Source organism: Klebsiella sp. CB_Kp196, assembly GCF_040061575.1.
GTDB classification, from domain to species: Bacteria; Pseudomonadota; Gammaproteobacteria; order Enterobacterales; family Enterobacteriaceae; genus Klebsiella; species Klebsiella michiganensis.
The window spans coordinates 57672-113639 of sequence record NZ_JBEAFH010000001.1; the positions used below are offsets into that span (position 1 = coordinate 57672).

Sequence of the window (55968 nt, forward strand, 5' to 3'; positions counted from 1 at the left end):
ACGCGATGGTCATCAACATGATGCGCGCAGGCTACCTGATGCCGTTCTTCTACCTGGGCTTTGTGACCGCCGCGTTCACCGATTTCAACCTGGTTGCTCTGGGTGTAATTGGTACCGTGATGGCGGTGCTCTACATCCAGCTGAGCCCGAAATACAACCGCGTAGCGGGTGCGCCTGTGCAGGCTGCTGGTAATAACGATCTCGACAACGAACTGGACTAACAGGTGAGCGAAATGGTTGATATGACTAAAAATACCACCGAGAAAAAACTGACTCAGAGTGATATTCGTGGCGTGTTCATTCGTTCTAACCTGTTCCAGGGTTCATGGAACTTCGAACGTATGCAGGCGCTGGGCTTCTGCTTCTCCATGGTGCCGGCTATTCGTCGCCTGTATCCGGAGAACAACGATGCGCGTAAACAGGCGATTAAGCGTCACCTTGAGTTCTTTAACACCCATCCCTACGTTGCGGCGCCGGTTCTCGGCGTAACGCTGGCGATGGAAGAGCAGCGTGCTAACGGCGCAGAGATCGACGATGGTGCTATCAACGGTATCAAAGTTGGTCTGATGGGCCCGCTGGCCGGCGTGGGCGACCCTATCTTCTGGGGTACCGTTCGTCCGGTGTTCGCCGCGCTGGGCGCAGGTATCGCCATGAGCGGCAGTCTGCTCGGGCCTCTGCTGTTCTTTATCCTGTTTAACGCGGTGCGTCTGCTGACCCGTTATTACGGCGTAGCGTACGGTTACCGTAAAGGTATCGATATCGTTAAAGATATGGGCGGCGGCTTCCTGCAGAAACTGACCGAGGGGGCGTCAATTCTCGGCCTGTTTGTCATGGGGGCATTGGTTAACAAGTGGACGCACGTGAACATCCCGCTGGTGGTTTCCACCATCACCGGTCAGGATGGCCAGACGCGCGTAACCACCGTGCAGACTATCCTTGACCAGCTGATGCCGGGCCTGGTGCCGCTGCTGCTGACCTTCGCCTGTATGTGGCTGCTGCGCAAGAAAGTTAACGCCCTGTGGATCATCGTTGGCTTCTTCGTCATCGGTATCGCGGGCTACGCTGTCGGCCTGCTGGGCCAGTAATCTACACGCTGTGCGCCGGGGGCTTGCCCCCGGCTTTTTTATTTGGAGGATGGATGACAATCACGGACCTGGTGTTAATCCTGTTTATTCTCGTTCTGCTCGCGTTTGCGATTTACGATCAGTTCATCATGCCGCGCCGCAATGGCCCCGTTTTGCTGGCTATCCCCCTGCTCCGCCGCAATCGCGTCGATGGCATTATCTTCGTCGGCCTCATTGCTATCCTGATTTATAACAATATTGCCAGCCAGGGCGAACTTATCACCACCTGGCTATTATCTGCCCTGGCCTTGATGGGGTTATATCTTTTCTGGATCCGTTCACCCAAAATCATCTTCAAAAAAGAAGGCTTTTTTTTCGCCAATATCTGGATCGAATATAAGCGTATTAAAGAGATGAATTTATCGGAAGATGGCGTGCTGGTTATGCAATTAGAGCAGCGTCGCCTGCTAATTCGCGTACAAAATATCGACGACCTGGAAAAAATATACAAACTTCTCATTTCAACTCAATGAGTTACAAATATAGCCTGCGCTATATTTTGTCATTCCCCGGCGAATGGAATATAGCCGCGGCTATATTCCATTCGTTTAATTCGCCGATATTTATTAACGAATTATTCACTTCTAAATTTAAATGAAAATCGTTATCATTTGGTTAGCAAAATAACCTGACTCTGTTATTGTTTTATATTCTAAAATTATGTTAAGGTTGCGCCCGTCGTTGGGGAGTAGCCAATTTTCTGCCTGCCAGAAAATGTACGTGTCAACATACTCGTTGCAAAACGTGGCACGTACGGGTTGAAGAAGAACGTCTTCAATCAGGCGAGACCATAGACGCATCGCTGCTGTACGCGGCGCCTCATCTTCAGGATGGGCTGCGTATTTTTACTGGGGGCGGCGATGTGTCATATGGATTATCCCCGGTCAGGACGCTCTCATGAATGTATCCGCTACAATTCTTCTTGCCTTCGGCATGTCCATGGACGCCTTCGCGGCCTCTATTGGCAAAGGCGCCACTCTCCATAAACCTAAATTTTCTGAAGCCCTGCGCACGGGTCTTATCTTTGGCGCTATCGAAACGCTCACGCCGCTGGTCGGTTGGGGAATGGGGATGCTTGCCAGCCAGTTCGTTCTCGAGTGGAACCACTGGATTGCCTTTGTGCTGCTGGTGTTTCTCGGCGGTCGAATGGTTATCGAAGGGTTTCGCGGCGGCAACGACGACGACTGCGAAACTCCGCGACGCCACGGTTTCTGGCTGCTGGTGACCACCGCATTCGCTACCAGCCTTGACGCCATGGCCGTCGGCGTTGGCCTGGCGTTTCTGCAGGTCAACATTATCGCCACCGCGCTGGCTATCGGCTGCGCCACGCTGATAATGTCGACGCTCGGTATGATGGTGGGACGTTTTATCGGCCCGCTGCTCGGCAAACGGGCAGAAATCCTAGGCGGTATCGTGCTGATTGGCATCGGCGCCCAGATCCTCTGGAGCCATTTCGCCGGCTGATCCTCAGGCGTCGCGCTGCCAGCAGTGAATGGCGAAATCGGTCTGGCAGCCAAATCCCACCTGTTGACGCAGCGCTTCCCGAACCGGCGGCTTAGCCCGCCACGCAAACGGCGTCATTTGCAGTAAAGCTTCCGCCTCGCTGCCGTTAAGCTGCATCGGATAGGCCAGCTGCTGCTGGTGACGTAGCGTAAACCCTGCCATCTCTTCCGCGTTTTGCTCGTGCAAACGCACTTCGTCGTATATCAACCCTTTCAGCTCCATCAGGTGACGAGGCCCCGGCGTCGCGGTGATGACCCAGCCGCCGGGGCGGACAACGCGCGCCAGCTCAACGGCATTGCAGGGGGCGTAAATACGTACTATCGCATCCAGGCTTGCATCCTCAAACGGTAAACGCTGGCTGGAGGCGACGCAAAAGTTGACCTGCGGGTACCGTTTTGCCGCCGCGCGGATAGCGGATTTCGACACGTCCAGACCCCAGCTGCGGCTGGCGATGGCGGCAAAAGCGTGGGTGTAGTAGCCTTCCCCGCAGCCGATGTCCAGTAAATCGGTCGGAGCGAAAGTGTGCAGATAAGCGCAGATCGCGTCGCGAAGCGGCTGATAATGACCCGCATCGAGAAACGCCCGCCGGGCCTGCATCATTTCAGCGCTGTCGCCCGGATCGCGGGAGCGCTTAAACTGCACCGGCAGTAAATTGACGTACCCTTCCTTCGCCAGATCGAACTGATGCCGCTGCGGGCAGATAAAGCTATTATCGCGGCGCTCAAGCGGCGCGTGGCAAAGTGGGCAACTGTAAGACATGGCAACTCCGGTGTGCTGAAAGGGCGAAAGTGTAGCGCTATTCGCCCCTCCAGGCCACCGTTACAGCGCAGGCGGCAGCACGCCGTCATGATGCATGACGATCAGGTTTTCAGAACCCTGCGGCATCCCATCTGGCATCACGTTTTCCAGGCGCAGGACATCGCCCATGATCTGGCTGAATACCGGCGCCGACACTGCCCCACCGTAATACGAACCGTTGCTGGGGTCGTTCATCACCACTACCAGCGCAAATTTTGGGTTACTGGCGGGCGCCACCCCTGCGGTGTAGGCCACGTATTTGTCGATATATTTCCCGTCAGGGCCAATTTTCTTGGCGGTACCGGTTTTTACCGCCACCCGATAGTCGCGCACCGCCGCTTTTGTGCCCCCGCCGCCCGGCAAGGCAACGCTCTCCATCATATGTTCGACTTCATGCACAATCTGCTCCGGCATCACTCGGGTGCCCATGACCGGCGGATCGATACGCGTGATCGATAGCGGACGCTCAATACCGTAGCTGCCAATAGTTGCGTAAACGTGCGCCAGCTGGAGCGGCGTAACCATCAGGCCGTAACCGAAGGCGAATGTCGCCCGGTCCAGCTGTCCCCAGTAGCGACGCTGCGGCATCAGCCCGGCGCTTTCACCGGTTAATCCCAGACCGGTAGAGTCGCCGAAACCGAACGCTTTATAGGTATCGATAAGATGTTGAATCGGCATGGCCAGCGACAAATGTGAAACGCCGGTATCGCTGGATTTTTGCAGAATGCCGGTGAGGGACAGCTCAGGGTAGTAACCGACGTCGCGAATACGATGACCGTCGAGGGTAAACGGATGGGTATCCACCACGCTATCCGGCTGAACAATGCCCTGCTGGAGCGCGGTCATCAGCACCAGCGGCTTAACCGTCGACCCCGGCTCGAAAGTATCGCTAATCGCGCGATTGCGGAAATCATCCAGCTTCGCGTCATCGCGATTGTTAGGGTTGAAATCGGGGTAGCTGGCCATCGACAGGATTTCCCCGGTATCAATTTTAATTAATACCGCCGCCCCTGATTCCGCTTTGTTCCAGCGCACGGCGTTATCCAGCGCGTCCTCGGTCACCGTTTGCAGACGCTCATCGATACTGAGCTGCAAATTGTGGGCCGGGACCGCCGGGACTTCGGTGATATTTTCGATGACGTTGCCGTGCCGGTCTTTGCGCACCAGGCGACGCCCGGGCTGACCGGTTAGCTGGGCATTAAAGCTTTTCTCTACCCCCTCGATTCCTTGATTATCGATATTGGTAAAGCCCAGCAGATTAGCCGCAACGTGCCCCGCGGGATAAAAACGACGCGACTCATCGCGCAGATTAATCCCCAGCAGGTGCAGCTTGTCGATCCACTCCGCCTGCTCCGGGTTTATCTGGCGCGCCAGATAGAGAAAACGCGCATGAGGATGCGCCTGCACGCGATGGGCAAGCTCGCTAAGGTTGAGGTGTAAAGCTTGCGCCATCGCCTGCCAGCGCGGGCCATATCCGACGCCGCCTTTTGCGAGAGTTGTTTGCGGATCGATCCAGATGGCGCTCACCGGCACGCTAACCGCCAGCGGGCGGCCCTCGCGATCGCTAATCATGCCGCGCTGCACGTCGATAGGCTCTTCGCGCAAGGAGCGCATATCTTCTTGTTTAACCAAATTGTCGGGAGAGACAATTTGCAGCCAGCCTACCCGGGCCAGCAGCAGACCCATACAGCAAAGAATGGCCACGCATAACAACCCAAACCGCAGAGGGGTAAAGTTGGCGGCTGACTTAAGTTTGTTCTTTTGCACCTTAGCTCCATCATTATTTTGCAACCACCTGATTTAACAGATATATACAAAACAGGTTGCTAAACAGTGCTAATAAGGATGTTGTTTTGCAACAAAGCGCAACAGAGGGAGGAAAAATGACATGATTTGCAATAAAGACTAAAAAGCCCCGCGGCTGCGAGGCTTTCTTACAAGATTCAGTGGTCTAAATCAGATAGCAGTTACGTTAACTGCAGCTGGACCTTTCTGGCCGTCCTGAATTTCGAACTCAACGTTCTGGCCTTCAGCCAGAGTTTTGAAGCCGTTACCCTGGATAGCGGAGAAGTGTACGAACACATCTTTGCTGCCATCAGCCGGAGTAATGAAGCCAAAACCTTTAGACTCGTTGAACCACTTAACTTGACCTTTAATCTTTGCCATTTGCAAAATTCCTTAGACTGTTTTCTTCGCCCGTGGGGCACTTACATAGATAAAACTGACACATGACTGCATGAGGCACTAATATAAGGTTCGGCAGAGAAGCGGTATTCAACGACAACGTGTTTACTCAGGACTTCTTTACTGAAAATGCCACACATAAACAGAACTGTACCTCGTTTAACCCGAAACGTGTTATCACATACTACGTAAATAATGGCAAGCCATTTTTAGACGGCTCTCGATCGCTCGCACAAATTATAAGGGAATCATTTGATCACCTGCACATTTATGCGACTTTGCTTCCTCTGGCTTATCCTTCTCCCTCCGCGCTGGCGCCGCTGAGACGGCCCCCTGCCTGGGAGTTTATCCGCCATTGCTCAATGACTTCAGCTTGCCGGGCCCCGCGTAGAGCCAAGCTGCCAATTTTAGGGGGAGTCAGAAAGCATTGCATAAAGATGCATTTAAAAGCTCATATCGATAGTTGAAAAATTGCTTTACAGGCCCATGGCATAATATCGAAGCGCGTTAATTGAAGTACTTAAAATATTGTCTATACTTCACCGCAATAATGAACGCCTGATGACAGTCAGGTCTTTCCTGTTCTTTTATTTGATGAATTAAACAAACTAATTAAAGAGAGCATAAACGCGCCGCCTCCGCTTGCCGGTGGGCAGGTTTACGTTCGGAAGAGAATTTATCGATAAGGATACGTTATACACCGGGGGAGATACAGGCGCACACCGTCACGATGTACACCTGACAATCAGATTAGCGCTCTGCGACCAGACGAATGAAGTCGTCGTCGCCTTTCCCCTTCTCGGCGATGGAAGGTTCTGCGGCACTCTCCTTCTCTGGCTCATTGGCCTCGCAGAGACGGCGCAGCAGCGCGTTTTGCCGCTTTTGCTGATCCAGCAGCGCCTGCAGCAGCGCTATCTGCTCATTAGCGCGCGAGCTGGCGCGATTAACAAAAAACCATAACAACAGGCCGACAAGCAACAGCACAACTGAAAGCGCCACGGATGCCAGGCTTACAATCCCAGGATTTAGTAACTCACTCATTTCACCACCTCAAAGAGAAGGCGTTTATTCTACCACCCGCGCGGCAGAAGAAAATCAGTCATATTAAAAATGTCTTACCAGGGAATAAATTTATTGATAGTGCAGATGCCGCTGAAGAACTGTACATCCTGATCGCACATTACGTTAAGCATCTGAGTCCATAGCAGTAAACAACCTGCGATGATGACTATCAGCAAAACCCAGCGTAATTTTTTCACTCCACACTCCGCATCAGTACCAGATGTCGCCAGGATAACATGACCTTCTTAAACCGCGGCTAACTGTAATACGAAAGGCAAGTTTAGGAATCATAGACTTGTTTCAAACGATGTTCATGCCAGAATGGACGCAAGGATAATACAAATAATGAGGCAACAATGCGATTGATCATTCGTACCATTGTGGTGCTGGCTATCTTGTGGATTGGCGTATTATTAAGCGGCTACGGCGTATTAATGGGCAGCAGTGAGAATGCCGGGGGGCTGGGATTGCAGTGTAAATATCTCACGGCTCGCGGCATCAGTACCGCACAATATGTTCATTCCAGCAGCGGTATTATCGGCATTACTGATTGCCCTATCCTGCGAAAAAGCGCCACGGTAGTCGATAACGGCTAGTCACGATCGGGCTACAGACGCTGTAGCCCGATTTACGCACAAGGTCAGAACGGATAATCGTTGTAGCCCATCTGTTCTGAAATTTTACGCGCCGCCGTGTGCAGCATCGCCACGTACTCGTTCAGGCGCTCTTCCGAGAAACGCAGCGTCGGGAAAGAGATACTCAGGCCCGCGATAACCACGCCGAAGCGGTCGAAAACCGGAACCCCGATGCAGCGCAGCCCCTCTTCCTGCTCTTCGTTATCTTCGCCATACCCCTGCTCGCGGACCTTATCGAGAACCGCCAGCAGCTCTTCGGTGCTGGTGATAGTACGGTCGGTGCTGCGTTTGTACTCCACCCCTTCCAGAATCTGCTCAACCTCGGCACGATCGCGCCAGGCCAGCAGCACTTTACCGATCGCGGTGCTGTACAGCGGGTTACGACGCCCGATGCGCGAATACATGCGCAAATTGTACATTGAGTCGATTTTGTGGATGTAAACAATACTGTCTTCATCCAGGGCGCCCAGGTGGACGGTCTCTTTCGTCAGGCGTGAAAGCTCGCGCATCTGAATATCAGCGCTGCGCACCAAATCAACGTTCTGCAAAGCCCGCGCGCCAAGTTCGAAGAGTTTCAGGGTCAGAGAATATTTCTCGGACTCACCTTCCTGAGCTACGTATCCCAGCGATTTCATGGTCTGCAAAAAGCGATAAACGGTGCTTTTTGACATCATGACGCGCTGGGACAGTTCGGTAATGCCAATTTCACGCTCTTCGCCAAGCGCCTGCAGAATGCCAAAAACCTTCAATACCGAAGAGACAGAATCTGGCTGTTTATCCAAATCTGCAACTGCCATTTATCACCTCATCGCAACTGTTTTATAAAAATTAGAACCGGTTTTTATTATAAATTCGCATCCCGTTACCCGCAATCGTTCTTCTGCCGATTCGTTACAAATCTGCGACATGCCGCTGAATAATCAATGCTAAAATTATTAACCAGTTAATAGTTCCCGATAAGATACAGACTTCACATGGATAAAAACATCTCCGATGGGCTGCCTTTACCGCAGCGTTACGGCGCCATTCTGACCATTGTATTAGGCCTGGCGATGGCGGTGCTGGACGGCGCTATCGCCAACGTCGCCCTGCCGACCATCGCCAGCGATTTAAACGCATCCCCGGCCTCTTCAATCTGGATAGTTAATGCCTACCAAATTGCTATCGTTATCGCGCTGCTGCCGCTCTCTTTCCTCGGCGATATGGTCGGCTACCGGCGTATTTATAAAATCGGCCTGGTGCTTTTTACCTTCACGTCACTGGCCTGCGCGCTCTCCAGAAGCCTGGAAATGCTGACCCTGGCGCGCGTGGCGCAGGGGCTCGGCGGCGCGGCGCTGATGAGCGTTAACACCGCGCTGATTCGCCTGATTTATCCTCAGCGCTTTCTCGGCCGCGGGATGGGGATCAACTCTTTCGTGGTGGCCGTCTCCTCCGCGGCGGGGCCGACCATCGCCGCCGCGATTCTCTCAATGGCTTCATGGCAATGGCTGTTTCTGATTAACGTTCCGCTGGGGATTATTTCACTGCTTCTCGCGATGCGCTATCTGCCTGCTAACACCGGCCGCAGCAAGGTCACCCGCTTCGACCTGCCGAGCGCCATCATGAATGCCCTCACTTTTGGCTTACTGATTACCGCCCTCGGCGGGTTCGCTCAGGGTCAGTCAGGCGCGCTGGTTGCGGCGGAGGTTATGGCCATGCTGGTCGTCGGGTTCTTTTTTGTCCGCCGCCAGCTCAAAATGCCGGTCCCCCTGCTGCCGGTTGACCTGCTGCGCATTCCGCTATTCTCTCTGTCAATTTGTACGTCGATATGCTCTTTTTGCGCCCAGATGCTGGCGATGGTTTCGCTGCCGTTCTTCCTGCAGTCAATGATGGGGCGTAGCGAGGTAGAAACCGGTCTGCTCCTGACGCCGTGGCCGCTGGCCACTATGGTCATGGCGCCGCTGGCGGGATATTTGATTGAGAAAGTTCACGCCGGGCTGCTGGGCGCGATGGGTCTAATCATCATGGCCTGCGGCCTGTTCGGCCTGGCTTTACTGCCCTCCGCGCCGTCGGACCTGGATATTATCTGGCGAATGGCGCTCTGCGGCGCGGGCTTTGGTCTGTTCCAGTCCCCCAACAATCACACCATCGTCTCGTCAGCGCCGGCTCATCGCAGCGGCGGCGCAAGCGGCATGCTGGGGACCGCGCGCCTGCTTGGACAGAGCACTGGCGCCGCGCTGGTGGCGCTGCTGTTTAACCTGCTGGGCAATAGCGGAACCCATACCGCGCTTCTGCTGGCCGGAACGTTTGCCGTCGTCGCGGCCGCCGTCAGCGGGCTACGCGTCACGCAGCCGCGCGTCAGGCTGTAACGCAAAAACCGGCATAAAAAAATCCGCAGCCCGAAGGTTGCGGATTTTTGTTTTCAGGGCCAGGCGCGACGGTTATTTCAAGTATTCGCCGCTACGCAGGGCTTCAATACGTTTATCCAGCGGCGGGTGAGTCATAAACAGCTCGCTCATGGATTTCGCTTTGCCGTTAATGCAGAACGCCATCATGCTGCTGGCCTCCTGCGGCTCATAGCTGGTTTTCAGACGCTGCAGCGCGGCGATCATTTTCTCACGCCCTACCAGCTTCGCTGAACCGGCGTCCGCATGGAACTCGCGGTAGCGGGAGAACCACATAGTGATGATGCTGGCCAGAATACCAAATACCAGCTCCAGCACCGTGGCGACCGCAAAGTAGATCAGCGGGTTGCCGTTGCTGCTTTCACCTTCATCGCGGTTGCCGCCGAGGAAGCCCGCCGCAATCTGCGCGATAACGCGCGAGATAAAGATAACGAAGGTGTTCACTACCCCCTGGATCAGCGTCATGGTGACCATATCACCGTTGGCGATGTGGCTAATCTCATGGGCGATAACCGCTTCCGCTTCATCACGGCTCATGTTCTGCAGCAGCCCGGTACTGACCGCCACCAGCGACGCATCGCGGCGCGCGCCGGTCGCGAAGGCGTTAATATCCGGCGCATGGTAGATAGCGACCTGCGGCATAGCGATACCCGCCTGGCGCGCCTGCTGCGCGACGGTATTCATCAGCCAGCGCTCGGTTTCGTTACGCGGCTGCTCAATGACTTCCCCACCCACCGATTTCAGCGCCATCCATTTCGACATCAGCAGCGAAACGATTGAGCCGCCGAAACCAAACAACAGGGCCATGATCAGCAGCCCGGTCATGCTGCTTGACTGAATTCCCGTCAGGCTCAGCACCAGCCCGAACACCACCATCACTGCCAGGTTGGTCAGCAGGAAAAGCGCGATTCGCATCATAATTTTCTTTTAACCTCGATTTAACAAAACGCACTATGCGATTACCCACATGGTATGGGTAGAACACCAATTTTCAACCATCAGGCCCCGCTAAGTCACGATAAAGACACAACTTTACATTTTGTAGCATATTGCTGACGCTGGGCAAAAGCGTTGACATTTTGTTGAAATCAGGCAATGAACGTTGGGAAAGGCGAGAAAGAAAACGGGCACAACTTAGTGTGCCCGTTGGGGGATTATTTACTGGCCGGAGGCTCGACCGCTGGCCGATCCTTTTCCTCATGGGCCAGGTCGAGCGCAATATGAACCGTTTCATCAAGATACGGGTCAGGCTCCTGGTAATCCTTCGGCAGATCTTCCAGTTTTTTCAGTAGCGGCTTGCCTTCGCGTTTCAGGCGATCGTTAACGCGGGCCAGACGAATTGCATCATCTTCTTCATTCTCCTTTTCACGCTGCGCGTAATTCAGGGAGACGATGTTGCGTTTGTCTTTCATCGCGTTATAGCGAGCAATGTCCTTCATGATGTACTGGAACTCAGGATCCTTGGCGATACGCGCATCGTGGCGCTTCAGCAGCTCGGCTCCGAACGGCGTCAGGTCACCATACTTCACGAAGGTTGCCGCATTGACGCTATCCCACGGCAGCGCGTTATCTTCATACTGCTCGCCGGTTTCACGCTCTTCGGTTCCGGTCGGCATCATGATGTCCGGCGTCACACCCTTGCGCTGAGTACTCCCGCCGTTAATACGGTAGAATTTCTGGATGGTGTACTGTACGGACCCCAGCGCCGGCCAGTCAGGGCGCAGCATCTGATCGTAAATGCGGTTCAGCGAACGATACTGCTGGACGGTCCCCTTGCCAAAGGTCGGCTCACCGACGATCAGCGCGCGGCCATAGTCCTGCATCGCGGCGGCGAAAATTTCAGAAGCCGAGGCGCTGAAACGGTCGACCAGCACCACCAGCGGGCCTTTGTAGTACACCACGCCGTCGGTATCGCTGTCTTCACGCACCTTACCGTTATTATCGCGAACCTGGACAACCGGGCCGGATGGAATAAACAGGCCAGAAAGCGAAACCGCTTCGGTCAGCGCCCCGCCGCCGTTGCTGCGCAGATCGATAACGATGCTGCTAACGTTCTGTTTCTCCAGTTTCTGCAGCTGAACCTTGACGTCGTCCGTCAGGCCAACATAGAAACCCGGAATATCCAGCACGCCAACCTTCTCTTTGCCGACGGTTTTGACTGACATCTTAACCGCGCGGTCTTCAAGACGAATGCGTTCGCGCGTAAGGGTCACAATCCGCGTTTTCGCGCCTTTACCCGCCGGGAGAATTTCCAGACGAACCTTGCTGCCCTTGGGACCTTTGATCAGCGCCACGACATCATCAAGACGCCAGCCGATGACATCAACCATGCCTTTACCCGGCTGGCCAACGCCAACGATACGGTCGCCCACGCTGATGGATTTACTCTTCGCCGCAGGACCACCGGCCACAAGTGAGTTGATCACCGTGTAGTCGTCATCCATCTGCAGTACCGCGCCGATACCTTCGAGAGACAGGCTCATTTCGGTGTTGAACTGTTCGGTATTGCGCGGAGAGAGATAGTTCGTATGCGGGTCGATTTCACGCGCAAAGGCGGTCATCGCCAGCGAGAAAACGTCTTCGCTATTGGTTTGCGCCAGACGGCGAATGGCAAACTTGTAGCGACGGGTTAGGGTCTCGCGAATCTCTTTATCATCTTTGCCAGCCAGCTTGAGGCTGAGCTGATCAAACTTCACCTTGGCATCCCACAGCGCATTCAGCTCGGCCTCATCTTTCGGCCAGGGAGACTTGCTGCGGTCAAGGTTGAAGTTGTCATTGCCGGTAAAGTCCATCGGACGTTCCAGCACTTTCAATGCATATTGATAACGCTCAAATCGACGCTTCTGCGCCAGGTTATACAGGTCGTAAAAAACGTCCAGCTTCCCGCTGCGCAGCTCATCGCCGATTTGATTCTTTTTCGCGGCAAACTGGGCCACGTCGCTGGCTAACAGCACGTTATGGCTGTAGTCGAGCAGGTTCAGGTAGCGATCGAAAATTTTTGCCGAAAAGGCATTATCAAGATCGAACTGCCGGTAGTGAGAGCGGGTAAAGCGCGATGTGACGCGCTCGCTCACCGTCGCGTGCTGCGGCTCTTCTTTCAGCACGGGGATTTGATCGATCCGGGTGATATCGTCCACGGCGAACGACTGGCCTGCGATTACCAGCAGGCCCGCCAACGCGGTGAGCTTAAAGAATTTGTTCATGCCTGGCCCGGCCTCCGTTTCAGAACACCAGGTGTTCTGCGCGTACAATCATTGACATACCAGAAGTCAGCTGTACACGAACGCCATCTTTGGTGATTTCCAGGACGGTGGCGTCCATTGCATTATTGCCTGCTTTCACCTTCAGTGCCTGGCCAACGGTCAATACAGACACATCTGATACAGGGGTATGACGCTCTTCGCGCGGCGCTTTGGCTGCTGCTGCCGGGCGAGGTTTACGCTGCTCAGCGCCGTCTTTACGACGCGCCTGAGGCTGAGGACGCGGTTTACGCTCGCGACGTGCCCCCTCTTCCGGCTGGCCTGCTGCGGCAGCGGCTTCGCGTTTTTTGGCCTGCTGCGCTTCGCGCTGCGCCTGGACGCGGGCTTTTGCTTCTTCAAGCTGCTGACGGGCATGAGCGACGTGCTGCTCTTCCAGTTCGCCGCACGGGTTGCCGTCAAGGTCAACGCGGACTGCGCCAGGCTTAACGCCGTACAGGTAGCGCCAGCTCGAAGTATAAAGACGCAAAGCAGCGCGAAGTTGGGTTTTGCTGAGATTCATCTCTCCGCCAACGCGCTCAACGAGATCCTGAAAAATACCGACTTTCAGGGGGCGAGCTTCGCCTTCAGCGCTAAAACACTGAGGGAAACGTTCGGCCAGAAACGCAATGACTTCTTTACTGCTATTCAACTTAGGTTGATTTTCCATGAAATTTCCTGATTACAACGGACGTAGCCAACAAGCCGCAGGCATGAACAGGCGTCATTATAATGACGTCATCGGTAAATGCTACGTTATCCGTTGATTATCCTGCGACGCGGGTGAATATTTTTTGATAATCAGTCGCAGAAATGAGTTTTTCCAGATGCGCGACCAGTTCTGCCAGTCCCTGCTCATCTTCAGCGGTGAAGCGGGAATGCGCCGTGCTATCGATATCCAGGACGCCGATAGTTTGATTGTTCACCCGTAACGGGAAGACAATTTCCGAATTACTGGCGGCGTCACAGGCGATGTGCCCATCAAACGCGTGAACATCCTCTACCCGCTGCACGCAATTCTGCGCGACGGCAGTCCCGCATACGCCGCGTCCGACCGGAATCCGCACGCAGGCCAGCTTGCCCTGGAACGGGCCAAGCACCAGCGTGTCACCTTCCAGAAGATAGAAACCGGCCCAGTTCACGTCGGTCAGCCGCTCGAACAGCAGCGCGCTGGTATTTGAAATCATCGCCAGAAAACTGGTTTCGCCTGCCATTAACGCCTGAAAATCGCGGTTCAAATCCGCGTAGAATTCTGATTTGTTCATTATTTGGTCGCTTAGTTGTCTTACTACCTTACACTTACAGCCTAATAAAATAAGCTTTAAATGCATTCATGCTCAAGATGAATTCATTCCTGAGTTAAGATAGAGAGATACACTCATTTCTGTAAGCTATAAATGCCACTAAAAACACCCAGGATTACGCCAGCAAAAAAAATGGTCGTCTACTCGGTCAGCGCCCCCGTTGAGCACGCTCACTATCAGCGCTGTCCGCAGTGCGACCTGCTGTTTCGTTTACCGGTCCTAAAAAAGAATCAAAGCGCCTGGTGTCCCCGCTGCAACGCCAAAGTGCGCGATGGCCGCGACTGGTCGCTTACCCGGCTGGGCAGCATGGCAATCGCGATGCTGCTGCTGATGCCTTTTGCCTGGAGCGAACCGCTGCTGCGTTTGCATCTGCTGGGCGTGCGTATCGACGCTAACGTCCTTCAGGGCATCTGGCAAATGACCGGCCAGGGCGATCCGCTCACGGCGGCGATGGTGCTATTTTGCGCGGTCGTGGCGCCGGTGCTGCTGGTGGTCTCAATCGCCTATCTGTGGCTGGGCAACGTGCTGGGCATGAATCTGCGCCCGATACTGCTGATGCTGGAGCGGCTCAAAGAGTGGGTGATGCTGGATATTTACCTGGTCGGCATCGGCGTCGCCTCCATTAAGGTGCAGGATTACGCCTTCCTGCAGCCGGGCATCGGGCTTATCGCCTATATCTCCCTCACCCTGCTCAGTATCCTGACGCTTATCCATATGAACGTTGAGGAGCTCTGGGAGCGTTTTTACCCCCAGCGCCCGGCGCTGCGGCCGGATGAAAACCTGCAGGTTTGCCTCGGCTGCCATTATACCGGCCATCGCGATTCGCGCGGCCGCTGCCGTCGCTGCCACACTCCCCTGCGCCACAGACGCCGCCAGAGCCTGCAAAAGAGCTGGGCTGCGCTGATTGCGTCAATGGTTTTCCTGCTGCCTGCCAACCTGCTGCCGATCTCGATTATCTACGTCAACGGCGCGCGTCAGGATGACACCATCCTTTCCGGCATTATGTCGCTGGCCAGCAGCAACGTCGCTATCGCCGGCGTCGTGTTCATCGCCAGTATTCTGGTCCCATTCACCAAAGTAATTGTATTGTTTACGCTGCTGGTCAGCATACAATTCAAGTGTGAACAGGGATTACGTACCCGCATCCTGCTACTGCGGCTGATTACCTGGATCGGCCGCTGGTCTATGTTGGATCTTTTTGTCATCGCATTAACCATGTCGCTGATCAACCGCGATCAGCTCCTCGCGTTTACGATGGGGCCCGCCGCGGTCTATTTTGGCGCCGCGGTAATATTAACTATCCTTGCTGTTGAATGGCTGGACAGCCGCTTACTTTGGGACGCACATGAGTCAGGAAACGCCCGCTTCGCCGACTGAAGCCAAAATTAAAACTAAACGCCGTATCTCGCCATTTTGGCTGCTGCCGGTCATCGCGCTGCTGATTGCCGGCTGGCTGATATGGACCAGCTACCAGGATCGCGGTACGACGATCGTTATCGACTTCCAGTCCGCTAACGGTATCGTTCCTGGCCGCACGCCTATCCGCTATCAGGGGGTAGAAGTCGGTACGGTGGAGAACATCTCGCTGAGTAAAGATCTGAGCAAAATTGAGGTTTCCGCCAGCGTCAAGGGCGATATGAAAGATGCGCTGCGCAAGGAGACGCAGTTCTGGCTGGTGACGCCGAAAGCCTCGCTTGCTGGCGTGTCCGGCCTGGATGCGCTGGTGGGCGGTAACTATATCGGCATGATGCCCGGCCAGGGCGAGCCCGAGGATCACTTTGTCGCCCTCGATACCCAGCCGAAGTACCACATCAATAACGGCGAGCTGATGATTCATCTCAAGTCAGCGGATTTGGGTTCGTTAACCAGCGGCTCGCTGGTCTACTTCCGTAAGATTCCGGTCGGCCGGGTATATGACTACGCCATTAATCCGAACAATCAGGGCGTCACCATTGATGTGCTGATCGAGCGGCGTTTCACTAACCTGGTGAAAAAAGAGAGCCGTTTCTGGAACGTATCCGGCGTGAAGGCGGACGTCAGCCTGAGCGGAGCGAAAGTCCAGCTGGACAGCCTCTCGGCGCTGGTGAACGGCGCTATCGCCTTTGATTCCCCGGATGATTCTCCACAGGCTCAGCAAAACACGGACTATCACTTATACGAAGACCTGGCGCACAGCCAGCGCGGCGTGGTGGTTAAACTGGATCTCCCGGATGGCGCAGGCTTAAAAGCGGGCTCTACGCCGCTGATGTACCAGGGCCTGGAGGTCGGCCAGCTCAGTAAGCTGAATCTCAATGGCGACGGGAAAGTGACCGGCGAAATGACCGTCGACCCGAGCGTCGTCAGCCTGCTGCGCGAGAAGACGCTTATTCAGATGAAGAAGCCAAAAATCTCGCTGGATAACCCCAACGTCAGCGCCCTGCTGACCGGCACCACCTTCGAGCTGGTCCCCGGCGAGGGTGAACCCCGCAACCAGTTTGCGGTGCTGCCTGCCGATAAATCCATTCTGGAAGAGCCGGATGTCGCGACCGTCACGCTCACCGCGCCGGAAAGCTACGGCATCGACGCCGGGCAGCCGCTGATTCTGCACGGCGTGCAGATTGGCCAGGTTCTGGAACGCAAGCTGAACGCCGATGGCGTCACGTTCCAGGTGGCGGTGATGCCGGAGTACCGTTCTCTGGTACGCGGCGATAGCAAATTCGTGGTCAACAGCCGCATCGACGTTAAAGTCGGCATCGATGGCGTGGAGTTCCTCGGGGCCAGCGCCAGCGAATGGGTCAGCGGCGGGATCCGCGTTATCCCGGGCGACAAAGGGGCGATGCAAAGCCGCTATCCGTTGTACGCGAACCAGGAAAAGGCGCTGGAAAACAGTATGAGCGATCTGCCGACCACCACGCTTACGCTCTCAGCCGAGACGCTGCCGGACGTGCAGGCAGGCTCCGTGGTGCTGTACCGTAAATTTGCGGTCGGGGAAATCATCACCGTGCAGCCGCGCAAGAACGCCTTTGAGATCAATATCCATATCAAGCCGGAATATCGCCATCTGCTGACCAGCAACAGCGTGTTCTGGGCCGAAGGCGGCGCGAAAGTGCAGCTTAACGGCAGCGGCCTGACGGTACAGGCATCCCCCCTCTCCCGCGCGCTGAAGGGCGCGATTAGCTTTGATAATCTCAGCGGCGCCAGCGCCAGCGCGCGGATCGATAACAAACGCGTGCTGTATGCGTCAGAAACCGCCGCCCGCGCGGTGGGTGGGCAGATAACCCTGCACGCCTTCGACGCCGGTAAAATCGCCGAAGGGATGCCAATTCGCTACCTGGGGATTGATATTGGCCAGATCCAGTCGCTGAATTTAATTACCGCGAAAAACGAAGTGCAGGCGAAAGCGGTTCTCTACCCGGAATACGTCAATACTTTTGCCCGCGCCGGGACGCGTTTCTCGGTGATTACGCCGCAGATATCCGCGGCGGGCGTCGAACATCTGGATACCCTTTTCCAGGCCTATATCAACGTCGAGCCGGGACGCGGTGCGCCGCGCCGTGATTTCGAAATACAGGAAACCACGATCAGCGATTCACGTTATATCGACGGCCTGAGCATTATCGTCGAAGTACCGGAAGCGGGTTCGCTGGGTATCGGCACGCCGGTGCTGTTCCGCGGGCTCGAAGTCGGCACGGTGACCGGTCTGATGCTCGGTTCGATGTCGGATCGCGTGATGGTACAGCTGCGTATCAGCAAGCGTTATCAGTATCTGGTGCGCAACAACTCGGTATTCTGGCTGGCTTCCGGCTATAGCCTCGACTTTGGCCTGATTGGCGGGGTGGTGAAAACCGGTACCTTTAATCAGTTCATTCGCGGCGGCATCGCGTTTGCGACGCCTCCGGGTACGCCGCTGGCGCCGAAAGCGCAGGATGGCAAACACTTCCTGCTGCTGGAGAGCGAACCGAAAGAGTGGCGCGAATGGGGCACCGCCCTGCCGCGCTAAGCATAACAGGCTCCGGTGTCCGCCGCCGGAGCCTTTATGGTAAACTACGCCCCCTTTTTTCGTTGTGGTGCGCTCCCCGTGGCTCAAAACGCTGTCTATCTTCCTGAAGAATTCCTCGCTCAAATGCGTGCGGCAATGCCGACGCATCTCTCTTTTGACGACTTTATCGCCGCCTGCCAGCGCCCGCTGCGGCGAAGCATTCGCGTCAATACGCTGAAAATCACGGTGGCTGATTTTTTGCAGCTGGTCGCCCCCTACCGCTGGCAGCTCACGCCGGTTCCGTGGTGCGAAGAGGGTTTCTGGATCGAGCGTGAAGATGAAGACGACCTGCCGCTGGGCAGCACGGCCGAGCACCTTAGCGGGCTGTTTTACATTCAGGAAGCCAGCTCCATGCTGCCGGTCGCCGCGCTGTTTGCCGACGGCCAGATGCCGAAGCGGGTGATGGACGTCGCCGCCGCGCCGGGTTCTAAAACCACGCAAATCGCCGCCCGCATGGGTAATGAAGGCGGCATTCTGGCCAATGAATATTCCGCCAGCCGGGTTAAAGTCCTGCACGCCAACATCAGCCGCTGTGGAATCAGCAACGTGGCGCTGACCCATTTCGATGGTCGGGTATTCGGCGCCGCGCTGCCGGAATGCTTTGACGCGATCCTGCTCGACGCCCCCTGCTCCGGCGAAGGGGTAGTACGTAAAGATCCCGATGCGCTGAAAAACTGGTCGCCGGAAAGCAACGCGGAAATTGCGGTGACCCAGCACGAGCTGATTGACAGCGCGTTTCACGCCCTTCGCCCCGGCGGGACGCTGGTTTACTCCACCTGTACCCTGAACCGGCAAGAAAACGAAGAGGTGGTCAACGGGCTGCTGGCGCGCTATCCGCAGGCGGTAGAAGTCTTGCCGCTCGGCTCACTGTTCCCGCAGGCCAGCGAAGCCCTCACCGAGGAGGGCTTCCTGCACGTCTTCCCGCAAATTTTTGACTGCGAAGGGTTCTTCGTCGCCCGTTTACGTAAAACCGCGGCCATCGATCCGCTCCCGGCGCCGGGTTATAAAGTGGGGAAATTCCCCTTCACGCCGCTTAAAACCCGCGAATCCGCCGCCGTAATTGCCGCCGCCGCCGCCGTCGGTTTGCAGTGGACCGCCGACCATACGCTCTGGCAGCGCGATAAAGAAATCTGGTTATTCCCACAGGCGCTCGAAGCGTTATTCGGCAAAGTGCGCTTTTCCCGCATCGGCATCCGGCTCGCCGAAACCCATAACAAAGGCTACCGCTGGCAGCACGAAGCGGTGATTGCGCTTGCCGCGCCGGCCGCTCCCCTGGCGCTGACGGAGGCCGAAGCGGAAGAGTGGTATCGCGGTCGCGATATCTATCCTGAAACGCTCCCGCAGAAGGATGATGCGATTGTCACCTATCAGGGCGCGCCGATCGGGCTGGCGAAAAAAGTCGGGTCGCGTTTAAAAAATAGCTATCCCCGCGAACTGGTGCGTGACGGTAAGCTTTTTAGCAAAAAAGCGTGATGGCGCGTCGAAAAACAGCATTTTTTCACTGGCGCTTTACGCCCGTTTGTCTACGCTGAAAAATGGCGGCCTTAACTGGTCGTACCACAACTCAGCAGACAAACGGGGTGAATTTATGGCCAAAACTAACGTACGTATCGGCGCGTTTGAGATAGACGACGCCGAACTGCACGGCGAACAGCAGGGAGAGCGAACGTTAAGCATCCCCTGCAAATCCGATCCGGATTTATGCATGCAGCTTGATGCATGGGACGCGGATACCAGCGTACCCGCCATACTTGATGGTGAACATTCCGTCCTCTACCGTAAGCACTACGATCGCCAGTCCGATGCCTGGGTCATGCGCCTCGCCTGACTCAATTGAACCCGTCGCCTGAGACGGGTTATTTATTTCCCCGCTTCTCCGTCATCTCCTACACTTAACGCTATGTTTTTCAGGATATGAGGCTCGGATGTTTGCCTTAGTGCTGTTTATTTGTTACCTGGACGGCGGCTGTGAAGATATCGTTGTCGATGTTTACGATAACGAGCGGCAGTGCACAACGGCCATGGACGATCAGCGGATACGCCACGGCGGCTGCTTTCCGGTAGAAGATTTTATCGATAGTTTCTGGCTTCCCGCCCGAGAATACAGCGATTTTTAGCCTGCCAGCTGTAGCGCCACCAGGGTTAGCTCTCCACCAAACACGGCCCCCGTATCGATATAGTGCTGGTTATCGCTGTCGTAGCGTCGTTTCAGCGGCGTATGGCCGAACCAGAAATGGTCAGCGCCGGCAATCGCGCCGTGACGCCCGGCGAGGTGGTCGGTAAGACGCTGCCGACGCCACAGCACCTGGTGCTCATCAACAACGCGCTGCCAGCGATAAACCGCGGCGGGGTAATCAGCGTGGGCAATCACGTGCACCTGCTCACCGCTGTGGAGTTCAATAATCAGCGGCAGTCGGCGGCAGCGGGCAATAAGCGCCGTAAGGCGTTGCTTTTGGCTCGCCGCACGCTGCGTATACCAGTCGCCTCCGTTCATCTCCCAGAGCCTCATATCGCCGTCGGCAAGCGCCTCCAGCGCCATCTGTTCATGGTTTCCACGCACCGCGTAAACCCAGCGATAGCGCAGTAAATCCAGACACTCCGCGCTTTGTGGCCCACGATCGATCAGATCGCCCACCGAAAGAAGCAGATCCTGGTAAGGGTCAAACTTGCGCTCACGAAGGGCCGCCATCAGGCGTGCGAAACAGCCGTGCAGGTCGCCCACCAGCCAGATATTACGCCAGTCGCAACCGTAAATACGCTGATACATATTTCGTCCTCCTCGCATAATTATAGGAAAACCCTGCGGCTTCACCGCCCGTAAATTGGCACCTCAATCGATTTTAAACGAAAGCCAAATATAGTCCGGCCGGGCATTAAGCTCCCCACGATATATCCATAGAATAGAGGCTAAATAACACCGAGGTATTCATCGTGACGGATAACAGCCTGCATTCAGCCAGCGTAGTTGAGCGACGCCCAAATCTCATTGCCGATCTGGTGATGGGCCGGATCACACCCGCCCCCATCTGGCAACAACGTCATTACCGGCTTAAGTTTTTACTGCGCACGGCATTATTTTATGCGCCAACGCGCAGCATGCTGGAGAGCCTGTCGGCGCGTGCGGATTTCAATCAGCTGCTCGCCGCTCAGGTGACGCTGCCGGGCAAAGTCCATCGCCAGTATTTAACCCGCGGGTTAAACGCCAGCCAGCGCGCTCAGGCCATTATCAGCCACTATCAGTTCGTTGATTCCCTGGGCGCCTCGCGCCTCGCCGGGGCCATGACCGCCGCGAAAGATGTGCCGCTGCTTGAGCTGACAGGCAAAGACGACAGCCGGTTTACGCTCTCCGCCTCCTCGGCGGGCAAAGCCGAACGCGAGGGCGAAACGACGCTGTGGCTGCGCGATAGCGATGAGATTGTGCTTGCCAGCGCGACCTTTAGCGTCACCCGCCAGCAGGAGCAATGGCAGTTGACTATCGGCGGCCTGCAGGGGCCGCGCAGCACCGTTCCGCACGAAGTGATTAAACGGGCGACCCGCGCCTGTTACGGCCTGTTCCCGAAACGCCTGCTGATGGAATTTATCTGGTTAATGGCGGCGCGTTGCAACATTCATCACATTTACGGGGTCAGCGACAGCGGCCACGTCTTCCGCGCGCTGCGCTATCGGCTGAGTAAAGGGCGCCATTTTCACGCCAGCTATAACGAGTTCTGGCACTCTATCGATGGGGTCGCCGACGGCGCCTGGCGCTGGCGCCTGCCGCTGCAGCTGGAAAGAAAGACGCTTGAGAGCATCGCCAGTAAGAAACGCGCCGAATATCGTCGCCGCTTCCAGCTGCTGGATGATATGGCCGCTCAGATGGCGATACTCATGGATTAGCTCTCCCGCCGCTTCGCCAACGCCGTTTAGCACAACGGCGTTTGCATCTTCAACGGCGCTTTAGTTACTATCATAACTTCGTTGTACTCCTTGCGGACGGCTAGTGAAGTTATGAGCAAAACAGAATTACTCCTGCTGGCTATCCTGTTGATTATTTTGACCGCTGCTCTGTGGTTTATTTTTAGCGGACAAATATGGTTTCTGGTGAGCTTTCTGGAAACATGGCTGTACCCCTCTTTTGTGGCGCCAGAATAAATCGTTGCCCATTATTTTCACGCCCTCGTTCGCCCCCTTCGCCTCCCTGACAATAACCCATAGCGCGGTCAGAAGAATAACCGCCAAAAAAGTGAAAAACCGTCTCTTATCTATTATTTCATTTGTCATACAAATGTGTATACTGGGTCACTTCCGATGTTGGCCCGTAAAGTTCACCTGCACTATGGGCCTGATTTTGTGCAGGTGTTTTCTCCTCGCCCTTGCTCAACGGCGCCTCCAGTGTCTATACCCGCCTTTTTGTCCAGATTTTTTGTTGCAAACTTTGCGCCAGATTGTGATTTAAGAAAAAATCGCCCTATTTTCACGCCCCTTCAAAACACAATTAAAAAACATAACACCAACAATTAATTAACAAAAAGAGTTTGCATCCACATAAAAGGCATAAATACAGAACAACAATCCAATAAAAAACACATAACCAGCCATAAATACAAAATTACACATATCTTGCAGGAGTAGTTATACGTTAACCAACAAAACCGCGGCACTTAATCGGTGACCAACGTCTATCGCTACATTGTTGTTTTTCTTCAGCGGCTTTCCACTAAGAGGTTCTCTATGAACGTCACAACGATCTCGCGCAGTCTCCTGGGCGGCTTACTGAGCGCCATAGTTATTCTTCAACCGGCTTCTGCAGCGGGAACCTTAAGCGGCCAGATTGGCGTCCAGGTGACGCTCGGCAGCGGATGCAGCGTATCGAATGTCCGCAATGGCGAAAACAACCGCTGGGGCAACATTAATTTCGGCTCCTATGGCGATTTAGCCAACTCCATTGATGCGGAGATCACCGGCAGCGGCGGCGGAAGCGCCCTAACCGTGACCTGCACCGAGGATCTTGCCTCGACCCTGACGCTTGACGGCGGCCAGTCTGGCGATGCTGCGCTGCGCTATATGAAAAACGCCGGTGGCACCCAGCAGATTGCCTATCGGCTCTATTCGGATGCCGCCCGCAATAACGAAATCCTGCCTGGCGGCACGATACCTATCGTTGGCACAGGGAATCCACAGGCGATTCCTGTTTTTGCCCGCATTCGCCCCGAAGACCAGAGCGTCAACGCGCCGACAGCCGATGTGTATGACGACATTGTCACCGCGACCTTAGCCTGGTAACCGCATAAGGAAAATGGGCGTCATGCTTCGACCAGAGTGGCTTACATTACTTCTGCTTTTTACCTCGGGCGCCCATGCCGCCGTTGCCCAAAAGACGTTCAAAGTCTCCGCGCAGATAACCGCAGGCTGCGCGCTGGGCGCCGGGGACGGCTCCCAAACGACGGACTTCGGCACGCTGAATTTTGGCACCCTGTCATCGCTTTACAGCAACGTGGATGTCGCCAGTACCGCCGGCGCAGGTTCCATCATCGTGACCTGCACGCCCGGCACCGCTATTTCAATCGCCCTCGACTATGGCGTCAACGGCGGCTCAGCCACTCAGCGCTACATGTCGAACGGCAACAGCAGCACGCTGGCGTACCAGCTTTATCAGGACGCCAACCGCGCTAACGTTTGGGGCAGCAGTACGCTGGCCCTGAGCGTCGCATCCTTTCCGAGCACCACGCAAACCTATACGGTTTATGGCCGCCTTTTTGCCACGAATGGCTTCCCGGCGGTGGGCTCCTATACCGACACGGTCACCGTCACGCTGACCTATTAGATAATTCACAGGTTAACTATGATTCGCTGTAGATTTGCGCCGTTTATATTCGCTTTATTGCTTCCCTCATCCGTGCTGGCCGCCAGCTCCGTTCTGGTATGGCCGATATTTCAAACGATCGAAAGCCACGAAACAGGGTCTGAACTGTGGCTGGAGAATCGCGGCAGCGCGCCGGTTAATTTGCAGCTGCGCGTGTTTGCCTGGGATCAAAAAGCATCAGCAGACGTCTACGCCGATCAGCGGGATGTTGTCGCCAGCCCGCCTTTTACCACGGTAGCGCCGGGGCAGCGCCAGCTGGTGCGGCTCATGCGCGTCGCCCCCATCGCAAACGGCAAAGAGCAGTCCTATCGCATTGTTATCGATGAGATCCCTGCCGCGCAACCCGCGGCGCAGACGGAACAGAACGCCGCCGGGCTGAAAATGCGCATGCGCTATGTCCTGCCGCTGTTTACCTATGGGCAGGGCGTCACGCCGCTAAAGAACGCGGGTTCAGTCGAACCGGTAAGGGCCACGCTGCGCTGGTCGCTCTCGCAGCAAAATAACCGCCAGACGCTGTGCATCGAAAACAGAGGCAATCAGCACGCGCGCCTCAGCGCGGTTTACTGGGCGAACGCGAGCGGCAAGGGGCGCATTCCCCAGGCTAATGGTCTTCTCGGCTACGTTCTGGCGCAGAAAAAGAGCTGTTTCCCGAGCGCCGGAAACGCTTCCGTGCCTTCAGGAATGCATCTGTTCGCGAAATTAACGGATAACGGTCAGGCGGTGGAAATTCCGGCGAATCGTTAAAAATGAGAGATCTGAAAAGGACGGCGTCCGGTGGGCTGCTGGCGATGGCGTCGGTAACGGCCTGCGCCGCGACCTATGATTCCCTGCCTGCGCCTGCGGCATCCTACGGCGAAAAGCAGGAGTACGAGCTGTACCTCAGCGTATCGGTCAACGGCAATATTCTTGCCGACGCCGTTCCGGTAAAGGTCAACGCTGGCCACTACTGGATCGCGGCCAGCGTGTTGCAGCAAGCGCATATTCCCCTGCAGACCGGCGACGCGCTGGTTGATGTGACGACGCTCCCCTCGGTGAAAGTGGAATATGACCAGCCGGGGCAGATCCTCAAGCTCCAGGTTCCGGACAAATGGCTCCCCGAGCAGCACATCGGGGGGACCACGGAACAACCTGGCCAGACCGCGATAAGCAGCCCGGGAATTTTATTTAACTACGACGCTTACAGCCTCTTTTCATCCGGCGGTTCGCAAACCACCAGCACCTTCACCGAAACGCGCCTTTTCGGCCCGCCGGGCGTCCTTTCCAATAACGCCGTGATTCGGCAAAACTGGTCTTCGACGGGCTACGAGCAGCAGGGCTATATGCGCTATGACACCCTGTGGAAGTACAGCGATAGCGACCAAATGATTAGCTACCAGGCCGGGGACGTGGTCAGTAACGCCCTGACGTGGAGTAGTTCCGTGCGCATGGGGGGGCTACGCCTGAGCCGCAACTTCAGCGTTCGCCCGGATCTGGTGACATATCCGCTGCTTAACTTATCCGGCAGCGCGGCGGTTCCTTCAAGCGTCGATCTGTTTATTAACGGCTATAAGAGCAGCTCTGCGCAAATCAATGGCGGCCCCTATACGCTGACCAACGTTCCCTGGATCAGCGGCGCCGGCGAAGCCACCGTGGTGACCACCGACGCTCTGGGTCGCCAGGTCTCCACCAGCATCCCTTTTTATGTCTCCAATACCCTGCTGCGGGAAGGACTGAGCGATTTTGATTTCACCCTCGGCGCCCTGCGCAACAACTACGGTATCAAGAGTGCCGATTATGGCGCCGGCGCGGTAAGCGCTATTTATCGCTACGGATTCAACAACTGGCTCACGCTTTCGACGCATACCGAAGACCGCGAAGGGTTAACCAATGCCGGTATTGGCAGCGATATCGGCGTGGGGAATCTGGGCACCCTCAGCCTGTCGGGCAGCGCCAGCCGTGGCGAGGGAGACGGAAACCAGTTCACCTCGGGTTACTCTTACTATGGCAGTAGCTGGGGAGTGAGCTATCAACATATCCGCCGCAGCGCCGGCTACGACAACCTTAGCACCTATGGGTCTACCGCCACGCTCAGCCGTCAGTCAGACCAGGCCACGCTGAGCCTGAGTCCGTGGGGACGAACCCTCGGTTCTTTTAGCATTGGCTACTTTGATATCAAAGCCGAGGATAATTCGCGCACCCGGCTGCTGAACCTCTCCTGGAGCCGCGGCCTGTGGCTCAGCAGCAGCCTCAGCCTGAGCGTCAACCGCGATCTGCAGGAAGGTAGCTACGCCAGCATGCTGCAGGTCATCATCCCTTTCGATTCGCAAACCTCTCTCCAGCTAAGCGGCCAGCGCGCCAGCGCCGGACAATGGGGAGAAAATATCAGCGTCAGCCGCTCTGCTCCGGCAGAAGGCGGGCTGGGCTGGAACCTCGCCCATTCGATCGGCGGCGATAACTACAGTCAGGCGGATCTGACCTGGATCAACCGCGTGTCAACGCTGAGCGGAGGCTACTACGGGTCGCGCGACGATCGTCACAGCTGGTTTGAGGCCGCGGGCTCGGTGGTGCTGATGGATAACAGTCTGTTTTTCGCCCGGCAAATTAACGACGCCTTTATCGTCGTCTCCACCGGCAACTACCCGAATATTGCGGTGAATTATGAAAATCGCAAAGTCGGCGTGACCGATAAAAATGGTCATCTGCTGATCCCGTGGGCGACGGCGTGGTATCCGGGGAAAGTCACTCTCGATACGCTACCGCTGCCAACGGACACCGAAGCTCTGACGGTGGAGAAACGCATCGCCGTGCGCGAAGGCAGCGGAGCGCTGGTCGATTTCCCGGTGAACCGCGTGCGCTCGGCAACCCTCGTCTTCGTCGATGCCAGGGGGCAACCGCTGCCGGTCGGTACGCCGGTCGAGGAGGTTAACAGCAAGCAGCGCGGCCTGGTGGGCTATGACGGCGTGGTCTGGTTCTCGCATCTTGGACGCCACAACGAAGTCAAAATAAACGCCGGAGAGCTTCGATGCAGCGTCCAGTTCGAACTTCCGTCCTCAACGCCGGTTCCGCAGCGGATAGGTCCAGTCAGCTGCCCCTCTTAACAACGGAGATAACGTTGAAAAGTATTATCCTCGTATTCGCGATGCTCTTAGCGCTCGGGCAAGCCAGCACCGCGCTGGCCGCCTGCAGTATCAAAACCAGTGCGCCAGCGATCGGCCCGGTCGATTCCTTTGCGCTCAACAGCGCGCCTCAGGGCGTGATGGCCGGCGCGGGGTTTTACTGCACCCCGGAACTGGTGGCGCTGAACTCAACCAATACGTTAAGCGCCACTCTGGCGTCGGCCAACAAGAGCAACGGCGTTCCGCGGCTGCTTAATGGCGCGGGCGATGCCATCCCTTATAGCGTCTGTTCTGACGCCTCGTGCTCGCCGGCCTATCAGGACGGCGGCGTGATTAGCTGGTCCAGAACAACGCTGCTCGAACTGCTGGGTTTATTTAACTCAAGCGATGGCACCATGCCGCTCTACTTCAGAACCACGCCGGGAGCCAACGTCCCCGCCGGTACCTATACCGATGTGTTAACCATCACCTGGGTGTACCGATTCTGCTACGTCGGGCTCGATCTGCTGGGCATTAAGATATGTATTCCGAATAACGGAACCCTGACCTCGACGGTCAACGTGTCGGTGAAGGTGACCAATGTTTGCTATATCGACAGCGCGCCGGACGTCGAATTTGCCTCTGCCGCCCTTCCGTCCGGTTTTAGCCAGTACAGCGGCCAGCTTGCCATCCGCTGCACTAAAAACGCGGCCTACACCGTCAACCTCGCCAGCACTAACGCCAGCGTCGGCGACTGGCGGCAGATGAGCCAGCCCATTGCGAACCAACCAACCGCCTGGCTGCAGTATCAGTTTTACCAGCCCAACGGCAGCGCCTGGACGGAAAGCAACAATCTCAGCGTAACCGGCTCCGGCGCCGCGCAGTCCGCGAACTACACCCTCAAGATTAACCCGACCCAGAGCAACCAGCCTGCGGGAACCTACAGCGATACCGTACTGGTGACCGTGAGCTACTAAAACGTTAGCAGACGATTTTTTGTAAAAGAAATGTTTAGGAAATTATTGTTGTGGTATAAGAAAAAAGCCCCGAAAAAAGCGACTGGGGTTTTGCAATGGAATCTGCGGTTTGTGAAAAACAGATAAAAAGAGACCGAACACGATTCCTGTATTCGGTCCAGGGAAATGGCTCTTGGGAGAGAGCCGTGCGCTAAAAGTTGGCATTAATGCAGGCTAAGTCGCCTTGCCTTATAAGAATAGTTTACCGTGTCAGGTTTTCCAGTCCGCGACAAAAGTGGACGAATAATTCGTATCAAAATTGCTGATGCCAACAAAAAACCGCCACGCCCGGTATCGGGGGATGGCGGTTTTTTTCATGTAAATACAGCGGGATGCAGGCGGCGATCAGCAGAGCTTCTGCGCGCGCTCAATAAAGGGCGCCAGGCTCATTTTTTGTCCCGGCTGCTGCGGATCGTCAATCTGGATCACAGAAATCGGCTGCGCGTTGGTTTTACCGTCTTTCATCTGCTGTTCGGCGATGTCGTTTAGCGGGTACTGCACCAGGGTACTGGGATTAATGGCGAACAGCGCGTTGCCCGGACGGCAGGTCAGCATCACCTCTTCGCGGTTAAACGCCCAGCTCTCCTTACCCACCTCAAAGCGGCTTACGGTAATCACCTGCGGTGCCGCCAGCGCAGCGCCAGAACTTGCCAGTAACAACATTGTCAGAACGATTTTTTTCATGATTTAACCAGTTTATTCAGAAAGGTTCCCAGGTGGCAAACAGGCTGACGGCAAATAGCGCCAGCGCCCCCAGCGCAATTTCTATCTGCGTGGTGCGCACGATGAGCTGCTCCGCTCGCGTTCCGCCTGCCGACATGCGTGGCACCAGAACATACCGGTTCACCAGCGCAATTGCCACCATTGCCGCCACCAGCGCACATTTGAACAACAGCATACGCCCCCAGGGCGAGGTGCTGATAAGTCCACCCTGGATCAGCAGCGCATTTACCACGCCGCTGGCGATGGCGCCGGCAACCGCCAGATGCCCGTAGCGCGAAAAACGCATCATGGTGCAGATGGCCGCCTGCCGCCAGCGACCGTGCGCCAGGCGAAGACAGTAGATAAACGGCAGCAGACCGCCAAACCAGCTGGCCACGCAAAACAGATGAAGCGCATGGTTGGTTCGCTGCACTATCCCCAGCCAGCCATCGTTCATTGCGGCATGCCCGACGCCGGCCAGCAGCAGCAGCTGAGCGCAAAACAGCACCAGCAGCAAACGTCCCGGTCGCCGGGGCTTCAGCCAGACCACCGCCAGCGCCACAAAGGCGAGTAAAATTTGCCATACCCACACGCCGCCAAACTGCGTCCCGGCCACCGCCTGCCAGATAGCCGGCTGCCAGACGTCCGGCCAGCCGTTGCCCATCAAGCCGCCCTGCGCCATCAGCATCAGCAGCGCCGACAGCGCGCTTGCTGATAATAAATAGCGCATCAGCGGATAGAAGCGCTGCATCATCAAACGACGTAAGGCCACCGGCGCCCACCATGCGCCGTAGAGGACGCAGCCGAAAGCGACGATCAGCGAAATGAAATGGATAAAGCGTAAGCTGACATAGACTCCACTCAGCATCGGCTTACTTCACGGTAAAGGTGTATTGCCCTTTCGTCTTGTGGCCATCTACGGAGACCACGTGCCAGTTAACGGTATATTCGCCCGGCGTCAACGCCTGCTCAACCGGTACCGTCAGCTGAGCCTTATTGCTGTCGCTGCGGACGGGTTTACCGAGGGTGATGGTCTTCTGCTGCGGCCCGGTGAGGGTTACGCCGCTAAACTGCGTTTCGATGCCTTCGGAGAAGTTCAGGGTCAGCGCCTGCGGTGAAGCGTTCACCACGGTATTGGCCGCCGGAAGCTGTTGTTGTAGATGGGCGTGGGCCGATGCGCCTGCTGCGGTCAGGCAACCGGCGAGAAACAGAGACAGACGCAGCGCGCGCCCGGCGATGATTGGCATAGTTGTCATTCCTTTTTGTTATGTATGTAGCACAGAGAATAACCCTGTATAATGGCGCAGTCGAGCTAAGCGTCTGAGACTTGCCTTTTTGCCGCGTGCTTAGTACTTTTTGCGGCGTTATCAGAGGAGAAACCGATGGAAAAGAACCTGGCTAAACTATCCCAGGAGGAGATGGACAAAGTGAATGTCGATCTCGCCGCGGCGGGCGTCGCGTTTAAAGAACGCTACAATATGCCGGTGGTGGCTGATTTAGTCGAAAGAGAACAGCCCGAGCATCTGCGCGGCTGGTTTCGCGAACGTCTGATCGCCCATCGACTGGCCTCCGTTTCGCTCTCTCGCCTGCCCTATGAACCGAAACAGAAATAATTCCCGTCCCCTGCGGACATCCACGTTGGCAAGACCTGCGCATTCTATTACGCTGGTTTCTTTGGCCTGGAGCGAGCCATGCTGCGCGTAATCGATACAGAAACCTGCGGATTGCAGGGAGGCATTGTTGAAATCGCCTCGGTAGATATTGTCGACGGACACATCACCAATCCCATGAGCCACCTGGTTCGCCCCGACCGGCCTATCAGCCCGCAGGCGATGGCGATTCACCATATCACCGAAGAGATGGTCGCCGATAAGCCGTGGATCGAGGAGATTGTGCCGCTGTATATGGGCAGTCCGTGGTATGTCGCCCATAACGCCAGCTTTGACCGCCGGGTGTTGCCGGAAATGCAGGGCGAGTGGATCTGCACGATGAAGCTGGCGCGCCGCCTGTGGCCAGGCATCAAGTACAGCAATATGGGGCTGTATAAATCGCGCAAGCTCAGCGTCGCGACGCCACCGGGACTGCATCATCACCGGGCGCTGTACGATTGCTATATCACCGCGGCCCTGCTGCTCGATATCATCAACACCTCCGGCTGGACGCCTGAGGAGATGGCGACCATTACCGGCCGCCCGGCGCTGCTCTCCACCTTTACCTTCGGCAAATACCGCGGCAAGCCGGTCTCGGAAGTGGCGGAAAACGATCCTGGCTATTTACGCTGGCTGTTTAATAACCTGGATCGCATGAGCCCCGAGCTGCGCCTGACGCTGAAGCACTATCTCGGGGAGTAATCGGCGCTATACCTCCGCCTGGCCCGGCAGCGTCCCCTGCGCCAGGCCAATCAGAAACGCATACTCCAGCGCCACGCCTTCATAGCTTTTGAAGCGGCCGGATTTACCGCCGTGGCCGGAATCCATATCGGTACACAGCAGCAGCAGGTTATCGTCGGTTTTCAGCTCGCGCAGTTTTGCCACCCATTTTGCCGGCTCCCAGTATTGTACCTGCGAATCATGCAGGCCCGTGGTGACCAGCAAATGCGGATACGCCTGAGCCTGCACGCCGTCGTACGGGCTGTAGCTTTTCATATAGCGGTAATAGGCTTCATCCTGCGGATTCCCCCACTCTTCAAACTCGCCGGTGGTCAGCGGAATCGACTCATCGAGCATGGTGGTGAGGACATCGACAAAGGGAACCTGGGCCACCACGCCGTGGAAGAGCTCCGGCCGCTGGTTCACCGCGACGCCCATCAGCATACCGCCGGCGCTGCCGCCCATGCCGTAGCAAAAACGCGGATCGCCGTAGCCCTGCGCCAGCAGCGCATCGCAGACGTCGAGATAATCGTTGAAGGTATTTTTCTTGCACAAAAACTTACCGTCTTCGTACCACTGCTGTCCCAGCTCGCCGCCGCCGCGAATATGGGCGATAGCGAACACAAAGCCGCGGTCGAGCAGGCTCAGGCGGCTGGCGCTGAAATCCGCATCCATGCTTGCGCCGTAGGAGCCGTAGCCGTACACCAGCAGAGGGCTGGCGCCCTTGCGGAAATGTTCATGACGGTAGACCAGCGAGACCGGGACTTCGACGCCGTCGCGGGCGTTGATCCACAGATGCTCGCTGCGGTAGTGGCTGGCATCGAACCCTTTGACTTCCTGCTGTTTCAGCACCCGCCGCTCGCCGGTATTCATATCCAGCTCAAACAGCGTATCCGGCGTCGTCATGGAGGAGTAGCCGTAGCGCAGGCGGGCGGTTTCCGGCTCCGGATTATAGGCAAGCCAGGTCACATAGGCCGGATCGTCAAAGGCAATGCCCTGGGACTCTCTTGTCTTACGATTGATCTGACGCAGGCTGGTCAGCCCGCGCTGGCGCTCTTCCACAACCAGCCAGTCGGTAAACAGGGTAAATCCTTCCAGCATGACTTCGTGACGCGGCGCGATCAGGGTCTCCCACTGCTGCTCATCGCGCAGGGTAGTACGATAAAGGCCGAAGTTCTTACCCTCACGGTTAGAGCGCAGATAGAAAGCGTGCTGATAGTGATCGAGGCTATATTCATGATCTTTACGCCGCGGTAGAAAACAGACCGGCTCGGCGTCGGTCATTTCCGCATTGAGCAGCAGCACTTCGCTGGTGGTCGCGCTGGCCAGATAGATCACCACAAACTGCTGGGAAGTCGTCTTGTGTACGCTGACGTAAAAAGTATCGTCCTGCTCTTCATACACCAGAACATCCGCACTGGCCGGCGTCCCCAGACGGTGGCGCCAGACCTGATACGGCAGCAGCGTGGTGGGATGTTTACGCACGTACCACAGGGTCTGCGAATCGTTACTCCAGGCAAAATCAGGCGAGACGTTCTCCAGCACTTCCGCAAATTGCCGGTCGTCGTTTAAGGGAAAGAAGCGCAGGCTATACTGGCGTCGGGAGAGATAGTCTTCCGCCACCGCCATCAGGCTGTTGTCGGGCGAAACGCCTAATCCGCCGAGGGTATAGAATTCGCTGCCGGCCGCACGCTGGTTGCCGTCAAGCAGGACGTCCCATTCATCCCACTCCTCTTTGACTACCGGCTGGCGTTGATAAATCGCGTACTCGCAGCCCGGCTCGTAGACCTGGCGGTAACGATAGCCATTTTTGCTGTAGGGGGCTGACACTTCGCGCTGCGGAATACGGTCGATAATCTCCTTGAGTACCCTGTCCTGCAGGCTACTTTGCGAAGACATCACTTTTTTGCCGTACTCATTTTCCTGGCGCAGATAATCCAGCACTTCCGCCTGCGAGCGATCGTCATCGCGCAGCCAGTAGTAATTATCGATTCGCGTGTCGCCATGTAATGTCATGGCATGGGGGATCCGTTTCGCTTTTGGTGGCATCTGCTTATTCTTCTGCGGCTTGTATTGAGTACTAAAATTTTCAGGCTGCTTCAAAGCAGCCTGAAGGGTGACGTGACTACACAATATATAAGGGTGGCAAAAGTCGCCAGCGATGCAAGCGAAACGTGCGGATTTAGAGCGTTACGGCCTGTTTTTGCGCCTGAATATCCCGTTCGATATCCTCACGCACTTCCTGCGGGAGCTTCAGCGCTTCGCCGAGGGCGTTCAGATAGCTGCGTTCCATAAAGTGGTCAATATCAATGACCGCGCAGCTGATATAGTAAACTTCAAGCGCCTCTTGCTCGCTGCAGATGCCCTGCGCCAGGCTCTGCGGGTCGAGGGGCTGCGCCAGCGCCCGGTCAATTAACACCCGGCCCTGGACGTCGACGTTTGCCGCACGCAGCTGCTCTTCGATATTTGCCCGCTCGCGTTCGTCAATATGTCCATCGCTTTTAGCGGCGAAGACCAGCGCCATAATCAGCCGTTCGCTGCGGGCGTCGAGTTCGGCCGGTGCGGGAGATGGCGCCTGTGCGGGCGCGACATCAGCCGATGCCTGCTGCGCGCTGGCGCGCATCTTCTGCTGATATTTATTCCACAAAACGCTGCCCGCAACCGCGCCGCCGCCGACCAGCAGCGCGCCGGAGCCGTATTTGGCTAACAGCTTGCGCGATGATTTGCTGGCGACCAGCAGCCCGGCCAGCCCGCCAAGCGCGCCCGGCAGGAGTAAATTTTTGCCGCTTGATTGATCGTCAGATGAAGAAGACCGCCCCTGCTGACCCAGCAGAGACTGCAGTTGATTAAGCCAGTTAGCCATACATTTCCTCGTTGCGCGATAAGCGATAAGCGATAAGCGATACCACCAGCCTAAACGACGCGACGTCAGGAAACGTTATCGGCAGCTAAAGATGAGCAAATGTCGCGCCGGGAAGCGCGGGAGCCTGCCGCCAGAAGCGCTGGCGGCGGCAGCGTAGCTCAGGCCGCTTTCGCTTTGCGCGGCTTCGCCGGCGCCGGGGCTTCAGATTCGACGACGTCGTCGGTCTTGTCGCCCTCTTCTGCTTCTGCGCGATCGGCTGGCGCCTCGGCGGCGCCCTCGGCTTCCGGCAGCTTACCGGAGCGCAAAATATGGTTGAGGGTGTCTTTACGTTCGGCCAGCCACATCGCCATGCTATCGCGCTGCTCTTCATCGAGCGTTAGCGGGCATTCAACCAGCCAGTCGTTCAGTACTTCCGCCAGATCGAGCATTTTGTCATAAGCATCGGCCTCTTTTTTGCTGGCAAAAGACATTTTTTCCTCACCTTCGCGAATCACTACATATTTAATTTCAACCGCCATGATGCAGCCTCTCAGTACTGTATTTTTATACAGTATATCAAATTTCTTCCCCGAACTCAAATGACGCGCATAAAGACATGCGCAAACGTTTTCGTTTATAATGCGGCGCATGTTTTTTTACTGCGGAAGAGAGTTATGACTGTATTAGGTACGGCGCTGCGCCCTGCGGCAACAAAGGTAATGCTGTTAGGTTCCGGTGAACTGGGTAAAGAAGTGGCCATTGAATGCCAGCGCCTGGGAATTGAGACCATCGCCGTCGATCGTTACCCTGACGCTCCGGCCATGCAGGTCGCACACCGTTCGCACGTCATCAATATGCTGCACGGCGAAACGTTGCAGGCGCTGATTGAGCAGGAAAAACCTGACTTTATCGTGCCGGAAATCGAGGCCATCGCCACCGATACACTGGTCGCGCTGGAGCAGGCCGGGCAGAAAGTCGTCCCCACCGCGCGCGCGGCAAAGCTCACCATGAATCGCGAAGGGATCCGCCGCCTGGCCGCTGAAGAGCTGAAGCTGCCGACCTCCGCCTACCGTTTTGCCGACAGCGAACCCGCCTTCCGCGAAGCCGTCGCCGGGATAGGCCTGCCGTGCATCGTCAAGCCGGTAATGAGCTCATCGGGTAAAGGCCAGAGCTTTATTCGTTCCAGCGAACAGCTGGCTGACGCCTGGCAGTATGCGCAGCAGGGCGGCCGCGCCGGAGCCGGACGCGTTATCGTTGAAGGCGTGGTGAATTTTGATTTCGAGATTACCCTTCTCACCGTCAGCGCCGCGGATGGCGTACACTTCTGCGCGCCGGTCGGTCATCGCCAGGAAGATGGCGACTATCGTGAATCCTGGCAGCCGCAGCAGATGAGCGCGCTGGCGCTGGAACGCGCGCAGGAAATCGCCCGTCAAGTGGTGCTGGCGCTGGGCGGCTACGGCCTGTTCGGCGTCGAACTGTTCGTCTGCGGTGATGAGGTGATTTTTAGCGAAGTCTCGCCGCGCCCGCACGACACCGGTATGGTCACGCTGATTTCACAGGACTTATCCGAGTTCGCCCTGCACGTTCGCGCCTTCCTCGGCCTGCCGATTGGCGCGATTCGCCAGTACGGCCCGGCGGCCTCGGCGGTGATCCTGCCGCAGCTAACCAGCCAGAACGTCACTTTCAGCAATATTCAGGCCGCGGTCGGCGCGGGACTGCAGCTGCGTCTGTTCGGCAAGCCGGAAATTGACGGTTCGCGTCGTCTGGGCGTGACGCTGGCGATAGCCGATAACGTTGAGGAAGCTGTTGCGCGCGCCAAAGCGGCGGCGTCAGCGGTCGTGGTCGCAGGATAAAAAAAAGCCCGGTCGCAGACCGGGCCTCTGGTGAGTGCGCGAAGATTACTTCGCGCCTTCTACCGCCTCACGAGCCAGTTTGGTGATACGGTCGTAATCACCGGCTTCCAGCGCATCCGCCGGCACCAGCCAGGAGCCGCCGATGCACAGTACGCTGTTCAGCGCCAGATAGTCGCGATAGTTCGCCGGAGAGATGCCGCCAGTCGGGCAGAAGCGAATGTGCGCGAACGGGCCGCCAATCGCCTGCAGCGCTTTCACGCCGCCGTTTGCTTCCGCCGGGAAGAATTTGAACTCTTTCAGGCCATACTGCATACCCAGCATCAGCTCGGATACGGTGCTGATCCCCGGGATCAGCGGAATGGTGCCTTCGCCGGTCGCCGCTTTCAGCAGGGATTCGGTCAGGCCAGGGCTGATAGCAAACTGCGCGCCCGCTTCGGTCACTTCTTTCAGCTGCTCAACGTTAGTGACGGTACCGGCACCGACAATCGCTTCCGGGACTTCTTTGGCGATCGCGCGGATAGCGTCCATCGCGCACTCGGTACGCAGGGTCACTTCCAGTACGCGTACGCCGCCTGCAACCAGCGCTTTCGCCATTGGCACAGCGTGTTCCAGCTTTTTCACCACGATTACCGGTACTACCGGGCCGGAGGTGAGGATTGCTTCTGCAGTTGTTTTCCAGTTTTTCATCAGATTTTCTCTCGCCAGATCTATAAATCGAATCGTCTTAAAAATTGATGCAGGTTGCGCCCTGTTCTGCTCCAGAGAGTTTCTCACGCAGCGCACCGAACATTTCCCGGCCGGTTCCCACGCGCGAACCGCTCAGGTCAGGAATATGCGCCTGACGCGCGGCCAGCTCTGCGTCATCGACCAGCAGCGTTAGCTCGCCCGTCTGGCCGTTAACGCGGATGATATCGCCATCGCGTACCTTCGCCAGCAGGCCCCCATCGTACGCTTCTGGCGTCACGTGGATTGCCGATGGCACTTTGCCTGATGCGCCGGAGAGACGACCATCGGTTACCAGCGCAATTTTGAAACGGCGGTCCAATAATACACCAAGTGGCGGCATAAGTTTATGTAATTCTGGCATGCCGTTCGCTTTTGGCCCCTGATGACGGACGACAACCACGCAATCTTTGTCGAGCAGCCCCGCTTCAAAGGCGGGCAGTACGTCATGCTGGCTCTCGAAAACCACCGCAGGAGCTTCAATAATCTGGTTTTCAACCGGCACGGCGGAGGTTTTCATGACCGCGCGTCCGAGGTTACCACTCAACACTTTGGTGCCGCCGTGGCGAGAGAACGGTTTGTCAAACGTGGCGATAACCTGTTCGTCCAGCGGCGCGGTCGCCCCTTCGCGCCAGTCAAGTTCGCCGTTATTAAGCCAGGGCTCCATGGTGTAGCGAGAGAGGCCGAAGCCGGCCACGGTGTGAACATCTTCATGCAGCAGGCCGCCTTTCAGCAGCTCGCGCACCAGCACCGGCACGCCGCCAGCCGCCTGGAAGTGGTTAATATCCGCCGGGCCGTTCGGGTAGAGGCGCGCCAGCAGCGGCACCACGTCAGAGAGATCGGAGAAATCATCCCAGTTAATGATGATCCCTGCCGCCCGCGCCATAGCCACCAGGTGCATGGTGTGGTTGGTGGACCCCCCGGTTGCCAGCAGCGCGACAATCCCATTGACCACCACTTTTTCATCAAACATTTTGCCCAGCGGCATCCACTCGTTACCGTTGCCGGTCAGGCGGGTCACCTGGCGGGCGGCGGCGGCGGTCAGCGCTTCGCGCAGCGGCGCATCCGGATGCACGAATGACGATCCGGGCAGCTGCATCCCCATAAACTCAACCACCATCTGGTTGGTATTGGCGGTACCGTAGAAGGTACAGGTGCCAGGCGCATGGTAAGACGCGGCTTCGGACTCCAGCAGCGCCATACGATCCACTTTGCCTTCCGCATAGAGCTGACGAATGCGCACTTTTTCTTTATTCGCCAGGCCGCTGGCCATCGGCCCGGAAGGGATAAAGATGGACGGCAGGTGGCCGAACGACAGCGCAGCCATCGCCAGGCCGGGGACAATTTTATCGCAGACGCCGAGGTAGAGCGCGCCGTCAAACATGTTGTGCGACAGGCCAATCGCGGCGGACATGGCAATCACTTCGCGGCTGAGCAGCGACAGCTCCATCCCATCCTGCCCCTGCGTCACGCCATCGCACATCGCCGGAACGCCGCCGGCGACCTGGCCTACCGCGTTCGCGGAGTGCAGCGCTTTGCGGATAATGTCCGGATAGCGCTCATAGGGCTGGTGGGCGGACAGCATATCGTTGTAGGAGGTAATAATGGCGATGTTATTGCGCAGCATGCTTTTCAGCGAGGCTTTGTCATCCGCCTGGCAGGCGGCAAAGCCGTGGGCCAGGTTACCGCATGCCAGCTGGGCGCGATGAACGGTGTCGGTTTTGGCCTGGTTAATCCGGGCGAGGTAGGCTTCGCGGGTATCGCGCGAGCGTTCGATGATGCGATTTGTTACCCGTAACATTTCAGAATTCATAAAGGCTCCTCAAATTTCATCTGTCCGGCCGCAGCGCTTTAGCGGTACTTTTAGGGGCTTAGGGCACCAGTACTGGGGCTCAGGGGCAAAATATCTGCAGGCAGTGTAATAAAAAAAGCCCCGGGGGTGAATCCTCCGGGGCTTAAAAGATTAAAAATTACGCGACTTGCTGCGTCAGATCATGTTACCGGTAAAATAACCCTGACGGAGGAGCTGGCGATTACTCAAACTCGTTCCACGAACGACCGTCGCGGGTGATCATCGCCACGGAGGCAACCGGCCCCCAGGTACCCGCCTGATACGGTTTCGGCGAATCACGATCGGCAGCCCAGGCTTCAGTGATGGAATCGACCCACTTCCACGCCTCTTCCACTTCATCACGACGGACGAACAGCGCCTGGATACCGCGCATCGTTTCCAGCAGCAGGCGCTCGTAGGCATCCGCCAGGTGGGTTTGATTAAAGGTTTCCGAGTAGCTCAGATCCAGCTTGGTGATCTGCAGGTTATGCTTGTGGTCAAGTCCGGGAACTTTGTTCAGCACCTGGATATCCACCCCTTCATCCGGCTGCAGACGAATGGTCAGCTTATTCTGCGGCAGCTCTTGCCAGGTCTCTTTGAACAGGTTCAGTTCCGGCGTCTTGAAGTAAACCACGACTTCGGAACACTTGGTCGGCAGACGTTTACCGGTACGCAGGTAGAACGGTACGCCCGCCCAGCGCCAGTTGTCGATATCCACGCGGATCGCCACGAAGGTTTCTGTATGGCTGGACTTGTTGGCCCCCTCTTCCTCGAGGTAGCCCGGCACTTTTTTGCCCTGGGCAAAACCGGCGGTGTACTGGCCGCGCACCGTTTTTTCACGCACGTTGGTGCGGTCAATGCGGCGCAGCGATTTCAGCACCTTCACTTTTTCATCGCGGATGCTATCGGCAGTCAAATCTGACGGCGGGGACATGGCAATCATGCACAGAATTTGCAGCAGGTGGTTCTGGATCATGTCGCGCATCTGCCCGGCCTGATCGAAGTAGCCCCAGCGACCCTCAATGCCCACCTCTTCCGCCACGGTGATCTCGACGTGATCGATGGTGCGGCTGTCCCAGTTATTGACGAACAGCGAGTTGGCAAAGCGCAGCGCCAGCAGGTTCAGCACCGTCTCTTTACCCAGATAGTGGTCGATACGGTAGACCTGGCACTCTTCAAAGAACTCACCCACCCGATCGTTGATCTCGCGGGAGGTTTCCAGGGAGGTACCCAGCGGTTTCTCCATCACCACGCGGGCCGGCTTGGCGTTCAGCTTCGCTTCACCCAGACCTTTGCAAATCGCGCCAAAGGTGCTCGGCGGCATGGCGAAATAGTTAATGGTCACCCGCTCTTTCTGATCGAGCATTTTGCCCAGGCGGGTAAACGCTTTGGTATCGTTGACATCAAGGTTACAAAAATCCAGACGCCCGCTCAGGGTCTCCCACAAACCTTCATCGATTTTCTCCTTCATGAAGGTTTCCATCGCTTCACGCACTACCTTGGTGTAAGCGTCTTTGTCCCAGTCGGCGCGACCGACGCCGATGATGCGGGTGTCAGGGTGGATCTGACCCGCTTTTTCAAGCTGATACAGGGAAGGCAGCAATTTACGTCGCGCCAGGTCACCCTTCGCGCCGAAAATGACCAGATCGCATGCCTGGGCCGTTTGCGTTACCGCCATGTCATTCTCCTTAGTTGATAGCCCGGTGCTTATGCCAGACTATAGTTGTATTTGTAATTTTCTTTCACTGCATCGTACTGTGTTTACGAATTTCCCGAAACCCTCAGCGGCCGTTCCCGCTGCTAAATCGCACAGGGTGGAAAATAGAGGCTGAGATTTTGGGCATGCGGCTAATATTGTTCGTTGTTTCGACCGATTATCAGTTAGTAAAATACGACTCTGATCATGTAATGAAAAAAAACAACATATTTTCAGGTCATTCCTCACCGTTTCCGACTACAGAGGGGTATATTCTTGCTAAAACGCCTGATGATTTCACCCATTAATGAAATCGCTTCCATTGATGAGCGCCCGATTACCCATGAATATGCTGGAAAAAATCCAGTCCCGGCTGGAACACCTTAGCAAATCTGAACGCAAAGTGGCGGAAGTCATCCTTGCTACCCCCGCGCAGGCCATTCATTCCAGTATTGCCGCCCTGGCGCTGGAAGCCGGCGTCAGCGAGCCCACGGTTAACCGTTTCTGCCGCAGCCTGGAAACGCGCGGTTTCCCGGATTTCAAACTGCATCTTGCACAAAGCCTGGCGCACGGCACGCTCTATGTTAACCGCAACGTCGATGAAGACGACAGCGTTGAGTCCTATACGGGAAAGATATTTGAGTCAGCCATGGCCAGTTTAGATCAGGTCCATCATTCTCTCGACATGTCGGCGATCAATCGCGCGGTTGACCTGCTCACGCAGGCGAAGAAAATCGCCTTTTTTGGCCTGGGCTCTTCGGCCGCCGTCGCCCACGACGCGATGAACAAGTTTTTCCGTTTTAACGTGCCGGTGATCTATTCCGACGACATCGTCCTGCAACGCATGAGCTGTATGAACTGTAATGACGATGATGTGGTGGTGATCATCTCGCATACCGGCAGGACTAAAAGCCTGGTGGAGCTGGCTCAGCTGGCCCGCGAAAACGATGCGATGGTGATCGCGATTACCTCCCCCGGCACGCCGCTTTCCCGGGAATCAACGCTGGCGATTACCCTGGACGTACCGGAAGATACCGATATCTATATGCCGATGGTCTCCCGCTTAGCGCAGCTGACGGTGATTGATGTCCTGGCGACCGGCTTCACCCTGCGGCGGGGAGCAAAATTCAGAGATAACTTGAAGAGGGTCAAGGAAGCGCTCAAGGAATCGCGCTTTGATAAAGAGCTCAGCGTACACAGCAATGACCAATAAAAGTAGAAACAAAGCATTATCCTATTACACCGTCGGTAACGTTCCGGTATAGCGACTTTGCTCGTCGGCGCTACCGAATCCATGTTCACGCAACACCAAAGTTGTTTCAGTCAACGGAGTATTACATGTCCAGAAGGCTTCGCAGAACCAAAATCGTGACTACCTTAGGCCCGGCTACCGACCGCGATAACAACCTTGAGAAGGTTATTGCCGCAGGCGCTAACGTGGTACGTATGAACTTCTCTCACGGCACCGCGGAGGATCATCAGATCCGTGCGGATAAAGTCCGTGAGATTGCGGCGAAACTGGGCCGTCATGTCGCGATTCTCGGTGACCTACAGGGGCCGAAAATCCGCGTTTCCACCTTCAAAGAAGGCAAAATTTTCCTCAATATCGGCGATAAATTCCTCCTCGACGCAAACCTGGGTAAAGGCGAAGGCGACAAAGAGAAAGTCGGCATCGACTATAAAGGGCTCCCGGCTGACGTGGTTCCGGGCGACATTCTGCTGCTGGACGACGGCCGCGTACAGCTGAAGGTCCTGGAAGTTCAGGGCATGAAGGTGTTCACCGAAGTCACCGTCGGCGGACCGTTGTCCAACAATAAGGGGATTAACAAGCTGGGCGGCGGCCTCTCGGCAGAAGCGCTGACGGAGAAAGACAAAGCGGACATCATCACCGCCGCCAAAATTGGCGTCGATTACCTGGCCGTCTCCTTCCCGCGCTGCGGCGAAGACCTGAACTACGCTCGTCGCCTGGCGCGCGATGCCGGCTGCGATGCCAAAATCGTCGCCAAAGTCGAGCGCGCGGAAGCGGTATGCGATCAGGACGCGATGGATGACGTGATCCTCGCCTCCGACGTTGTCATGGTGGCACGCGGCGACCTCGGCGTGGAAATCGGCGATCCGGAGCTGGTCGGCATCCAGAAGGCGCTGATCCGCCGCGCCCGTCAGCTGAACCGCTCGGTCATTACCGCGACGCAGATGATGGAGTCGATGATCACCAACCCGATGCCAACCCGCGCCGAAGTCATGGACGTGGCGAACGCCGTGCTGGACGGCACCGACGCCGTGATGCTGTCGGCAGAAACCGCCGCGGGCCAGTATCCGTCTGAGACCGTTGCCGCGATGGCGCGCGTCTGCCTCGGCGCGGAAAAAATCCCCAGCCTCAACGTCTCCAAGCACCGCCTGGACATTCAGTTCGATAACGTGGAAGAAGCCATTGCGATGTCCGCCATGTACGCGGCGAACCACCTCAAGGGCGTCACCGCTATCATTACCATGACGGAATCCGGTCGGACCGCGCTGATGACTTCCCGCATCAGCTCCGGCCTGCCGATTTTCGCGCTGTCTCGCCACGAGCGCACGCTGAACCTGACCGCGCTGTATCGCGGCGTGACCCCGGTGCATTTCGATAGCGTCAATGAAGGCGTAGCCGCTGCGCACGACGCGGTAACGCTGCTGCGTGATAAAGGCTATCTGGTGACCGGCGACCTGGTTATCGTCACTCAGGGTGACGTGATGAGCACCATCGGTAGCACCAACACCACCCGCATTCTGACCGTCGAGTAAGCCTCTCCACCTACCTGCCAGCGCCGCAGCTGGCAGGTATTTTTTTGCCCCCTCGCCCGCTAAACTACGCAAGCCAGCTCAACAATAGCGTGGCGGTAATCACCGTCGACGCGCCGCCGATACGGGTGGCTATCTGGGCAAAAGGCATTAATCCCATTCGGTTTGATGCCGAGAGAATGGCAACGTCTCCCGTCCCCCCAAGCCCGCTGTGGCAGCTGGTGACGATGGCCGCTTCGACCGGGTACATATTCAAACGAGAAGCGATAAGAAAGCCGCTTAGCGCCATCGCAATGACGATTGAGCCACAAACCACCACGTAGCCAACCGAGAAGACCGCGACCACGCTTTCCAGAGGAACATACAGCATTCCCAGGCCTATCATCAGCGGCCAAACCAGCGCGGCGGAGACGAACTTGTAGCAGCTGTGCGCCCCCAGTTCCATCGCCGCCGGGATAACTTTCGCGTATTTGCAAAATACCGCGGCCAGAATCATCAGCACCGGCCCCGGAATATGCACCACCTTTTCCAGCAGACCGCCGACGATAAAAAACGCGCAAATCATTAATAATCCGGCCCCCATCAGCTGGAAATCCGTGGGCTGCGCGCGCTGATTTTGCGCAAAGACGCTGTTATCTTCATGGCTGCGGATCAGCATTCCGCTGCCGGAGAGCGAAGGACGTCGCGTCCCCATGCGCGCCAGAAAACCGGCGCAGATGATGGCGAAAATGTTGCCCACCACGGCAGCCGGCGCCAGCTGCGCCACGTAAACGTCGGGCGTTTGCCCGAGAATAGCTGAATAGGCCAGCGACAGGGGCAGGATCCCTTCACCGATACCGCCGCCGATGATCGGCACGATAATAAAGAAAAAGGTGTGGTAGAAACTGTAGCCAAACAGGCTGCCCACCAGCAGGCCGGTTAAGATCGCCGCCCCGGTCCCCACCACCAGCGGGACAAACATACGTACCATTCCCTGAATCAGGATGGTTCTGTTCATGCCCAGAATGCTGCCGACGACCAGGCAGGCGATGACGAAATAGAGGAGGTTGGCCTCTTTCATCAGCAAGTGCACGGTATCGAGGGTATGCGCTTCGAACATGCCGAAATAGACCAGCACCGACGGCGTCATCAGGCACAAAATGGCCGGGCCGCCAACCTCCTTGAGGATTGGCACCATTCGGCCAATTTTAGCCAGCGCGAACCCCAGGGTCATGATTACCGCCAGACCGCCAATCATGTTCTTCGGCAGCAGGCCTGCGGTCGCGGAGATGGCAACAATTGCGGCTATCCCGATAAAGAGCACCAACGGCACGGCGCCGACCTCAATATTGGATAAAAGTCGTGGCGCCTGCCCGCTCGGCAGCGTTTTATCTATCGGGTGGTTGAGTGAGTTATTTTCCATATTTTTACCTGAATAATGATGTCACGTAGGGTATCGACGCAATATTAAAAGCGCGCAATCAAATAAATAAAAAAGTGCCAGGCAAAATACCAATGAAACAAAAAAACGTTAGCACAGGACGTTAACATTAAAAAATAAAATCCAGGTTTTACTGTCGTGCTTTGTGACTAAAGCATAATATTTATTTTAAGTAATTTAATTTATTACCCTGAAACTAAAGTTACCGGCATCGGTATAACTGAATAGCAGAGAGATAAAGTGATGATTCTGTCCTTTTTTCTCTATTTGTAAGTAAAGTATTTAAGGCGAAATTATTTAAACCCCAGCGACTGTGATGACTATCACCTTTTAAATATTATGGGATCGCTAGATTAAAAAAACACAACGTAGCCGATAATATATTTTCAGGACATCTTATGCCTTCACTGCTCTTAGAATCCCTTTTTCCCCTGGTGTTTATCATGCTGCTCGGATGGCTAAGCGGTAAGCTGGGCTATACCCGCCGCGAGGATGCGTCCGTACTGGCCACGGTGGTCATTCGTTTCGCGCTTCCCTTCCATCTTTTTATCGGCGCACTGAATACCCATCCCGATAAGATGAAAAACTTCACCTTTATGGCGGTGTTAGTCATCGGTCTGATGGGGTCATATATCCTCACGCTCCTGATCTCACGCTATGTTTTTCGTCATGATATTAAAACCAGCGCGATTCAGTCCCTGGTGTGCGCGTTCCCCGACATGGCCTACTTTGGCGCTCCCGTGCTTGCGGTGCTGATTGGTCCGGAGGGTTTTCTCGGCGTGCTTATCGGTAACCTGGTGACCAGCGTATTGATGATCCCCCTGACCATCATCCTGATTCGCATGGGTGACAAGCGCGGCCGCGCTGACGCGGAACAGCCTAATCCGCTGCGGCTTATCCTGCAAAACCTGTTTAAAGCCGTCCGAAACCCGATCGTCTGGATACCGATTTCCGGGGTACTGCTCAGCCTTGCCGGAGTACAGCTGCCGCACATGCTGAGCATGCCCATTGAGATGGTGGGAAAAGTGGCGGGCGGCCTCTCCCTGTTCGCCCTTGGGCTGCTATTTTACGGCGAACGTCCTACGGTCAATATTCAAACCTGTACCAATATCAGCATCAAGAATCTGCTCCAGCCGGCCATGATGGCCGTAGCCGGTCTCGCCTTCGGGCTCAGCCATAGCCTGATGCAGCAGGTCATTATCATCGGCGCGACGCCTTCCGCCATTGCGGCAGGGATGTTTGCCCTGCGCAGCGATACCTATATCGAGCCCGCCTCATCCTCTATTTTGCTCGGTACCGCAGTGGGCGTCGTCACTGAAGGATTCATGATTTATTTAATCTCTTAATCACTGAAATAAAGCCCGAAGAATTCCGGCAATTATTTATTATGATATTCAGGAGTCATCAAATGTTAGCCACAGAAACCTTATATACGCCCTATAACGGCGCCGTGCTGCTGGAAAACCCGTTATTAAATAAAGGCCTCGCGTTTACTGAAGGTGAACGGACCGCGTTTAATCTTCAGGGTCTTCTGCCGCATAATGTCGAAACGATTGAAGAGCAAACCGCGCGCGCGTGGGGGCAGTTTTGCCAGTTTAAACGGGATATTTCGCGCCATATCTACCTGCGAAATATTCAGGATACTAACGAGACCCTATTCTATAATCTGCTGCGCAGCCATATGAAAGAAACGCTGCCGATCATCTATACCCCAACGGTAGGTGAAGCATGTGAACACTTCTCTGAAATTTATCGCCGGGGACGCGGTCTGTTTATTTCATGGCCTAACCGTCACAACATTGATGAGATGCTGCAGGGCTTTTCCCGCAATGATATCAACGTTATTGTGGTGACCGACGGCGAGCGCATTCTTGGCCTCGGCGACCAGGGGATTGGCGGCATGGGGATCCCGATTGGTAAACTCTCGTTATATACAGCCTGCGGGGGTATACACCCGGCATCAACGCTGCCCATTATGCTGGACGTGGGCACCAACAACGCCCAGCATCTTGAGGACCCGCTGTATATGGGCTGGCGTCATCCGCGTATAAGCGACGAGCAGTACATGGAATTTATGGACATGTTTGTCCATGCCATCACGCAGCGCTGGCCCAATGTGCTACTACAGTTCGAAGATTTTGCGCAAAAAAACGCCACCCGGCTTCTTAACCGCTATAGTCACCAGCTGTGCTGTTTCAACGATGATATTCAGGGCACGGCAGCCGTGACCTCAGGCACGCTGATCGCTGCCGCCGCTGCCGCCGGTACGCGGATCCGCGATCAGCGAGTGGTGTTTCTCGGCAGCGGATCGGCCGGATGCGGGATAGCGGAAAAAATCATTGCGCTGATGGTTGATGACGGGCTCTCAGAGCAGGAAGCGCGCAATCGCATCTTTATGGTCGACCGCCCTGGCCTGTTGACCGATGAGATGCCGGATTTGCTGGACTTCCAGCAGGGCCACGTCACGCCGCGGAAAAATCTTACCCGCTGGGATACCGATGCGGCCCACCTGTCGCTGATGGATGTTGTACGCAACGTCCATCCCACCGTGCTGATTGGCGTATCCGGCCAGCCGGGACTGTTCAGCGAAGAGATTATCAAAGAGATGCACCGGCACTGCCCGCGTCCGATTATTATGCCGCTGTCCAACCCGACCTCCCGCGCCGAAGCCCAGCCGAAGGATCTGCTGGAATGGACCCGGGGGAATGCGCTAATTGCCACCGGCAGCCCGTTCGCGCCCGTATTCTATGACGGTAAGACCTACGATATCGCCCAGTGCAACAATGCCTATGTTTTCCCCGGTCTGGGGCTGGGGATTCTGGCCAGCAAAGCGGCGCGCGTGACCGAAGGGATGCTTATCGCCTGCAGTAAAACCCTGCCCGCCCACTCGCCTTTGGCCACCCGCGACGCCGGCGGATTACTGCCGCCGGTCGACGAGATTGAGATGATTTCCCGGGCAATTGCCGCAGAGGTCGCACGCGCGGCTCAGCAGGATGGCGTCGCGCCGCAGATTGACGAGGCTCAGCTGGCCGCGAATATCGATAAAATGTTCTGGCGAGCGCGCTACACCGCATATAAACGATCGCCATTTTGATCGCCATCCCAGACACATATTACGGGAAGCGCGCCGGCTTCCCGCCGCACCGGGAAACCCCGCATGATTAATGTGCTGATTGTCGATGATGATTCCATGGTGGCCGAGCTGAACCGGCTGTTTCTCAGCCGGGTGGCGGATTTCCACTGCTGCGGCGTGGCCCCCACGGTCCGCGAAGCCAGGGAGATGCTCAGCCATTTGGCGCAGGTCGATCTGGTGCTGCTGGATGTCTACATGCAGCAAGAGAACGGGCTGGATCTGCTGCCCGCGCTACGCGCCGATGCGCGAAATATTGATGTCATTATGATTACCTCCGCTGCCGATAGGTGCACGGTTCAGACGGCGCTGCATTATGGCGTGGTCGATTACCTGATTAAACCGTTTCAGTTTCCGCGCTTTGAGGAGGCGCTGTTGTCATGGCGTAAAAAGCGCGATCTGAAGAATGCGAAATCCAGCTACGCCCAGGCCGATGTGGACAGCCTGCTGCGCAGCGGGGTTCAGCAGCAGGAAAGCGCACGCCGCCTGCCGAAAGGGCTTACGCCGCAGACGCTTCGTCTGGTGTGCCAGTGGATTGACGCCTGGCAGGAACGTGACTTTTCGACCAATGAACTGGCCGCGGCGCTGCAGATATCCCGGGTCTCATGCCGCAAATATCTGATTTGGCTGGAGCAGATAAATATCCTCTACACCACCAACCATTACGGCATCACCGGTCGTCCGGAATATCGTTACCGGCTCGTTGCCGATCATTTGGCGCTACTCAAACAATACGGCCAATGAACCCGGTGAGGCCATTGGCTGCGATTTTCACCCCTGATGCGGCTTCTTCTTGGGGTACAGCTCTTTACGCTTGTAGGGCTCGATTTCACCCGGCTTGCGCGTTTTCAGCAGCTTGAGGATCCAGGTGTACTGCTCGGTATGCGGCTTCACGAACACTTCCACCTCTTCGTTCATCCGCCGGGCGATAGTGTTATCGTCCGCCTCCAGCAGATCGTCCATCGGCGGGCGCACCAGCACCGTCAGACGATGCGTTTTACCATCATAGACCGGGAACAGCGGTACGACGCGGGCGCGGCAGACTTTCATTAAACGGCCGATCGCCGGGAGCGTCGCTTTATAGGTGGCAAAGAAATCAACAAACTCGCTGTGCTCGGCGCCGTGATCCTGATCCGGCAGATAGTAGCCCCAGTACCCCTGACGCACCGACTGAATAAACGGTTTGATCCCGTCGTTGCGCGCGTGCATACGTCCACCGAAACGACGGCGCACGGTATTCCAGACGTAATCAAATACCGGATTGCCCTGATTATGGAACATCGCCGCCATTTTTTGCCCGCCGGAAGCCATCAGCATCGCCGGAATATCCACGCCCCAGGCATGGGGAACCAGAAAGATCACCTTCTCGTTGTTTCTCTGCATCTCATCGATGATCTCTTTGCCCTGCCAGTCGACGCGAGAAAGAATGCGCTGCGGGTCGCGCAGGCCTAACTCCGCCATCATGACCATCGCCTGCGGCGCGGAGGCATACATTGCATCAATAATGGCTTCTCGTTCCTGCTCACTCTTTTCCGGGAAACAGTACAGCAGGTTAATCTGCGCCCGACGGCGCGAACTCTTTGCCAGGCGCCCCACAAAGCGCCCCATTTTGCCGAGAATCGGATCGCGGAAAGAGGCCGGCGTCAGAGCGATACCGGCGAAGGCAAAAACCCCTAACCACGCGCCCCAGTAGCGCGGTAGTAAAAAGGATTTTTCAAATTTTGGAATAAATTCAATATTATTTTTTTTCGTTTCCATGCCCAATCCGCAGAATTTCCGCTCAATAAAGATAATGGGTTAGTTTAGCGATACGTTGAGTAACGTACAAAAGAAAAAGCCGGCGCGCAGCGGGCACCGGCTTTAACTGACGGAAGGTTAGTCAAACCGCAGCTGCGGAATCACCTGTTTTGCCTGCGCCAGATAATCGGTACGGTCGGAACCGCTGAGCCCTTCCGTACGCGGCAGTTTCGCCGTTAGCGGGTTGACCGCCTGCTGGTTGATCCACACTTCATAATGCAGATGCGGACCGGTAGAACGCCCGGTGTTGCCCGACAGCGCAATACGATCGCCGCGTTTCACCTTCTGCCCGGGTTTGACCAGCAGCTTACGCAGGTGCATATAGCGGGTGGTATAGGTGCGACCATGACGAACGGCGACGTAATAACCTGCCGCACCGCTACGTTTAGCCACCACCACTTCGCCATCCCCTACCGACAGCACCGGCGTACCCTGCGGCATCGCAAAATCGACGCCACGATGCGGCGCGACGCGGCCGGTCACCGGGTTCAGACGACGCGGGTTAAAGTTCGAAGAGACGCGGAACTGACGTGCGGTCGGGAAGCGCAGGAACCCCTTCGCCAGGCCGGTACCGTTGCGGTCGTAGAATTTGCCATCCTCAGCGCGGATCGCGTAATAGTCTTTACCCTCCGAGCGCAGGCGCACGCCAAGCAGCTGGCTTTGCTCGCGCTTACCGTCGAGCATTTCACGCGACATCAGCACGGAGAATTCATCGCCTTTTTTCAGCTTACGGAAGTCCATCTGCCACTGCATGGCTTTGATCACCGCGCTGATTTCGGTACTGGTCAGGCCGGCATCGCGAGCGCTGGCGACGAAGCTGCCGCCTACGGTACCTTTCAGTACGCTATTGACCCAGTCGCCTTTTTGCAGCTCGCTGCTCATTTTGAAACCGTTTGCAACCCGATCGTAGGTGCGGGTTTCGCGGCGCGACATCTCCCAGGTCAGGCTTTGCAGGTCACCGTCCGCCGTCAGGGTCCAGGAGAGCTGTTGACCAATTTTCAGATTACGCAGCTCTTTATCCACCGAGGAGAGCCGGGCGATATCGCCCATATCAATGCCGTACTGATTAAGAATGCTGCTAAGCGTATCGCCGGTCGAGACCACATATTCGTGGCCACCGGAATCGCTATCCGCCTTGTCATCCAGCTCGTCCTGAGGGATAGCCTCTTCTTCCTGAGGCGCCTGATCGATGGGTTCCGAAGCTTCTGGCAGCAGCGAACGAATTTCGCTTTGTTCCAGCTCGATGGTTCTGGTGATGGGGGTGGATTCAGGATGGTGGTATATGTAAGGCCGCCAGACGGCGACCGCTAATGTAAGAACGCTAAGCGACCCCAGCATAACGCGGTGAGGTCGTGGCAGATTGTTAAATGCCTGAGTGACAGCGCGGGCTATCTGTTGCACGTATTCACTTCCTCGTTATTCTCCTTTCAGGCAGCTTGAATACTGATTCGCCATCTGGCTCAGGAATTGCGGGTAACTCTCTTTACCCAGCTTAATTCCGACTCCAAGTGGATCCAGGGTTCCCATGCGCACGGACGTTCCCCTGGCAACAGCTTCGATGACCGCTGGCCTGAACTGTGGCTCAGCAAAAACGCAAGTTGCTTTTTGCTCAACCAGCTGTGTTCTGATTTCGTGTAAACGCTGCGCACCAGGCTGGATTTCAGGGTTGACAGTAAAATGACCCAGTGGGGTCAAACCGTAATGTTTTTCAAAGTAGCCGTAGGCGTCATGAAAAACGAAATATCCCTTCCCTTTCAGCGGTGCCAGCTCGGTCCCAACCTGCTTGTCGGTTGCGGCTAATTTTGCCTCAAAATCCTTCAGGTTGGCGTCAAGTTTGGCTCGACTCTGCGGCATAAGTTCCAATAATTTATCGTGGATTGCAACCGCCGAAAGGCGCGCTATCTCTGGGGAAAGCCACAGATGCATGTTATAGATGCCGTGATGGTGATCGTCGTCACTATTTTCCCCGGCGCCATGGTCGTGACCATGATGGTCGTCGTCGTCGTCGGTGCCTTTCATGAGTAACGGTTTCACGCCGTCAAGCTCGGCAATCGTCACCTTTTTGTTCGGCGCAATGCTTTGCGTTGACTTATCCATAAACGCCTCCATCTCTGGACCAATCCAGACCACTAAGTCTGCGTTCTGTAAGCGTTTTGCATCCGATGGCCGCAGCGAATAGTCATGCTCCGAGGCCCCGTCCGGCAGCAGTACCTGCGTCTGTGTCACCCCATCGGCGATAGCGGAAGCGATAAAGCCCAGTGGCTTAAGGGAAGTGACAACCGCGGCGCTGGCCAACGGCGCATGGGCGAACAAAAAAGCGGCGCTAAGTCCAGCGCAAAGAAGCGTATTTTTATGTAACATAATGCGTCTAATCATCGTATAGAATGAGAAAGATGTGATATTATAACATTCACTGGCTTGTGCAACCTCTAATTTGATATGACAAATCTTGTAACTCTGGAAAACGTCGCGGTCGTTTATGGCCAAAGGCGCGTGCTGTCTGACATTTCGCTAACGCTAAAGCCGGGCAAAATTTTAACCTTACTGGGGCCGAACGGCGCCGGTAAATCGACCCTCGTGAGAGTGGTTCTGGGGCTGGTAGCACCCTCGGAAGGGATTATCAAACGCGACGGGCATCTGCGGATCGGCTATGTGCCGCAAAAGTTGCACCTTGATGCTACCCTGCCGCTGACCGTCAGCCGCTTTATGCTTTTACGTCCGGGAACGCACAAACGCGACATTCTGCCAGCGCTTAAGCGCGTGCAGGCCGGGCATCTGATCGACGCCCCTATGCAGAAGCTTTCCGGCGGAGAGACCCAGCGGGTACTGCTGGCGCGGGCGCTGCTCAATCAGCCGCAGCTGCTGGTGCTCGACGAGCCGACGCAGGGCGTTGACGTCAACGGTCAGGTGGCGCTTTACGATCTGATTAACCAGCTGCGCCAGGAGCTTGATTGCGCCGTACTGATGGTTTCTCATGACCTGCATCTGGTAATGGCCAAAACCGACGAAGTGCTGTGCCTGAATCAGCATATTTGCTGCTCCGGCGCGCCGGAAGTGGTCTCTATGCACCCGGAATTTATCTCGATGTTCGGCCAGCGCGGCGCGGAACAGCTAGGGATCTATCGCCATCATCATAACCACCGCCACGACCTGCAGGGGCGGATTGTACTGCGTCGGGGAAATGACCGTTAATGATTGAATTACTGCTCCCCGGCTGGCTGGCCGGAATGATGCTCGCCTGTGCGGCGGGTCCGCTGGGATCGTTCGTCGTCTGGCGCCGGATGTCCTACTTCGGTGATACCCTGGCCCACGCCTCTCTGCTCGGCGTGGCTTTTGGTTTACTGCTCAACGTCAATCCGTTCTATGCGGTCATCGCGGTGACGCTGCTGCTGGCGGGCGGCCTGGTGTGGCTGGAGAAACGCCCCCACCTGGCGGTAGACACGTTACTCGGCATCATGGCGCACAGCGCGCTGTCGCTGGGCCTGGTGGTGGTCAGCCTGATGTCAAACGTGCGCGTCGATCTGATGGCCTATCTGTTCGGCGATCTGCTGGCGGTGACGCCGGAAGATTTGATCTCCATTGCGATTGGCGTGGTTATCGTGCTGGCGATCCTGCTCTGGCAATGGCGCAACCTGCTGTCGATGACCATTAGCCCGGACCTGGCGTTTGTTGATGGCGTTAAGCTTCAGCGGGTCAAGCTGCTATTGATGCTGGTGACCGCGCTGACCATCGGCGTGGCGATGAAGTTCGTCGGGGCGCTGATTATCACGTCGCTGTTGATTATTCCCGCCGCAACGGCCCGCCGCTTTGCCCGTACGCCGGAGCAAATGGCGGGAGTGGCGGTTGGCGTGGGAATGATTGCGGTTACCGGAGGATTGACCTTCTCCGCGTTCTACGACACGCCGGCGGGGCCTTCCGTGGTGCTGTGCGCCGCGCTGCTGTTTATTTTCAGCATGAGCAAGAAACCGGCCGCCTGACGCTTATGCGCCCGCGTCAGCCGTCATCAAAACTCGGCAGCCGGCTATGGGCTCATGGCCGTCTGCCGACGTTGTAGCCCGGCTAAGGCGTTCACGCCGCAAACCGGGACATCAAACCGCAATACCGCTTCAGCTATTTCCCCGGCTTGCGCTCCGCTTAGCCGGGCTACTGGCCCCTGCGGTCTGCCGTTTTATAGCCGGACAACGATTACGGCATTTCCGGCGGCGTAATGCCGAAGTGGGTCCAGGCCCGTACCGTTGCCATTCGCCCGCGCGGCGTACGCTGTAAAAAGCCCTGCTGGATCAGATACGGCTCCAGCACGTCTTCAATGGTTTCCCGCTCTTCACCGATGGCCGCCGCCAGGTTATCCAGGCCGACCGGCCCGCCAAAGAATTTATCGATGACCGCCAGCAGCAGCTTACGGTCCATATAATCAAAGCCTTCCGCATCCACGTTGAGCATATCCAGCGCCTGAGCGGCAATCTCCTCAGAGATACGCCCGTCGTAGCGAACCTCGGCAAAGTCACGCACCCTGCGCAGCAGGCGGTTGGCGATTCGCGGCGTACCGCGCGCGCGGCGCGCGACCTCCAGAGCCCCCTCTTCGCTCATCTCCAGTCCCATATAGCGGGCGCTGCGGCTGACAATATGCTGCAGGTCCGGGATCTGGTAGAACTCCAGGCGCTGAACGATGCCAAAACGGTCGCGCAGCGGTGATGTCAGCGAGCCGGCGCGAGTCGTCGCGCCAATCAGGGTAAACGGCGGCAGATCGATTTTTATTGAACGCGCCGCGGGCCCTTCGCCAATCATGATATCCAGCTGATAATCTTCCATTGCCGGATACAGGACTTCTTCGACCACCGGCGACAGGCGGTGGATCTCGTCGATAAACAGAACGTCGTGGGGCTCAAGATTGGTCAGCATCGCCGCCAGATCGCCCGCCTTCTCAAGCACCGGGCCGGAGGTGGTGCGCAGGTTAACGCCCATCTCGTTAGCGACGATGTTTGCCAGGGTGGTTTTCCCCAGCCCCGGCGGGCCAAAAATCAGCAGGTGATCGAGCGCGTCGCCGCGCAGCTTCGCCGCCTGGATAAAGATCTCCATTTGCGAACGGACGTGCGGCTGGCCCACGTACTCTTGCAGCAATTTTGGACGAATTGCGCGATCGGCCGCCTCTTCAAAACCGCTGCTGTCCGCCGATACCAGCCTGTCTGCTTCAATCATCCCTTACCTCACAACGCGGCGCGGAGCGCTTCGCGAATTAGCGTTTCACTGTTGGCATCCGGGCGTACGATTTTGCTGACCATCCGGCTGGCCTCCTGAGGTTTATAGCCCAGCGCCACCAGCGCGGCAACCGCTTCCTGTTCAGCATCATCGTCAGACGGGCCGGCCGGCGACGTCAGGACCAGATCCGCTGCCGGCGTGAACAGATCGCCGTGCAGTCCTTTGAAGCGGTCTTTCATCTCGACAATCAGGCGTTCCGCGGTTTTCTTGCCGATACCCGGCAGCTTCACCAGCGCCGCCAGCTCCTCGCGCTCAACGGCATTGACAAACTGCTGCGCCGACATGCCGGAAAGGATCGCCAGCGCCAGCTTCGGACCGACGCCGTTGGTTTTAATCAGCTCTTTAAACAGCGTGCGCTCCTGCTTGTTGTTAAAGCCATACAGCAGCTGTGCATCTTCACGGACGATAAAGTGGGTGAAAATGATCGCCTCTTTACCCACGTCCGGCAGCTCATAGAAGCAGGTCATCGGCAGATGAACCTCATAGCCTACGCCTCCCGTTTCAAGTAAAACCAGCGGGGGTTGTTTTTCGAGAATGATGCCTCTGAGTCTGCCTATCACATGGAGCTCCTGGATTAAGGGACGAAAGTCTAATGCGGTATCATAAAAAAAGGCTGGATAGATATCCAGCCTGATTTCAGGTTATCGTAAGCGTCCGCGCGCCAGGTTCAGGCGGCTTTCGCCGATCTGAGCCGCGTTCTGGCTGACGTGGCAATGGGTGATGGCGATGGCTAAAGCATCCGCCGCATCCGCCTGCGGGTTAGCCGGCAGCTTAAGCAACGTGCGCACCATGTGCTGCACCTGGCTCTTTTCCGCGCTGCCGATGCCGACAACGGTCTGCTTTACCTGCCTGGCGGCGTACTCAAAGACCGGCAGGTCCTGATTCGTCGCCGCGACAATCGCCACGCCGCGCGCCTGGCCAAGCTTCAGCGCCGAGTCGGCGTTCTTTGCCATAAACACTTGTTCGATGGCGAAATAGTCCGGCTGGAACTGGGTGATAATTTCCGTCACGCCCGCATAGATAAGCTTCAGGCGAGACGGTAAATCATCCACTTTCGTGCGAATACAGCCGCTGCCCAGGTAGCTCAGCTGGCGTCCAACCTGGCGGATGACGCCATAACCAGTGACGCGCGACCCCGGGTCAATGCCAAGAATAATGGCCATCACGCGCCTCCGGTCATAACTAACTCGTGAGACCCTAAAGATTTCAGTTCACAGCCAGGCGGCCACGCAGCGCATCCACGGGAGCGTAGATTCACTACGTGACCGGGGTAAGCGAGGAGAGCCAACACCGCTGTGGGCTGAAAGATTACGGATATCACAGGGTTGCGGCGACCTCATCAGAGATCTCGCCGTTGTGATAAACTTCCTGCACGTCGTCGCAATCTTCCA

At 56.4% G+C, this 55968-nt stretch carries 57 protein-coding genes and 1 riboswitch (2 of these 58 running past the window's edge); of the genes, 28 read left to right on the forward strand and 29 right to left on the reverse strand.

What is annotated here, in order from left to right; translation table 11 throughout:
* From manY to mntP, 4 genes are all read left to right on the forward strand, one after another.
* On the forward strand, positions 1-221 hold the final stretch of the coding sequence (gene manY, locus ABLU87_RS00255) for a PTS mannose transporter subunit IIC (RefSeq protein ID WP_004103305.1). The gene continues 580 nt to the left of window position 1, outside the view; the window shows 221 of its 801 coding nt (coding positions 581-801); its start codon lies beyond the left edge, outside the window; the stop codon is at positions 219-221.
* 12 nt (positions 222-233) lie between these two features.
* Complete coding sequence (locus tag ABLU87_RS00260) at positions 234-1085, forward strand: PTS mannose transporter subunit IID (protein ID WP_004103307.1); 852 nt, start codon at positions 234-236, stop codon at positions 1083-1085.
* A gap of 53 nt (positions 1086-1138) precedes the next feature.
* Positions 1139-1597 carry a DUF986 family protein gene (locus tag ABLU87_RS00265; RefSeq protein WP_004852044.1) on the forward strand — a complete coding sequence of 153 codons (459 nt, stop codon included), beginning with the start codon at positions 1139-1141 and terminating at the stop codon, positions 1595-1597.
* Positions 1598-1795: 198 nt separating this feature from the next.
* A riboswitch (yybP-ykoY riboswitch) is annotated at positions 1796-1950 on the forward strand.
* 71 nt (positions 1951-2021) lie between these two features.
* Positions 2022-2588: a manganese efflux pump MntP gene (mntP, locus tag ABLU87_RS00270; protein ID WP_014229818.1), complete on the forward strand. Its 567-nt coding sequence runs from the start codon at positions 2022-2024 to the stop codon at positions 2586-2588.
* A gap of 3 nt (positions 2589-2591) precedes the next feature.
* Here the strand turns inward: mntP and rlmA are convergent, their stop codons facing one another.
* From rlmA to mgrB, 6 genes are all read right to left on the reverse strand, one after another.
* A complete protein-coding gene (gene rlmA / locus ABLU87_RS00275; protein ID WP_014229819.1) occupies positions 2592-3386 on the reverse strand; it encodes a 23S rRNA (guanine(745)-N(1))-methyltransferase in 795 nt (264 codons plus the stop codon).
* 60 nt (positions 3387-3446) lie between these two features.
* Positions 3447-5192 (reverse strand): peptidoglycan glycosyltransferase FtsI, encoded by a 1746-nt coding sequence (gene ftsI, locus ABLU87_RS00280; RefSeq protein ID WP_196941975.1) that lies wholly within the window; start codon positions 5190-5192, stop codon positions 3447-3449.
* Between the two features lie 189 nt (positions 5193-5381).
* On the reverse strand, positions 5382-5591 hold the full coding sequence (gene cspE / locus ABLU87_RS00285; RefSeq protein WP_001062678.1) for a transcription antiterminator/RNA stability regulator CspE: 210 nt from the start codon (positions 5589-5591) through the stop codon (positions 5382-5384).
* A gap of 41 nt (positions 5592-5632) precedes the next feature.
* Entirely contained in the window at positions 5633-5749 is a 117-nt protein-coding gene (locus ABLU87_RS00290) for a DUF2627 domain-containing protein (protein ID WP_004134862.1), read from the reverse strand.
* 610 nt (positions 5750-6359) lie between these two features.
* Positions 6360-6650, reverse strand: coding sequence for a YebO family protein (locus ABLU87_RS00295; RefSeq protein WP_004103312.1), 291 nt, complete (start codon positions 6648-6650; stop codon positions 6360-6362).
* A 74-nt stretch (positions 6651-6724) separates the two neighbouring features.
* A complete protein-coding gene (mgrB, locus tag ABLU87_RS00300) occupies positions 6725-6868 on the reverse strand; it encodes a PhoP/PhoQ regulator MgrB (RefSeq protein WP_002911375.1) in 144 nt (47 codons plus the stop codon).
* Positions 6869-7027: 159 nt separating this feature from the next.
* Between mgrB and ABLU87_RS00305 the strand changes: the two genes are divergently transcribed.
* Positions 7028-7267 carry a YobH family protein gene (locus ABLU87_RS00305; RefSeq protein WP_004122000.1) on the forward strand — a complete coding sequence of 80 codons (240 nt, stop codon included), beginning with the start codon at positions 7028-7030 and terminating at the stop codon, positions 7265-7267.
* A gap of 44 nt (positions 7268-7311) precedes the next feature.
* Here ABLU87_RS00305 and kdgR read toward each other — a convergent pair whose 3' ends face one another.
* Positions 7312-8103, reverse strand: coding sequence for a DNA-binding transcriptional regulator KdgR (kdgR, locus tag ABLU87_RS00310; RefSeq protein WP_004103314.1), 792 nt, complete (start codon positions 8101-8103; stop codon positions 7312-7314).
* A 177-nt stretch (positions 8104-8280) separates the two neighbouring features.
* Between kdgR and ABLU87_RS00315 the strand changes: the two genes are divergently transcribed.
* Positions 8281-9654 (forward strand): MFS transporter, encoded by a 1374-nt coding sequence (locus ABLU87_RS00315; protein WP_048261011.1) that lies wholly within the window; start codon positions 8281-8283, stop codon positions 9652-9654.
* A 72-nt stretch (positions 9655-9726) separates the two neighbouring features.
* Here ABLU87_RS00315 and htpX read toward each other — a convergent pair whose 3' ends face one another.
* From htpX to ABLU87_RS00335, 4 genes are all read right to left on the reverse strand, one after another.
* A complete protein-coding gene (gene htpX / locus ABLU87_RS00320; protein WP_014229823.1) occupies positions 9727-10608 on the reverse strand; it encodes a protease HtpX in 882 nt (293 codons plus the stop codon).
* A 236-nt stretch (positions 10609-10844) separates the two neighbouring features.
* Positions 10845-12893: a carboxy terminal-processing peptidase gene (gene prc / locus ABLU87_RS00325; protein WP_047723566.1), complete on the reverse strand. Its 2049-nt coding sequence runs from the start codon at positions 12891-12893 to the stop codon at positions 10845-10847.
* Positions 12894-12912: 19 nt separating this feature from the next.
* Positions 12913-13596, reverse strand: coding sequence for an RNA chaperone ProQ (gene proQ, locus ABLU87_RS00330; protein WP_004852059.1), 684 nt, complete (start codon positions 13594-13596; stop codon positions 12913-12915).
* 97 nt (positions 13597-13693) lie between these two features.
* Positions 13694-14191, reverse strand: a complete 498-nt coding sequence (locus ABLU87_RS00335; protein WP_025106141.1) for a GAF domain-containing protein — start codon at positions 14189-14191, stop codon at positions 13694-13696.
* A 132-nt stretch (positions 14192-14323) separates the two neighbouring features.
* Between ABLU87_RS00335 and yebS the strand changes: the two genes are divergently transcribed.
* The 5 genes from yebS to ABLU87_RS00360 all read left to right on the forward strand — a co-directional run bounded on the left by yebS (position 14324) and on the right by ABLU87_RS00360 (position 20365).
* Positions 14324-15607 carry a membrane integrity lipid transport subunit YebS gene (gene yebS / locus ABLU87_RS00340; protein WP_025106140.1) on the forward strand — a complete coding sequence of 428 codons (1284 nt, stop codon included), beginning with the start codon at positions 14324-14326 and terminating at the stop codon, positions 15605-15607.
* A complete protein-coding gene (locus tag ABLU87_RS00345) occupies positions 15576-18209 on the forward strand; it encodes a PqiB family protein (RefSeq protein WP_122116773.1) in 2634 nt (877 codons plus the stop codon). The genes yebS and ABLU87_RS00345 overlap by 32 nt, the downstream gene beginning before the upstream one ends.
* Positions 18210-18287: 78 nt before the next feature.
* Entirely contained in the window at positions 18288-19721 is a 1434-nt protein-coding gene (rsmF, locus tag ABLU87_RS00350) for a 16S rRNA (cytosine(1407)-C(5))-methyltransferase RsmF (protein WP_071957332.1), read from the forward strand.
* A 115-nt stretch (positions 19722-19836) separates the two neighbouring features.
* Complete coding sequence (locus ABLU87_RS00355; RefSeq protein WP_004852069.1) at positions 19837-20076, forward strand: YebV family protein; 240 nt, start codon at positions 19837-19839, stop codon at positions 20074-20076.
* A 97-nt stretch (positions 20077-20173) separates the two neighbouring features.
* The gene (locus ABLU87_RS00360) at positions 20174-20365 is read left to right on the forward strand and encodes a YebW family protein (RefSeq protein WP_004122014.1); all 192 of its coding nucleotides are present in this window, start codon (positions 20174-20176) and stop codon (positions 20363-20365) included.
* On the opposite strand, the gene pphA is transcribed toward ABLU87_RS00360, so the two are convergent.
* Complete coding sequence (gene pphA / locus ABLU87_RS00365) at positions 20362-21015, reverse strand: protein-serine/threonine phosphatase (protein ID WP_025106137.1); 654 nt, start codon at positions 21013-21015, stop codon at positions 20362-20364. The genes ABLU87_RS00360 and pphA overlap by 4 nt on opposite strands.
* 164 nt (positions 21016-21179) lie before the next feature.
* Here pphA and ABLU87_RS00370 point away from each other — a divergent pair, with 164 nt between their 5' ends.
* From ABLU87_RS00370 to ABLU87_RS00400, 7 genes are all read left to right on the forward strand, one after another.
* Positions 21180-22124 carry a VirK/YbjX family protein gene (locus ABLU87_RS00370; protein WP_004852075.1) on the forward strand — a complete coding sequence of 315 codons (945 nt, stop codon included), beginning with the start codon at positions 21180-21182 and terminating at the stop codon, positions 22122-22124.
* Positions 22125-22235: 111 nt separating this feature from the next.
* Entirely contained in the window at positions 22236-22379 is a 144-nt protein-coding gene (locus ABLU87_RS00375) for an Ecr family regulatory small membrane protein (protein ID WP_009651986.1), read from the forward strand.
* Positions 22380-22958: 579 nt separating this feature from the next.
* A complete protein-coding gene (locus ABLU87_RS00380; protein ID WP_046878047.1) occupies positions 22959-23510 on the forward strand; it encodes a spore coat U domain-containing protein in 552 nt (183 codons plus the stop codon).
* 22 nt (positions 23511-23532) lie between these two features.
* The gene (locus ABLU87_RS00385) at positions 23533-24051 is read left to right on the forward strand and encodes a spore coat U domain-containing protein (RefSeq protein ID WP_004852079.1); all 519 of its coding nucleotides are present in this window, start codon (positions 23533-23535) and stop codon (positions 24049-24051) included.
* A gap of 18 nt (positions 24052-24069) precedes the next feature.
* On the forward strand, positions 24070-24834 hold the full coding sequence (locus ABLU87_RS00390) for a fimbria/pilus periplasmic chaperone (protein WP_049102470.1): 765 nt from the start codon (positions 24070-24072) through the stop codon (positions 24832-24834).
* A gap of 2 nt (positions 24835-24836) precedes the next feature.
* On the forward strand, positions 24837-27167 hold the full coding sequence (locus ABLU87_RS00395; RefSeq protein WP_122117430.1) for a fimbria/pilus outer membrane usher protein: 2331 nt from the start codon (positions 24837-24839) through the stop codon (positions 27165-27167).
* A 14-nt stretch (positions 27168-27181) separates the two neighbouring features.
* Complete coding sequence (locus tag ABLU87_RS00400; RefSeq protein WP_046878049.1) at positions 27182-28141, forward strand: spore coat protein U domain-containing protein; 960 nt, start codon at positions 27182-27184, stop codon at positions 28139-28141.
* A gap of 384 nt (positions 28142-28525) precedes the next feature.
* On the opposite strand, the gene ABLU87_RS00405 is transcribed toward ABLU87_RS00400, so the two are convergent.
* Genes ABLU87_RS00405 through yobA form a run of 3 tightly spaced genes read right to left on the reverse strand, consistent with a single transcriptional unit; the run spans position 28526 to position 30129 of the window.
* Complete coding sequence (locus ABLU87_RS00405; protein ID WP_004103344.1) at positions 28526-28864, reverse strand: YebY family protein; 339 nt, start codon at positions 28862-28864, stop codon at positions 28526-28528.
* Positions 28865-28880: 16 nt separating this feature from the next.
* Positions 28881-29750: a copper homeostasis membrane protein CopD gene (copD, locus tag ABLU87_RS00410; RefSeq protein ID WP_025106130.1), complete on the reverse strand. Its 870-nt coding sequence runs from the start codon at positions 29748-29750 to the stop codon at positions 28881-28883.
* 4 nt (positions 29751-29754) lie between these two features.
* The gene (gene yobA, locus ABLU87_RS00415) at positions 29755-30129 is read right to left on the reverse strand and encodes a CopC domain-containing protein YobA (RefSeq protein ID WP_014229838.1); all 375 of its coding nucleotides are present in this window, start codon (positions 30127-30129) and stop codon (positions 29755-29757) included.
* 135 nt (positions 30130-30264) lie between these two features.
* On the opposite strand from yobA, the gene ABLU87_RS00420 reads away from it, so the two are divergent.
* Positions 30265-30495 carry a DNA polymerase III subunit theta gene (locus ABLU87_RS00420; RefSeq protein ID WP_004103351.1) on the forward strand — a complete coding sequence of 77 codons (231 nt, stop codon included), beginning with the start codon at positions 30265-30267 and terminating at the stop codon, positions 30493-30495.
* Positions 30496-30573: 78 nt separating this feature from the next.
* Positions 30574-31233: an exodeoxyribonuclease X gene (gene exoX / locus ABLU87_RS00425; protein WP_014229839.1), complete on the forward strand. Its 660-nt coding sequence runs from the start codon at positions 30574-30576 to the stop codon at positions 31231-31233.
* Between the two features lie 6 nt (positions 31234-31239).
* Here the strand turns inward: exoX and ptrB are convergent, their stop codons facing one another.
* The 3 genes from ptrB to ABLU87_RS00440 all read right to left on the reverse strand — a co-directional run bounded on the left by ptrB (position 31240) and on the right by ABLU87_RS00440 (position 34632).
* Positions 31240-33300, reverse strand: coding sequence for an oligopeptidase B (gene ptrB, locus ABLU87_RS00430; RefSeq protein ID WP_033836507.1), 2061 nt, complete (start codon positions 33298-33300; stop codon positions 31240-31242).
* 133 nt (positions 33301-33433) lie between these two features.
* Entirely contained in the window at positions 33434-34114 is a 681-nt protein-coding gene (locus tag ABLU87_RS00435; protein ID WP_122117429.1) for a DUF533 domain-containing protein, read from the reverse strand.
* Positions 34115-34272: 158 nt separating this feature from the next.
* Positions 34273-34632, reverse strand: coding sequence for a YebG family protein (locus tag ABLU87_RS00440; protein WP_025106127.1), 360 nt, complete (start codon positions 34630-34632; stop codon positions 34273-34275).
* A 135-nt stretch (positions 34633-34767) separates the two neighbouring features.
* Between ABLU87_RS00440 and purT the strand changes: the two genes are divergently transcribed.
* Positions 34768-35946 (forward strand): formate-dependent phosphoribosylglycinamide formyltransferase, encoded by a 1179-nt coding sequence (gene purT, locus ABLU87_RS00445; protein WP_004852102.1) that lies wholly within the window; start codon positions 34768-34770, stop codon positions 35944-35946.
* Positions 35947-35991: 45 nt separating this feature from the next.
* On the opposite strand, the gene ABLU87_RS00450 is transcribed toward purT, so the two are convergent.
* The 3 genes from ABLU87_RS00450 to zwf all read right to left on the reverse strand — a co-directional run bounded on the left by ABLU87_RS00450 (position 35992) and on the right by zwf (position 40178).
* Positions 35992-36633 carry a bifunctional 4-hydroxy-2-oxoglutarate aldolase/2-dehydro-3-deoxy-phosphogluconate aldolase gene (locus tag ABLU87_RS00450; RefSeq protein WP_004103368.1) on the reverse strand — a complete coding sequence of 214 codons (642 nt, stop codon included), beginning with the start codon at positions 36631-36633 and terminating at the stop codon, positions 35992-35994.
* A gap of 37 nt (positions 36634-36670) precedes the next feature.
* Positions 36671-38482: a phosphogluconate dehydratase gene (edd, locus tag ABLU87_RS00455; protein WP_025106126.1), complete on the reverse strand. Its 1812-nt coding sequence runs from the start codon at positions 38480-38482 to the stop codon at positions 36671-36673.
* Between the two features lie 220 nt (positions 38483-38702).
* The gene (gene zwf / locus ABLU87_RS00460; RefSeq protein WP_004122041.1) at positions 38703-40178 is read right to left on the reverse strand and encodes a glucose-6-phosphate dehydrogenase; all 1476 of its coding nucleotides are present in this window, start codon (positions 40176-40178) and stop codon (positions 38703-38705) included.
* A 325-nt stretch (positions 40179-40503) separates the two neighbouring features.
* Between zwf and ABLU87_RS00465 the strand changes: the two genes are divergently transcribed.
* A complete protein-coding gene (locus ABLU87_RS00465) occupies positions 40504-41409 on the forward strand; it encodes a MurR/RpiR family transcriptional regulator (RefSeq protein ID WP_161505349.1) in 906 nt (301 codons plus the stop codon).
* Positions 41410-41534: 125 nt separating this feature from the next.
* Positions 41535-42977 (forward strand): pyruvate kinase, encoded by a 1443-nt coding sequence (gene pyk, locus ABLU87_RS00470; protein WP_004852109.1) that lies wholly within the window; start codon positions 41535-41537, stop codon positions 42975-42977.
* 64 nt (positions 42978-43041) lie between these two features.
* Here pyk and ABLU87_RS00475 read toward each other — a convergent pair whose 3' ends face one another.
* Complete coding sequence (locus ABLU87_RS00475) at positions 43042-44376, reverse strand: 2-hydroxycarboxylate transporter family protein (protein ID WP_025106125.1); 1335 nt, start codon at positions 44374-44376, stop codon at positions 43042-43044.
* A gap of 416 nt (positions 44377-44792) precedes the next feature.
* Here ABLU87_RS00475 and ABLU87_RS00480 point away from each other — a divergent pair, with 416 nt between their 5' ends.
* The 3 genes from ABLU87_RS00480 to dcuR all read left to right on the forward strand — a co-directional run bounded on the left by ABLU87_RS00480 (position 44793) and on the right by dcuR (position 48268).
* Positions 44793-45740 carry an AEC family transporter gene (locus ABLU87_RS00480; RefSeq protein ID WP_025106124.1) on the forward strand — a complete coding sequence of 316 codons (948 nt, stop codon included), beginning with the start codon at positions 44793-44795 and terminating at the stop codon, positions 45738-45740.
* A gap of 62 nt (positions 45741-45802) precedes the next feature.
* Entirely contained in the window at positions 45803-47488 is a 1686-nt protein-coding gene (locus tag ABLU87_RS00485; protein ID WP_196941977.1) for an NAD-dependent malic enzyme, read from the forward strand.
* A 63-nt stretch (positions 47489-47551) separates the two neighbouring features.
* A complete protein-coding gene (gene dcuR / locus ABLU87_RS00490) occupies positions 47552-48268 on the forward strand; it encodes a two-component system response regulator DcuR (protein WP_025106122.1) in 717 nt (238 codons plus the stop codon).
* A 27-nt stretch (positions 48269-48295) separates the two neighbouring features.
* Here dcuR and lpxM read toward each other — a convergent pair whose 3' ends face one another.
* The 3 genes from lpxM to znuA all read right to left on the reverse strand — a co-directional run bounded on the left by lpxM (position 48296) and on the right by znuA (position 51682).
* Entirely contained in the window at positions 48296-49282 is a 987-nt protein-coding gene (gene lpxM / locus ABLU87_RS00495) for a lauroyl-Kdo(2)-lipid IV(A) myristoyltransferase (RefSeq protein WP_122117379.1), read from the reverse strand.
* 117 nt (positions 49283-49399) lie between these two features.
* Positions 49400-50722 carry a murein DD-endopeptidase MepM gene (gene mepM, locus ABLU87_RS00500; RefSeq protein WP_004852121.1) on the reverse strand — a complete coding sequence of 441 codons (1323 nt, stop codon included), beginning with the start codon at positions 50720-50722 and terminating at the stop codon, positions 49400-49402.
* Between the two features lie 15 nt (positions 50723-50737).
* The gene (gene znuA, locus ABLU87_RS00505) at positions 50738-51682 is read right to left on the reverse strand and encodes a zinc ABC transporter substrate-binding protein ZnuA (protein WP_122117378.1); all 945 of its coding nucleotides are present in this window, start codon (positions 51680-51682) and stop codon (positions 50738-50740) included.
* Positions 51683-51760: 78 nt separating this feature from the next.
* On the opposite strand from znuA, the gene znuC reads away from it, so the two are divergent.
* Positions 51761-52513 carry a zinc ABC transporter ATP-binding protein ZnuC gene (znuC, locus tag ABLU87_RS00510; RefSeq protein WP_014229853.1) on the forward strand — a complete coding sequence of 251 codons (753 nt, stop codon included), beginning with the start codon at positions 51761-51763 and terminating at the stop codon, positions 52511-52513.
* The gene (gene znuB, locus ABLU87_RS00515; RefSeq protein ID WP_014229854.1) at positions 52513-53298 is read left to right on the forward strand and encodes a zinc ABC transporter permease subunit ZnuB; all 786 of its coding nucleotides are present in this window, start codon (positions 52513-52515) and stop codon (positions 53296-53298) included. Before znuC ends, znuB begins: the two co-directional genes overlap by 1 nt.
* 208 nt (positions 53299-53506) lie before the next feature.
* On the opposite strand, the gene ruvB is transcribed toward znuB, so the two are convergent.
* The 4 genes from ruvB to ABLU87_RS00535 form a co-directional block, all read right to left on the reverse strand.
* On the reverse strand, positions 53507-54517 hold the full coding sequence (gene ruvB / locus ABLU87_RS00520) for a Holliday junction branch migration DNA helicase RuvB (protein ID WP_004852130.1): 1011 nt from the start codon (positions 54515-54517) through the stop codon (positions 53507-53509).
* 8 nt (positions 54518-54525) lie between these two features.
* Complete coding sequence (gene ruvA, locus ABLU87_RS00525; RefSeq protein WP_004103390.1) at positions 54526-55137, reverse strand: Holliday junction branch migration protein RuvA; 612 nt, start codon at positions 55135-55137, stop codon at positions 54526-54528.
* An 81-nt stretch (positions 55138-55218) separates the two neighbouring features.
* A complete protein-coding gene (gene ruvC, locus ABLU87_RS00530) occupies positions 55219-55740 on the reverse strand; it encodes a crossover junction endodeoxyribonuclease RuvC (RefSeq protein WP_014229855.1) in 522 nt (173 codons plus the stop codon).
* Between the two features lie 154 nt (positions 55741-55894).
* Positions 55895-55968 carry the 3' end of a YebC/PmpR family DNA-binding transcriptional regulator gene (locus ABLU87_RS00535; RefSeq protein ID WP_004122063.1) on the reverse strand. It continues 667 nt past the right edge of the window, so 74 of the gene's 741 nt are visible here — the last part of the coding sequence; the start codon falls outside the window, past its right edge; its stop codon occupies positions 55895-55897.

What these genes read in the sequence shown, in the direction of transcription:
- yobA (WP_014229838.1), bottom strand. Translation starts at nt 30,129, where the DNA reads ATGCCAATCATCGCCGGGCGCGCGCTGCGTCTGTCTCTGTTTCTCGCC.
- pyk (WP_004852109.1), top strand. Translation starts at nt 41,535, where the DNA reads ATGTCCAGAAGGCTTCGCAGAACCAAAATCGTGACTACCTTAGGCCCG.
- ABLU87_RS00265 (WP_004852044.1), top strand. Translation starts at nt 1,139, where the DNA reads ATGACAATCACGGACCTGGTGTTAATCCTGTTTATTCTCGTTCTGCTC.
- znuA (WP_122117378.1), bottom strand. Translation starts at nt 51,682, where the DNA reads ATGTTACATAAAAATACGCTTCTTTGCGCTGGACTTAGCGCCGCTTTT.
- rlmA (WP_014229819.1), bottom strand. Translation starts at nt 3,386, where the DNA reads ATGTCTTACAGTTGCCCACTTTGCCACGCGCCGCTTGAGCGCCGCGAT.
- kdgR (WP_004103314.1), bottom strand. Translation starts at nt 8,103, where the DNA reads ATGGCAGTTGCAGATTTGGATAAACAGCCAGATTCTGTCTCTTCGGTA.
- ABLU87_RS00355 (WP_004852069.1), top strand. Translation starts at nt 19,837, where the DNA reads ATGGCCAAAACTAACGTACGTATCGGCGCGTTTGAGATAGACGACGCC.
- exoX (WP_014229839.1), top strand. Translation starts at nt 30,574, where the DNA reads ATGCTGCGCGTAATCGATACAGAAACCTGCGGATTGCAGGGAGGCATT.
- ruvB (WP_004852130.1), bottom strand. Translation starts at nt 54,517, where the DNA reads ATGATTGAAGCAGACAGGCTGGTATCGGCGGACAGCAGCGGTTTTGAA.
- ABLU87_RS00450 (WP_004103368.1), bottom strand. Translation starts at nt 36,633, where the DNA reads ATGAAAAACTGGAAAACAACTGCAGAAGCAATCCTCACCTCCGGCCCG.
- edd (WP_025106126.1), bottom strand. Translation starts at nt 38,482, where the DNA reads ATGAATTCTGAAATGTTACGGGTAACAAATCGCATCATCGAACGCTCG.
- ABLU87_RS00375 (WP_009651986.1), top strand. Translation starts at nt 22,236, where the DNA reads ATGAGCAAAACAGAATTACTCCTGCTGGCTATCCTGTTGATTATTTTG.
- dcuR (WP_025106122.1), top strand. Translation starts at nt 47,552, where the DNA reads ATGATTAATGTGCTGATTGTCGATGATGATTCCATGGTGGCCGAGCTG.
- ABLU87_RS00385 (WP_004852079.1), top strand. Translation starts at nt 23,533, where the DNA reads ATGCTTCGACCAGAGTGGCTTACATTACTTCTGCTTTTTACCTCGGGC.
- ABLU87_RS00295 (WP_004103312.1), bottom strand. Translation starts at nt 6,650, where the DNA reads ATGAGTGAGTTACTAAATCCTGGGATTGTAAGCCTGGCATCCGTGGCG.
- ABLU87_RS00290 (WP_004134862.1), bottom strand. Translation starts at nt 5,749, where the DNA reads ATGTGTGGCATTTTCAGTAAAGAAGTCCTGAGTAAACACGTTGTCGTT.
- ABLU87_RS00390 (WP_049102470.1), top strand. Translation starts at nt 24,070, where the DNA reads ATGATTCGCTGTAGATTTGCGCCGTTTATATTCGCTTTATTGCTTCCC.
- htpX (WP_014229823.1), bottom strand. Translation starts at nt 10,608, where the DNA reads ATGATGCGAATCGCGCTTTTCCTGCTGACCAACCTGGCAGTGATGGTG.
- ABLU87_RS00435 (WP_122117429.1), bottom strand. Translation starts at nt 34,114, where the DNA reads ATGGCTAACTGGCTTAATCAACTGCAGTCTCTGCTGGGTCAGCAGGGG.
- ABLU87_RS00360 (WP_004122014.1), top strand. Translation starts at nt 20,174, where the DNA reads ATGTTTGCCTTAGTGCTGTTTATTTGTTACCTGGACGGCGGCTGTGAA.
- purT (WP_004852102.1), top strand. Translation starts at nt 34,768, where the DNA reads ATGACTGTATTAGGTACGGCGCTGCGCCCTGCGGCAACAAAGGTAATG.
- zwf (WP_004122041.1), bottom strand. Translation starts at nt 40,178, where the DNA reads ATGGCGGTAACGCAAACGGCCCAGGCATGCGATCTGGTCATTTTCGGC.
- ABLU87_RS00465 (WP_161505349.1), top strand. Translation starts at nt 40,504, where the DNA reads ATGAAATCGCTTCCATTGATGAGCGCCCGATTACCCATGAATATGCTG.
- ABLU87_RS00475 (WP_025106125.1), bottom strand. Translation starts at nt 44,376, where the DNA reads ATGGAAAATAACTCACTCAACCACCCGATAGATAAAACGCTGCCGAGC.
- yebS (WP_025106140.1), top strand. Translation starts at nt 14,324, where the DNA reads ATGCCACTAAAAACACCCAGGATTACGCCAGCAAAAAAAATGGTCGTC.
- ABLU87_RS00335 (WP_025106141.1), bottom strand. Translation starts at nt 14,191, where the DNA reads ATGAACAAATCAGAATTCTACGCGGATTTGAACCGCGATTTTCAGGCG.
- ABLU87_RS00420 (WP_004103351.1), top strand. Translation starts at nt 30,265, where the DNA reads ATGGAAAAGAACCTGGCTAAACTATCCCAGGAGGAGATGGACAAAGTG.
- pphA (WP_025106137.1), bottom strand. Translation starts at nt 21,015, where the DNA reads ATGTATCAGCGTATTTACGGTTGCGACTGGCGTAATATCTGGCTGGTG.
- ABLU87_RS00345 (WP_122116773.1), top strand. Translation starts at nt 15,576, where the DNA reads ATGAGTCAGGAAACGCCCGCTTCGCCGACTGAAGCCAAAATTAAAACT.
- ABLU87_RS00395 (WP_122117430.1), top strand. Translation starts at nt 24,837, where the DNA reads ATGAGAGATCTGAAAAGGACGGCGTCCGGTGGGCTGCTGGCGATGGCG.
- ABLU87_RS00315 (WP_048261011.1), top strand. Translation starts at nt 8,281, where the DNA reads ATGGATAAAAACATCTCCGATGGGCTGCCTTTACCGCAGCGTTACGGC.
- ABLU87_RS00485 (WP_196941977.1), top strand. Translation starts at nt 45,803, where the DNA reads ATGTTAGCCACAGAAACCTTATATACGCCCTATAACGGCGCCGTGCTG.
- lpxM (WP_122117379.1), bottom strand. Translation starts at nt 49,282, where the DNA reads ATGGAAACGAAAAAAAATAATATTGAATTTATTCCAAAATTTGAAAAA.
- proQ (WP_004852059.1), bottom strand. Translation starts at nt 13,596, where the DNA reads ATGGAAAATCAACCTAAGTTGAATAGCAGTAAAGAAGTCATTGCGTTT.
- prc (WP_047723566.1), bottom strand. Translation starts at nt 12,893, where the DNA reads ATGAACAAATTCTTTAAGCTCACCGCGTTGGCGGGCCTGCTGGTAATC.
- mntP (WP_014229818.1), top strand. Translation starts at nt 2,022, where the DNA reads ATGAATGTATCCGCTACAATTCTTCTTGCCTTCGGCATGTCCATGGAC.
- ABLU87_RS00440 (WP_025106127.1), bottom strand. Translation starts at nt 34,632, where the DNA reads ATGGCGGTTGAAATTAAATATGTAGTGATTCGCGAAGGTGAGGAAAAA.
- ABLU87_RS00260 (WP_004103307.1), top strand. Translation starts at nt 234, where the DNA reads ATGGTTGATATGACTAAAAATACCACCGAGAAAAAACTGACTCAGAGT.
- ptrB (WP_033836507.1), bottom strand. Translation starts at nt 33,300, where the DNA reads ATGCCACCAAAAGCGAAACGGATCCCCCATGCCATGACATTACATGGC.
- ruvC (WP_014229855.1), bottom strand. Translation starts at nt 55,740, where the DNA reads ATGGCCATTATTCTTGGCATTGACCCGGGGTCGCGCGTCACTGGTTAT.
- ABLU87_RS00380 (WP_046878047.1), top strand. Translation starts at nt 22,959, where the DNA reads ATGAACGTCACAACGATCTCGCGCAGTCTCCTGGGCGGCTTACTGAGC.
- ABLU87_RS00480 (WP_025106124.1), top strand. Translation starts at nt 44,793, where the DNA reads ATGCCTTCACTGCTCTTAGAATCCCTTTTTCCCCTGGTGTTTATCATG.
- znuB (WP_014229854.1), top strand. Translation starts at nt 52,513, where the DNA reads ATGATTGAATTACTGCTCCCCGGCTGGCTGGCCGGAATGATGCTCGCC.
- copD (WP_025106130.1), bottom strand. Translation starts at nt 29,750, where the DNA reads ATGCTGAGTGGAGTCTATGTCAGCTTACGCTTTATCCATTTCATTTCG.
- znuC (WP_014229853.1), top strand. Translation starts at nt 51,761, where the DNA reads ATGACAAATCTTGTAACTCTGGAAAACGTCGCGGTCGTTTATGGCCAA.
- ABLU87_RS00405 (WP_004103344.1), bottom strand. Translation starts at nt 28,864, where the DNA reads ATGAAAAAAATCGTTCTGACAATGTTGTTACTGGCAAGTTCTGGCGCT.
- ABLU87_RS00305 (WP_004122000.1), top strand. Translation starts at nt 7,028, where the DNA reads ATGCGATTGATCATTCGTACCATTGTGGTGCTGGCTATCTTGTGGATT.
- cspE (WP_001062678.1), bottom strand. Translation starts at nt 5,591, where the DNA reads ATGGCAAAGATTAAAGGTCAAGTTAAGTGGTTCAACGAGTCTAAAGGT.